Raw genomic sequence first — 52077 nt, 5'->3', positions numbered from 1 at the left:
CACCATGCCCGTCAGCCTTCGCGCATAATCCAGGCTAGAGTGTTTTTCGAAACGTGGCGACGACGACGCCCCACACCTCGGCAGGTGTCTCCTCGCAAATGACAAACTCCGGAAAATCGGGATGTTCGGCTCGGAGGACGGCGCGGCCTCGGGCCAGTATATGCAGCCGCTTGATCGTCATATCACCACTGCAGTTCGCCACGACGATATGACCATGCCGCGCCGTCACGCTGCGATCCACAATGATGTAGTCGCCGTCCATGATGCCGGCGCCGGTCATCGATTGACCGGAGACGCGCATGACGAAGGTTGAGCTGGGCCGCTCAATCAGGAAGGTCGCCAAGTCTATCTCGCCTTCCAGGTAGTCGTCGGCAGGCGAGGGGAAGCCTGCCGGCACGAAGCGGCCATGCAGCGGCATGGGGAGGTTGGTGAGGAAGGTGGCGAGTGGAATAGACATGAGCATAGCAATTGTTCCCGATTCGTTCTCTCTACACTCAATGAAAACAAGGGTCGAGCGCAAGCCCAATAGGATGGGACGCTATTTCAGTGGCGGATCGTGATGGCCGGGCATGCATCGAGAAGGCAATCGTGCCATCCGAGAGCCCACTTCAAAATGCCGCTACAACGTTGGCTGCAGCCCAAACCAAAATTTCTGTAGTGAACTGGATGACCGGGTTTGGTCGAGAGAAGCCTGTCTGCTTACCGGTGCCTGATGGAGCGAAGCGGGCGTAGCCGCTTTGGCTGCTCCCGACCCTAACTAGACCATTCGTTATGGGTGCGCTCGGCAACCCAGACCATGCCCTGCCAGATGCCGAGGTGCTCGTCCTTCACAATGCGAACGAGATCGGCAGATCGGCGTCTGCTCTCCATCCTCCCGGCGCTAGGCCGCCGCCTGTAATTCCTGGCGATGCCGCCGGTAGAGGAAGCTGTCCATCTCTGGCACGAAGCGCACGACCTCGAATCCAGCCTTAAGACCAGGCTGACGTTGTCGGGTACGACGATCGCGCCTGCGGTGTGCCATCCGGCGCCGTCGAGCATCAGGGCGGCATGCACGCCGTTGGGGAGCGTCGCGGCGAAACGGTTGAGGAAGGCCTGCATGGCGGCGGCGCCGACCTCGGTCATGACGAGGGCGAAGGCCTCGTCGGTGCCAGGGCGGACGGCGCCGTAGAGCCAGGCCGAGGCGTAACGGTGGTCGATCACGCCCTCGGAGCGGACGCCGCGCTCGAACCAGACGCGGGCGCCGCGGCCCTTCTGGCCGACGCGGGCCTCGTCCTGGCACCAGAGTTGGACCTCGGCTTCAGGATGCGCCTTTGCGACGGCGATCAGCGCGGCGGCAAGGCCCTCCTTTTAAAGTGCTCCTGCGCGGCCCTGTCGGCCTTCGGGTGGCAGGGGCGCGTCTTCTGCCAGGATAGATCGAGGGACTTCACCAGCCGCAGCATGCCGCCCTCGTGTTAGGCAACTCCGGAGCGGTTCGACGTATACGTCGAACCGGCGATCCGGCAGAGGTCGACGATGCGCCAAGCGGAAACACCCTCGCGGTCTGGATCCGGACCGCGCAGCACGATCGCCTTCAGCGTCGCCTGCTGACCCTCGGTGAGCCAGACCGGCCGGCCAGGGCGCGGCTGATCGCGCAAGCCAGCGACACCAGCGGCGTTGAAGCGGTGCACCCAATCGCGCAGCGTTTGCCGATCCATGCCGGCGGCCCGCGCGGCGACATCTCGGCTCATCCCGTCCAGCACATTGGCCAGACCGAGCAGCCGGGCGGCAACGCGCCCGTCCGCCTCGCGTCGCGCCAGGCGACGCAGCTCAGCTGCCTCGATGTCCGTCCGGATCGGCACCGCCGCGCCCATGCCATGCCCCTGCGAATCGACAGGGAAAAGCGCATCACGCAGCGCAGACGGTCGCCATTCACACGAGAGTCAGGAGTTCATCGGGCGGTTATTAGATCTTTAGAAACCCGCTTCTGAATGGCAATAAAATGCCTGAGTTGGGTGGAGAGCGGACGTAGACGTGCAACTCCTCAACTACCGCTTTGCGCCCTAAAATGACGTCCAAGATTCTTCTGCGTACTCCCAAAATATACCACAGAAGTTTTGCTGGTTAGCTAAAGCACATCCGGGGCTGATACCACTCAAATAGTGCTATTTCGTGCCTTTATGTTTCCGTCGAACTATGTTTAATATTGGCGGTTGCAGACGATTAAATGCATGATGTCAGGGGGATTTGCATTGAAAATTTACGCCGTATTGATTGAGAATTTTCGGGGCATCAGATCTGCAAAGCTAGTGCTGCCCGACCATGCCGTCCTCATCGGCGACAACAACACAGGCAAATCGTCGCTTCTGGAAGCGATAGATCTTGCGCTCGGGCCGGATAGACTGAGCCGTCGCCCTCCAGTCGATGAGCATGATTTTTTTGAGGGTAAATATCTCCCTGGGGTGGCAGCTTCCGTTGAGGAAGGCGCCGTGCCCGATGAGGCTGAAGAGGCGGCCGCAGTCGAAGCCCCGAAGATTACCGTCGAAGTCACCATCATTGGCCTGTCGGAAGAGCAGGAGGCCAGGTTCGGCGGCAATATCGAATGGCTCAATATCGAAACCGGCGATTTTTTCATCGAGGCCCACCCGGCGGGTGTCGATGCCGCGAACATCAAGGCAGCGTTGCGCGTCACCTTCATCGGCGCCTACGATTCCGATGAGGACGATTTCGTCGGCAACTCGTTCTATTCACGCAGCCTGACGGAAGAAGACAAGCCCGAGCCGTTCACCAAAAAGGACAAGCAGCATTGCGGCTTCCTGTTCCTGCGTTCTCTGCGCACCGGCTCGCGGGCGCTGGGCCTGGAGCGTGGTAGCTTGCTCGACATCATCCTGCGGCTGAAAGAAATTCGGCCGCAGATGTGGGAGGGAACGATCAGCACGCTCGCCGCCTTCGACGTGGCAAGTGACCCTACGATCGGGATTTCCGGGGTGCTCGCCAGCATCGACAAGTCGCTGAAAAAATATGTGCCGCGGGAATGGGGTGTGAAGCCACACCTCAAGGTGTCGAACCTCACACGTGAGCATCTGCGCAATGTAGTGACCGCCTTCATCGCCACCGGCGACGGCGACCACGCCGCACCCTTCTACCGACAAGGCACCGGCACGATCAACATGTTGGTCTTGGCGATGCTATCGCAAATCGCTGAGGATAAGCAAAACGTCATCTTCGCCATGGAAGAGGTCGAAACCGCGATCCCGCCCTATGCGCAGAAACGGATCGTGCATGAGCTGCGCAAGCTGGCCGCGCAGTCGATCGTCACATCGCATTCGCCCTACGTCCTCGAGGAATTTAAGCTTAACGAGACCGTGATCCTGTCGCGGGCCAGTGACGGTGTGCTCAGCCAAGCGCAGATAGCATTGCCCGACAGCGTCAAACACAAGCGTTATCGGCAAGAGTTCCGCACTCGCTTCTGCGAGGGCCTTCTATCTCGTCGCGTGCTGATCGCCGAAGGCGCCACCGAGACCAGCGCCTTTCCGGTGGCCGCGCGGAGGCTGTCGGAGCTAAACCCCGCTACCTACGCCTCGCTTGAGGCGCTCGGCATCTGCATCATCGACGCTGGCACCGAGTCCCAAATCGCCGATCTCGCAGGGCTGTATAAGGGCCTGGGTAAGCGCACGTTCGCGCTTTGCGATAAGCAGGCCGATCCGGCGAAGGCGGCAATCGAAGCCCAGGTCGAGCGGCTATTCATGCACGAGGAGAAAGGGATCGAAGATCTCATTCTTAAGAATACGACCCAGGATGCACTCGAGCGGTTTTCCGGCGCGCTCGACTGGCCGCCGCATATCTTTGTGAGATATCCCGATCCGAAGGCCAATGTGATTGCGGCGTTAAAAGAATATTTCGCCTGGGCAAAGGGCAACTGGGGCATCGCTGATTTCCTCGGCCAGTGCTCCGAGGCCGAAATCCCGTCCTGGATCCGCGATGCCTGCATAACGCTAAAGGCGATCTGTGATCCGCCGGCCGTGCCGCCCGCTCCGCCAGTTCACGGCGGGCTAGCCGCCCCCGCACCCGGATTTTAGAGGGTGCGATGGTCGATCTGACGCAGGCGCAAAAGGATGTTCTGATTACCGAGGGGCATCAGCTCGTCGTGGGCGGTCCTGGCTCTGGCAAGACCACCGTGTCGATCTTGAAGGCGGCCAAGATCGCGCGCGAGAAACTGCGGCCGGGGCAGCGCATCCTTTTTCTCAGCTTCGCGCGCGCGACTGTCTCGCGCGTGTTTGAGGCGATCGATGAACAACAGTCGGTCACGAAGGAAGAAAAGAGGCGGATCGAAGTCGATACCTACCACTCATTCTTCTGGCGCATCCTCAAGGCGCACGGCTATCTGGTCGGGTTTCCGCGGCGGATGACGATCTTGACGCCGCCGAACGAGGCGATCGCGCTTTCGACCATTCGCAGCGCCTTCAAGGCGCAGTCCAAGCTGTCAGACGAGGAGAAAGCGCAGAAGGCCGCGCTGGAAGTGGCCGAGCGTATGCGTCTGGCGACGGAAGAGGGCAAGGTCTGTTTCGAATTATTCGCGGAGCGGGTGGCCATCTTGCTGCACGGCTCGGCCAAGGTCCGCGAGCTTGTGTCGACCATGTACCCATTCATCGTCCTTGACGAATTTCAAGACACGAGCGCCCAGCAATGGCGCGTGGTCGAGGCAATCGGGAACAGCAGCACGCTAATCGCACTGGCTGATCCCGAGCAGCGAATCTTCGATTTTATTGGAGCCGATCCCAAGCGCCTTAACCACTTCAAGGAGGCATTTAAACCCTCCGAGCACGACTTGGCCAACGAAAATCACCGGAGCAAAGGCACGGATATCGCGATTTTTGGCAATCATCTCCTCACGGGCAATTTTCGCGACGAGCCTTATCAGGGCGTTGAATTCGAAGGCTTCGGGTCTAATCCTAATCAAGCCTTTACATCGCTCGTCGCGCAGGTTCTGCAGGCACGGCAACGGCTCATCGCGCTCGGTCGCCGCGACTGGTCGCTCGCGATTCTGGTTCCGACGAAGCGCATGACGCGTCTGGTGTCAGACAATCTGAGCGCGCCATTCGGCAAAGTGCCGCCCATCACGCATACGGCTGCAGTGGATATGGAAGGTCCCATCCTTGCCGCCGAGGTGATCGCTTTCCTCCTGCAACAAAGCATTCACAGAGACCGCATTGATAAATTTGTCGACTTGCTTTGCAGCTTTTTGAACGGACGCGGCGGGGCGACACCGACGAAGGGCAATTTGGCCGATGCCGTGCGTTTCAGATCGGCACTTGAAAAGTGGAATGGATATCTCGCCAGGGGCAAGGCACCGCCAGGTAACGGTGTCCTCCAGACCACCTTCGCGGTCTACCAGGCCGCGACAGCCATTACCTTGACCGGACAGCCCGATGCCGATTGGACTGCCGTTCGAGCCGTCCTTGAGGCCGGCGCCTGCACGAGGCTCGTCGAGGTGGCGCAGGAAGCCCGCAATGTCCGCCTGCTCGAACGTGGTACGCAACTGCGTCAGAGCCTTTCACAGGATTGGCGCGACACCGGCGGCTACAAGAACGCACTAGCCATCACGCGGCAGGCATTCGTCAAGGAGCATTTCGCGACGGCGCATAAGCCAGAGTCCGGGGTCGTCATCATGAACATGCACAAAGCCAAGGGTAAGCAGTTCGACGAAGTCATCATATTCGAAGGCTGGCCAAAGCGTTTCAAGGGGGAGATCGTGGGCAACCCGGATCGTATCGTTGGCGGCAATGTAAACACAGGCGCGATGACCCAGGCGCGCCAAAATTTCCGTGTCAGCGTGACACGTGCAAAGATCCGCACAACTGTCATGTCTCCCACTGACGACGTCTGCGTACTGCTGCTATCCGCCGAATAAAGCTGAGCTGCGGACGCTGTGCGAGCAGCGCTATGCCGGCAATCCTTTTCCGGCGACGCAGGGCCTGAGCCCGTCACGCGTGATCTATCTGGGGTCGCGCCAGTTGTCTGGCGGCAGCATCTCCGCCTCGCCGGGCAGCGCTCGATGGGGTCGGGGGAAAATGCCGGGTCAGGTTCCGGGACCGCCACCATCGCCGAGCCTCCCGGCCGTGCGCCGCGCCATCATGACGCGGCTGTTCGCCGACCTCGTCACCCCGATCCGATGTCCGCACTGCCGGCGCAAGCTCAAGGCACCATCAGATTTTAGACTGCCCAGGCAGTGTTAAGGTCCGTCAGTGAGTCCGATCCTAATCTCCAGTCTTGCGCCTCGAAGCGCGTAAAAGATCGCTCGCCTCGATCCCTAATGCTTGCGCAAGTTTGTCAACGACGTCAACGCTTGCGCTGTAGACCCCCCGTTCGAGAGCGCTGACGTACGTTCGGTCGATTTCCGCGCGATGCGCTAATTCCTCCTGCGACAAGCATCTGTCACGGCGTAATCGCCGCAAATTTTGCGCGAGGACCTCCCGTATGTGCATGGGCGAGAGGGCAGCGGCTTGTTGAGTATTCTACTACGGAGTATACTCAACAAAGCAGGGTGAGTATGGATTGACCCTGACACCTCGTGTAGGGCGGGACAGGCCACATGACGGGCATGCCATCCGAGTTTGAACTTACGCAAGCCGTCGTTGATAGCTTACGAGACAGAGAGGAGGGGCGAGCTAATCGCCTGAATGCGATCGAACGGCGTCTAGCTGCTCTCGAAACGCGCTTACATCGTATGGAGGCACTCGAGGGCGAGTTCAATAAAGGAACAATAAGGAAGGTATTAGGACGGACAAATTTAGCGCCTAGTAAGCTTGGGCGGAACAAAATATAAAAACGTTAATCTCGAGCATTTAGCCAGGCATACCGGTTTTACCGAAAGAGAGTTCAGCCTTGGGAGCGTGGTGAGGCACGATCGGGCTGACGTTGAAGCAATAGCCAATGCCCCGGTTTTAGCAATCGGAATTCATAGTATCGCCAAAACGTCAGGCAAGCCAAAATGATCGTATAATCTCGGTGTAGCGTGTTGTAATCGAGCTGAAGGATCAAAATATATGAATGACAACCCTAACGCAGAAGATTTTGAAACGTATAGCGTCCACATTCACGAGGATGCCGGTCGGCTACCGTTACGAGTGGTGCAGTTCGGTAGTGTCATTGTAATCGGGTTGGAGCTTACACCGGAACAACGTGCTCGCAACTCGGCCGAAAGCGAGGCCGCACTACGTCGGTTAAGAGAGCACATTGGAAAGCCTGGGGTAAAAATCGAAAGAAGGCCAGGCGTGCCGCTTGTTTATGCGAACAAAAATATGCCGGGGACTGTTATACGTGAACTTAACGGACGTAAAGAGGTTGGCAAGCTATTGAAAGACGGCAGTTTCGTGTCGCTTCTGGCTGATCGGCCCCCATCGATTGGTCCGGGGGGGTTTTTAGCGGATTAGCACGACGGCAGATTAGCACGACGGTCGATCCTGGGGCGCTATGTGGCGCCTCAAATACGGCAAGGGCCTTATCCGTAAGAAGAATGTGCCCTGGGTCCTCAATCTGCTGGGGTGACTCTGCATTCTAGTGGATGTTGGTGTCTCAATGTCGTTCACCACCAACGATGGTCGCCGTCCGAGTTACGGGAAGAAATGGCGGCGACCGCTTGGCTGACGGTCCTCTTCTGACGCCCGAGAGATTGCGCCAGATCGGGGAAAGCATGGTTTCCTTCGACCGCTGGCAGTCGCTACTCGCCCGCGTCTTGGGCGCAAACCTGCGAACCCTGCAGCGCTATGCCAGCGGCACTCTCACTGTCCCGCCGGACGTCGCCGAGCGTCTGCTGATGAAAGTCGACCTCGCCGAGGCGACGGTGGCGAAGGTTTGTCGGCGGCGCCCTGGACTCCCTAGATTTCGTCATCCCCGGGGAGGGGCATGTATATCCGAACGTCGGCAAGACCTTCTCCTGGATGCCCACCGAGCGCGTGTATGGCGTGCCGGCGCACCTGCACCCGATCAGTCTCTGCGTCCTGGCGCGCCTGCTGCGCCGTCCGCGCGATTGGTCCCTGAGACATTTCAACTGATGGGATCTTTAGGCGACACTATTGCCAGGGGCACCGGCACCAAACTGCCAGAGTGAATAGCCGCCGAAGTGATTGGCATCTCGAGCAAGGGTTTTGCATGCGACTTTCCATGTTTCGCAGGCGGTGCCCTGCTTGTGCTGTCTCTGGGATCCAAGGACGACGTATCATTCGCCATCAGCAAAGAGGCCATGGAAGCCGTCCGGGCCCAGATCTCGGCGCGTCAAATCCGTCGGCTACCACCCACCGTGTGGGCCAGCCGCCTTGTTTTACAAGTTAGGGGCGCCAGGGATGGGGGCGCTCTTAAGCCAGGGTAAAGCCATGAGGCGTCCGAGCGAAATCCATGTGTTGCCCCTAACCCGGACGGCCCAGGATGCCAATTGAGGGGCGGGGGAGGTGATGTCGCTAGGCACCGTGCCCTTCTCGCCGCCGGTGCTGCGACCTGCCACTTGGCGCTAGCGCAGTCCTCTCCAGCCGGACAATTCGCCTCATCATGCACTGTGCCGAGGGTAGTCCAGCCGATGTCGCAGCCCGGCTGCTTTCCTAGGCGCTCCCTACCTGCCTACTGGCTACCTGCCTAGGTGATACCTGCCTACGGGGCTGGCTGAAGGTTAACCTGCACCAAGCCCGTGGTTTAGATAAGAACCCACGGTGGGCTTGCACCCACGGCGGTTTTCAAGACCGCTGCCATAGACCGCTCGGCCACCCATCCTTATCTTCAGGGCGATTCAGGCTGACGGGCAAGCTACCGGGTCGGCAGCCGATGGGAAGGGTCAAATGATGCGTTCGGCTGCCATCGCTCTCTCCGCCACGCTTGCGCTGGGCGGCACCGCTGCAGCGCAGACCGGGCCAGCCCGCGACCTGCCGGCGCCGGACCGGCGCGCCGCCATCAGCTTCCTGTCGGAGAACGACACCTACGGCCGCAGCACCGACCGCTATTACACCAACGGGGCCCGGTTCAACTGGAGCTCCGCCGAAGAGTCGCTGCCAGGTCCCATGGCGGCACTGGACCGCGCCCTCGCGGATCTCTTCGGTCCGGCCCGCAGCCGCTGGGGCATCGCGCTGGGCCAGAACATGTACACGCCGATCAACAAGCGGTTGCGCGAACCCGATCCGCGGGACCGCCCCTATGCCGGCCTGCTCTATGGCGAGGTTTCGCTCGACCGCCGCACCAGCACGACGCTCGACCGCTTCAGCATGACGCTCGGCGTGGTGGGCCCGACCTCGCTGGCCCGGCAGACCCAGGACATCGTTCACGCAGCCATCGGCGACCGCCAGGCCCGCGGCTGGGGCTTCCAGATCCATGACGAGCCGGTCTTCAACATCGGCTATGAACGCACTTGGCGGGAGCGGCTGCTGAACCTGCCGGGCGACCTCGCGGTCGATGCCCTGCCGACCGTGACGCTGGCGGCGGGCACCATCCATACCTATGCCGGCGTCGGCGCTCGGGTTCGAATCGGCCAGGGGCTCGAGCGCGACTTCGGCGCCCCGCGCATCCGCCCGACCATCGCCGACAGCCCGGCTCCGGTCGGGGATGGTTTCGGCTGGTACCTCTTCGCGGGTGCCGGCGGCCGGGCCATCGCCCGCGACATCACGCTGGACGGCAATACCTTCCGCGACAGCCGCTCGGTGGATCCGCGCCACTTCGTGAGCGACCTCGAACTGGGCGGGGCGGTCTTCTGGCAGAATATCCGGCTGGCCTATACCCAGGACTTCCGCAGCAAGGAATACGTCGGCCAGAAGAAGGACTTCGTCTTCGGCGCGCTGTCTCTGTCCTTCTCCTTCTGATCCCAGGCGCCCGGGGAAGGCGGACTTTCCCCGGGCGCTCCGGCGCTACTCGCCGGCGAGGCGCGCCGCCATCATCGGCGCGCCGAGCCGCATCATGCCGCCGACATCGGCGGCCCGCTCGAGGCCGACGACCGCATCGGCCAACTGGATCGCCCGGTCACGGCCCAGCACCGCATCCACCAGCCCATGGAACTTGGCGCGCAGCTCGGCCTCTGTGAGGAAATTCTCCGGCTCGCCCTTGGCGATGCGGATCATGCGCACATGCTCCTGGCCGCGGGCGCGGAGCGTCAGCTTGCCGGACATGTACTCCGGAAACAGCGCCTGGACCTCCGGGTCCTCCACGCAGTTGACCTTGGGCAGGATGGAGCGGACGACCGGGTCCTGCAGATGGGCGTAGCTGTCCCAGCCCATGTGGCCGTGCACCAGGCCGCAGGCGACGACGAAGGGGCCGCTGAACTGGCCGTCGACCACGTTCTGCGGGTTCTGCTTGTAGGCCAGCGGGGCGCCGACCAGCAGCATGCCCTTGTTCGGCAGGCCCATGGTGACCGCCTCGATCTCCTCCGGCTTCAGGCCCAGTTCGGCCCGCAGCGCGATGGCGGCATCGACCGAGGCATGGCCGTAGCGGCAGGAGGGATAGGGCTTCACCGCCGTGTTCATCAGCTCGAACTGATGGCCCAGGCCCTGGAGGGCGCGTTCCGGCGTCGGGTTCGGGGCATAGGCGCGGAGGAAGCCGGCCTTGCCTTCGAAGGCCTCGGCGGCGCCGCGGAAGCCCTCGCGCGCCAGAGTCGCGGCGGCGAGACCGTTCATCGCGCTCCAGCCGACCTGGAAGCGCTTGGTCCAGGCGCCGTTGGCGAGGAATTGCAGGCTGCCGGCGGCCTGGGACAGGGCGATGCCGAAGGCGTCCTGCATGCCCTTGGCATCCAGGCCGAAGACCCGGGCAGCGGCAGCGGCGGCGCCGAAGGCACCGCAGGTGGCCGTCGGGTGATAGCCCCGGTCGTAGTGGTCGCCGCCGGGCAGGGCGAGGGCCAGCCGGCAGGTCACCTCGTAACCGGCGACGATGGCCGAGAGCACGGTGCGACCGCTGGCGCCGACCATCTCGGCCGCGGCGAGCGCCGCGGGAATGACCGGGGCGCCGGGATGCAGGGTGCCGGCCGCATGGGTGTCGTCGAAGTCGAGGCTATGGGCCAGGGCGCCGTTCAGCAGCGCCGCGCCGGCGGGCGTATAGCGCGCCTGGTCGCCGAAGACGGCGGAGCCGCCGGCCGCCAGGCCCAGCGCCCGGACCATGGCGAGCAACGCCGGTGTGCTTTCGGCATCGTGCCGGCCGCGCACGATGTTGCCGACCAGATCCAGCACGAGGTAGCGGGTGCGCTCCTGCACCTCGGGCGGCAGGGTGGCGAAGTCGAGCGAGGCGCAATAGGCGGCGATGGTTTCGGTGACGGCGGCCATGGCGTTTCCCCTCAGTATTCCCCGCGATCCTAAGCACCCCCGGCGCGGCTTCCAAGTGCGGGTGCGGTAGCTTTCCCGATCACTCACGTCACGGTTGCGGCGGGCGAGGCGCCATGGCACCTCTCCGGCATGTTCCAGCGCCGATCGATCCTCACGATTCCCGTGGCCCTCCTCGCCCCCGAGGCCATGGCCGCCACCAGCGGCTTCGAAACCTTCCTCGATGGGGTCCGCGGCGATGCCCGCCGGGCCGGCGTCTCAGCCGCGACCCTGCAACGGGCGCTGGCCGACCTCCGCCCGAACGACCGGGTGCTGGAGCTCGACCGCAAGCAGCCCGAGGGCACGCTGAGCTGGGAGCAGTATCGCGACCGCATCGTCTCCCAGACCCGGATCGACAATGGCCGGCGCAACTACGCGGACAACCGCAGCCTGCTTTCCGCCATCGGCACCCGCTACCGGGCCGACCCCCGCGTCATCGTCGCCATCTGGGGCATGGAGACCAACTTCGGCACCAACACCGGCGGCTTCGGCGTCATCGAGGCGCTGGCGACCCTGGCCTGGGACGGCCGCCGCTCGGACTATTTCCGCAGCGAGCTGATCGCCGCGCTGCGGGTCCTGGACGGCGGCCATGTCACCCCGGCACGCATGCGCGGGAGCTGGGCCGGCGCCATGGGCCAGCCCCAGTTCATGCCCTCCAACTTCGAGCGCCTCGCGGTCGACTTCGACGGCGACGGCCGCCGCGATATCTGGGACAGCCGGGCCGACGCGCTGGCCTCGATCGGCAACTACCTTGCCCGCAACGGCTGGCGGGACGGGGAGCCCTGGGGCCAGGCCGTGCAGCCGCCCGCCGGCTTCGACCCGGAACGGGCCGATACCGAGGCCAAGCGCCCGTTGCGCGAATGGTCCCGCATCGGCTTCCGCCGGGCCAGCGGCGGGCCGCTGCCGGCGACCGAACTCGAGGCCAGCGTCATCGTGCCGCGCAACGGCAATGGCCAGATCTTCCTCTGCCATCAGAATTTCCGCGTGATCCGCCGCTACAACCCGCCGATCAACTATGCCTTGGCGGTCGGGCTGCTCTCGGACAACTTCGGTTGAAAGCGGCGGCCGCCCTCACGCTCGCCCTGCTGGCGGCGGGCTGCGTCCGGCCGGCCCCGCCTTCGCCCCCCGTCCAGTCCCGCTACATGCTGGGTCAGCCATATGCGATGGGCGGCGTCTGGTCCTATCCGAAGGAGGATTTCGGCCTGGAGGAGAGCGGCATCGCCGCCATCCTGCCACGCAGCGGCCGCGGCCGCCGGACCACCAATGGCGAGGCCTACGACCCCGACCGGCTGATGGGCGCCCATCGCACCCTGCAACTGCCGGCCATCGTCACCGTCCTGAACCTCGAGAATGGCCGCGAGATCCGCCTGCGGGTGAATGACCGCGGCCCGGCCCAGCCCGGCCGCATCCTCGGCCTGTCGCCGCGCGCCGCGGCGTTGCTCGGGATCCCGGCGACGGGCGCGGCGCAGATCCGCCTGCGGGTGGATGCGGCGCCCAGCCAGGCCCTGGCGCGCGCCCTGCCGAACCTGGAGAGTCCTGGCCCCACCCTGGCCCCGGTGCCGCGGGCCGCGGTGGAGAGCGAGGCGCTGGCGCCGCTGCCCGGCGCCCGCGACAGCCAGCGGATCCGTCAGGCCCCGGTCCGCCCGGTTGCGATCCTCGTCGCCGACAGCCATCCCGAAATGCCGCCCGACCCTTTGCCCGAGCAGGTGACGACGACCCAGCCCAGGCCCGGCCGGCTGCTCATCGAGGCCGGCAGCTTCTTCCGCCGCGACCTCGCCCAGCGCCAGGCGGCGCGGCTCGCCGGGCTGCAGGCCCGGGTGGAGCCTTTCGGCTCCGGCCGGCAGCCGCAGTTCCGCGTCCGCCTCGGGCCCTATCCCAGCCTGGCCGACGCCGATCTCGCGCTGAGCATCCTGCTCGCCGCCGGCACGTCCGAGGCACGGTTGCTGGTCGAGTAGCCACCGCAGTGCAACATCCGCCGGCAAATCCCCGGCTACTCTCACTTTCTACCCATGCGTGTTCGCCGTCCTGCGGCTATGCTGCGGCGGCCTATGCGGAGCGATCCGCGCATCGGAGTGCGCCATCCATGCCATCCCGCCCTGTCCTGCCGGGGCCCAGCCTCCCCGGGTCCAACGCTCGTGGGGCCGGGCGCCGCAGCCTGCTGCTGCCGGCCGCCGCGGCCCTCACCACCGCCAGCCTGCCGCTCGGCGCGTCCGCCCAGGCACAGCCGCGCCCGGCCGGTCCCCGCCCGTCCGGCCCGCGGACCCCGGCCGGCCCGACGCCCACGCCGGCCAGCACGCCGCTCGGCCCCTTCGACACCATCGCCCGCCAGGCCCTGATCCGGGACGCCGATACCGGCGAGATCCTGCTCAGCAAGAATGCCGACGAGCGGATGCCGCCGTCGTCGATGTCGAAGCTGATGACCATGTACATGGTCTTCTCCATGCTGAAGGCGGGGCGGCTCAAGCTCGACCAGGAACTCCCGGTCAGCGAGCGGGCCTGGCGGATGCAGGGCAGCAAGATGTTCGTCCAGCTCGGCAATTCCATTCCGGTCGAATCGCTGATCCGCGGCGTCATCGTGCAGTCGGGCAACGATGCCTGCGTGGTGCTGGCGGAAGGCATCTCGGGCTCCGAGCAGCAATTCGCCGAGGCCATGAACGTCAAGGCCCGCGAGATCGGCCTGACCAACAGCAATTTCCGCAACGCCACCGGCTGGCCCGACCCGGAGCACCGGATGACCTGCGCCGATCTGGCCACGCTGGCGCAGCGGATCATCAACGACTTCCCCGACTACTATAAGTACTACAACGAGCGCAGCTTCACCTGGAACGGCATCAGCCAGGACAACCGGAATCCGGCGCTGCTGAAGGTGCCGGGCGCCGACGGGCTGAAAACCGGCCATACCGAGGAGGCCGGCTACGGCCTGACGGCCAGCGCCAAGCGCGGCGACCGCCGCCTGATCCTGGTCTTCAACGGCCTGCCCAGCATGCGGGCCCGGGCGGAAGAGAGCGAGCGGCTGCTCGAGTGGGGCTTCCGCGAGTTCGAGAACGTGGTGCTGTTCCGCGCCGCCGAGGTGGTCCAGGAGGTGCCGGTCCATCTCGGCGAACGCCCGACGGTGCCGCTGGTCGGCGGCCGGGACCTGGTGGTGACCATGCCGAAGGCCTGGCGCCAGCGCATGCAGGTGCGGCTGCGCTACGACCAGCCGGTCGCGGCGCCGGTGGCGAAGGGGCAGAAGCTCGGTGCCCTGGTCGTCTCCGGCCAGGGCATGCAGGGCGCCGAGCATGAGCTCTTCGCCGGCGCCGACGTCGAGCGGCTGGGCCTGTTGCCGCGCATCCCGGCGGTGATCGGGCGCTGGTTCGCCGGCAGCTGATGCGGCGCGGCCGCTTCATCACCCTGGAAGGCGGCGGTATCACCCCCTGGGGTGTGTACCGTGTGTGTGGGTGGCTTGCGGAGACAAGGGGTTTGCCCGGTGGTGCAGTCTTGAGAGTCGCAAATCAACTGCTGCCCAATAAGATCTGAGAGGAGACAGCACCATGGTCTCAGATCTGCAGATAACGGGCGAATATCCGGCAAACTATCACGGCAATGTGTCTAAGATGCACTCTCATCGGGTATTCCCAGGGTTCTTTGCCGTCGTCGAAGGCGTCGACGGCAGTGGAAAGACCAGTGCTCTGGCCCACCTTAAGAAGGTGCTGGAGGTTGAATACCCGGACCTCATTTTGACACGGGAGCCGGGTGGAACGCCGGAGGGCAATGCTATTCGTGGTCTGGTGGTGTCGTCGGGCACCTTAAACTGGGACCCTACCGCCGAGCTTCTCGTAATGGCAGCTGCTCGAGCGCAACACGTCGCAGCTGTGATCCGCCCGGCGCTTGAGGCTGGTCGTGTTGTACTCTGTGACCGCTTTGTTGGCTCAACGATCGCTTACCAAGGAGCGGGGCGAGGTTTGGATGTCAACAGCATCCGCGAGATTCATAAGCTTACTACTGGCGACCTGCAGCCCGACTTAACGCTGGTGCTAGACGTAGATCCGGAAGTTGCCCTCAAGCGTAGCCATGCACGATTGAGCGGGAGCGGCGTCAACGAGGGAAGATTTGAGGCGCTTGAACTTGGATTTCACCAGCGTGTGCGTGAGAGTTTCCTAGCCCAAGCTTCAGCCAATCCTGAGCGGTACGCGGTGATTGATGGGCACCGGGACGTTCTGGAAATATGGAACGATTTGAATCAAATCCTTTCTTCAGCGTTGGCGTGCGCCAAGAGCAGGTAAGCTGCTCGCCCCCCGCCCTGGCATTCCAGGCGATTGGCTGGGTGGGGGATTCTCGAATATTCGTTCGGCTTCGAACTGACGCGTTTGGAAGCAATGTAGCCGCCGCAAACAAAGTTTCCTGGCGCATCGCTGGTCTCGATGTCGAGCAGGCCCGAAGACGAGATTTCCTTGCGTCCTGTCCGCCCCGGATTCCTTATCGCTACAGCCACCGCAATGAAGATAGCGAACCGGTCCGAGCGCATCAAATAACTCCAGCCCAAGTCCACAAAAGTTTCTTAATTTTATTGCTTGGGCCGAGGATGGGGAAATTGGAGAGGATTCAAGGTATGCCAGCGGAGCGAGAGTTACCATACTCAACCAGCCGAGCTTATATCAATGCGGGCGCAGGCGGAATTCACGACGGGTATCTACCTTTGCCAGCGACACTTGCCTACATACCGAATGGAATTGCGCCAGCGCGCATGTCACAGGATCTTTTGTTTCACTACACAAAAGCCTTAGCCTTTGGGGCCATAGTTGAGAGTGGCTGTCTGTGGGCGGGTGATCTCCGAGCGATGAATGATTATACTGAGCTGATATATGCGGAAGACTTGCTCATCCGGCGTCTGGAGTTCTTTAAGGCTCCTGTATCTTTAGTCAATGCAGTTAAATCGGAAATCGATTGTCTGCGGGTTGTCGATGTTTTTTCTGTTTCATTTTCAAAAACGAGAGAACTTAAAAGTCAGTGGATTGGCTACGCTAAAGAGAACGGGTTATGTTTTAGTTTACCAATGGAAGTTATTAAAACTGCAATGAGACTAGATGAAAAAATCTATGTAGACGAAATTATATATGATGTGAGGGCGCAGGCTTTTTTGATTGACCCGGTGGCAAAAAGTATCATGACGTACACCGGTGACTTGAATAACAAGCAAAAATTCAGAGATTTCTTGACGACCACAATATCGGGGAATTTCACTCCATTCGCGCCATTCTTAAAGCACCCTACTTTTTTCGAGGAGCGCGAAGTACGACTAATATTTGAAAAACCAACGGAGATTTTTAGCACGATACTAAACGGCAAACCATTCAGGTATGCCAAATTTCCATATAGAAGATATTTCGATCTGAGTGATGGCGTAGACCACATGTTTCAAGAAATATATACGGCACCGCGTCGAACGGGTGAGATGGAGCGCATGAAAGAGATAGACGCGATTTTAACTCGTACACAGTCGAGGTTTTCAGTGATAATCGCATCGCGTGTTCCTTATGAGTTTTAGTTTGTGAAACACTCGGACGTAAGTGCTTGGATCTCAGAACATTCCTAAAACCGCCAAGCCATGCAGCCCTTGGTATCCAACGTACAGTCCGACGCAGATGATCACGGCGCTTGAGAAGTACGGTGCGCGCTGCGCGAAGGCGCCAAAGCTTGACCAGCGTTGCGACACATGTCGGACGCTTAGAGCAGCAGCAACCCCCGCCGTTACCATCGTCAGCGCAAGGCCAATGCTGAAGCACAGCACCAAGGCGACGCCCAGGGTGAACTCCTTGAGCTGAAGGCACAGCAGCAGCACGGTGATGGCGGCCGGGCATGGGATCAAACCACCGGTCAGACCGAACATGATGATCTGGCCGGTCGTGACGTGACGATTGCCAAAGCGCTGCCGAATGTCGTTGGCATGCGCACGCTGATGAGCGTCTTCGTACTCACCTCCCGACAGGTCCAGGCCTTCATGGTGGTGGCCGTGATCATGTTCGGCGAACGCTACGTCGTAGTTGCGGGTGGCACTACCTTGCGCCAGACAGAGGTGAGCGGTGAACGCGTGCGGTTCTGGGATCTCTTCGAGAGATTCCAGGTAGGTGCCGCGGTCTGCAAAGGCGAAGGCTTGCCGGGTGCCATCTGGCCGCTCAGTGGTGATGGTGACCTCTTCGGCCTTCCAGCCGCGGCCGCTCTCGAAGCGAACTCGCCAACGCGGCGGCACGTCCTCCTCGAACACCTCCAGAGCCAGGATGCCGTGGCCGGTGTCGATGCGCCGCACCTCTTCTTCGTGGTGGTGGTCATGCTCGGCCAGGCTCGCTTGCCGTCCGTCGCGCCAGGTGCGCCAAACCATCCAAAGCGCCACGCCGATGATGAGGACGGCGGACGCGACCTGAAAATAGGGTTCGGTAGTCTCGGCATCAAACTGGCCACCAATATGCAGACCGACTAGGGCGACGGCCCAGACGACGGCGGTATGGGAGATAGTCGCGGCCAGGCCGAGCAACACCGCCTGCGTCACGGTGCCGCGTACGGCGATGATGAAGGCTGCCATCATCGTCTTGGAGTGGCCGGGCTCGAGGCCGTGCAGCGCACCAAGCAAGATGGCTGAGGGAATGAACAGCCAGGCGTGGGCCGTGCCCTGCTGGAGGAGTTCGGAAAGAGGGGTCATCGGTTAAAGCTCACAGGTACTTGGTGATTTCCTTGAATTCCTCGATGGCGCGACGCGCCTCGGGGGCCGGCCCATCGGCCGCATGTTCAAGGCAATGGTCAATGTGATCGTGGATTAGCGCCCGCTTGGCGTTCGCCACCGCCTTCTCGACGGCATGAAGCTGCTGAGCCAGCTCGAGGCAGGGGCGCCCGGCCTCGATCATGCCGACGATGCTGCGCAGGTGCCCCTCGGCCCGCTTGAGGCGCTTGGCGATCTCGGGGTGGCTGAGATGGAGGGCAGCGTCATTCATGCCCTTAACCTATCCCCCCGGATAGGATACGCAAGGACGCGCACCATTACAGAGGCTCCATGAACCAGGTCCTTGCTCCTTACGCCCTCTACGTCGCGCTCTATTTAGGGGTGGCGCTCACCGGTGGGTCGGTCGTCCACCTGCCGCTTGATCCAGGCCGGTACCTGCTGATTGGTGCCATCGGCGTGGTGATCTTCATTGTCGCTTCGGCCCTGGACGCCCGGCGTCGGCATGCTTCGGCGGTCGAGGGCGGCAGCGGGGCTCTCGGTCGCTAAATCGCCTGGAGTGTGGTGCTATCGCTCGGCCTCGGCATGCTCAGCGGCTCCATCCAGCACTTCCTCGACTTTCCGCACTACGCGGCGGTGTTGCTGCCGCTTGGGGTGCCGGTGACGCTGGTCGCCTACATGGCGCGGGAGCGCTTAAGCCTGCCGCGGCCGCAGCTGCTACGGCTGGGTGGGGTGGCAATCGCGTTCACGCTGGCGCTGGCGCTTGGCTTGGACGTCCTAGCCGACGAGCTCGTGCCGCACGGGCACGATCATTAAGGATCGGCAGGCAGCCGGCGGCAGTCATGTCGCCGACTGCCCGCCCCACAACCCTACATCGGTCGCCATTCGATGTGGCGGAACAACACCCGACCGGTATGAGTCTGCAATCCGATGAACCGTGGGTTGCCTGGCGTAGATGGTCGGCCGCGTGGCGACTGAGGTCCGCCCGCAAACTGGAAGTTGTTCACGACCCGATTGTTGAGGGCGACCACGAGGTTCGGGCCATCGACGGTTATCCTGTAGCGGTTCCACTCGCCGGGCGGGTGGACAACGACCGGGCCGTCGGTCGGCCCTTTGAAAGAATAGACAGCGCCGGTGCGATGGATCCCCGCGCCGTCGGGGCGTGCCAGCTCATCGATCTGGATTTCGAATCCGAAATCGACACCGACGAAGGCAGTGTTGTCGTATCCTTGGCCCTCCGGGTCGGGAAAGCCTACGAAGACGCCCGAGTTGTCATCGGGCGCCGTCATCATCCACTCCAGCTGCAACTCGTAGCGCGGTGGTGTTGGCTGGTTGAGCCACAAGAGGCCGAGATCGGTGCCCGGCTGCGCTTCCAGCGCTCCTCGCCGGATGAGGAACTGGCCCGAGTTGTCGCGGCCTGGCTGATTGCGGATGGTGGACATCCGCCAGTTCGCTCGGTTCACCCCATCAAACAAGGTGACAAACGGGTTGGCGGACGCGAAGGCGACCGGTGTGATAATGCGGTCCCCGGTGCGACGCGCCAGCGCAATGCCGCTGAGCATCGGATTGGGCGAACCGATGCTGGGAAAGAGGCAAGGACCGGCCGCGTAGAGATTTTCGGTGTGGTGAAAACGGCCATTTGCATCAGTCACGCTGCGCGCTGGATCCGTGCCCATCCACAATGTGCCAGCCTCATGATGCGTCGTGCCAAGCCCATCCCGCGAGAGCGCCTGGACAAGGTCTACAGGCTGGCCATTGGCGAAGAGGGTGGCCACCTGCTGTATGGTGGCATCCATGACGTTCCATAATGCGTTATCGCGGATGGTTGGCGACAGCGTTACGTTCGCGCGGCGGACATTGTACTCATCCAGGCCCGCATAGAGCTTCACTCGGCTGGGGTGCGTGGCAAGCGTGGCTGGTGTACTCATGTCGGACGGCTCCATTTCGCCAATACCACGGATGGCAATGGACACGTGCGTGTCGGTCGAGGTTCGCAGTTGGTCGAAGAACTCGACGTCAGGGATTTTCCTGAACAGCTCGTCCTCTGCTCCAACTGTGTTGCCGCCACCACTGGCAGAAATCTGCAGGTGGAAACGGCCGAGCTGATTGCCGCCCTGCTGCGCCAGGCACTTCAAGAACAGGACCGAGGTCTGTAGCTCGGTGGTCAATGCCGACAACCCAGGCACAGCAGCCCGAGGCACCCGGATCACCATGTTTGAGCGAAGATGCCCGATCAGGTTTTCGCCCATCAGTGGAAAAGTCGGAATGCCTGTATTGTCGAACGAGAGTTGAGCAAGGCGGGCACTTTCAATAGTCCCCAAGGCGATGACGGCAGTGCCTCCTGGCGCCAAGTCGATGAAGCCTGCGCTCGTCTCGGCGCCGGTAATGCGCCATGTGCCGCTGGCCGTCGGTGCGGTCCGCAACGAGATCACATGCGTCCCGGGCAGCACCATGAACTCCTTGGTGGCGTCGGTGGTGCCAGGCACGTTGACGGCGGTGAGAGGTGGCTCGGGAAATTCGGACAGTCCGATAAGTGGATTTCCTGCCTGACAGCGGCGAAGCTGCCGCGGATCAGGAGCGAGAATGACGAAGCGAACACGGCGGACGCATGGCCCTACTTTCAAGGCGAAGGTGGCGCTGGCGGCGATCAAGGGCGAGAAGACGCTGGCCGAGTTGGCCAAGCTGTTCGATGTGCATCCTGGCCAAATCACGGCCTGGAAGGCGCAGCTGCAGGAGGGCGCGGCGGGCGTCTTCGGGTCTGGCCCTGCCACCGAGGCAGTGCCGCCGGTCGACCTGAAGCTGCTGCATGCGAAGATCGGAGAGTTGACGCTGGAGAAGGATTTTTTATCCGGCGCGCTCAGCAAGGCCGGCCTGCTGAGCGCCAAGCGATGATCAACCGTTGGCACGAGTTGCCTGTGGTTCGGCAGGCCGCGCTGCTGCAGGTAAGCCGGAGCAGCGTCTACGCCCTGCCTCGACCGGTGCCGCCGGCTCGGCTGGCGATCATGCACCGGATCGATATGCTGCATCTGGAACACCCCTTCGCGGGCAGCCGGATGCTGCGCGACCTGCTGCGCGCCGAGGGGGTGGTGATCGGCCGGGTTGCGGTAGCGACCCTTATGCGACGGATGGGGATCGAGGCGCTGTATCGCCGGCCGAATACGTCCAAACCTGCGCCAGGGCACAAGATCTACCCATATCTGCTACGCGGCTTGGTGATTGACCGCCCGAACCAAGTCTGGGCGATGGACATCACATATATCCCAATGGCACGCGGCTTCGTCTACCTGGCCGCGGTGCTGGATTGGTTCAGCCGACGGGTGCTGGCCTGGCGGCTGTCGATCACGCTGGAGGCCGAGTTCTGCATCGACGCGGTGCAGGATGCCTTGGCGCGCCACGGCAAGCCGGAGATTTTCAACACCGACCAGGGCAGCCAATTCACCAGCGCGGCCTTCACCGGGATGCTGCAGGACCAGGCGATTCGCATCAGCATGGATGGCCGCGGCGCTTGGCGGGACAACGTCTTCGTCGAGCGGTTGTGGCGCTCGGTGAAATACGAAGAGGTCTACCTGCGGGCCTATGACAGCGTGAGCGAGGCGCGCACCTCACTCGGGCGGTATCTGGCCTTTTACAATGGACGGCGGCCACACTCGAGCCTGGGCGCAAGGACGCCGGAGCGGGCCTATCTCGACCATCTGCCGCCAGCGATGGCAGCCTGACAACGCCACCGGCGCCGTGGCCCCGCTCCGGTCGGGCTACGCCCTCCCTACGCGAGGCCACGGCGCCAGCAAGACGTGCCTCTCAACCGGCAGAGAAACCACTTATCGGGACCGAAACGCTGTAGCTGGAAATCGAGCCACCTCTGTGCGCGAGGCCTTCATCAACAGAGGCACCGTGCTGAACTTGTTCAATGGAAAGAAGCCGGCGTGCGGCGGCCGCGCCTGGACCCCGAGTGGCGCTTCCAGCTTGAGCATGTTCTCCAGCTGAGCCGTGGACAGGCCGCCGATAGAAAGTGGCCCGAGTAGCTCGGCCGCTGTCGTACCTGGCTTCAACAGTGGTGATGGAGGAAGGGCGGCGAGCGCTGTTGCGTCACCTATCGTACCAATCTGATCGAAAAGGCGCCGGCGCAAGGCACTATGCAGCTCCCCGAAAATGAAGTCGTTTGTCTCATCGACACCGATCTGGCGCGTGCTCTCATCGAAGTAGCGGGGTTCGAGGTCGGCAACCGTCGCAGGCGGCCAGCTCGCCGTTTCCTGCGGCAGCAGTCGTGGCGACCAACCACCCCAATAAAGCGACCGGCCCCCGAGCGTGTAAGCCAGGCCTTTGAAGGGGATCGTGGACTTCCACGGGACGCCCCACACTTCGTTGCGCGGCGGCTCCGGCTGCGGCGCCGCCTCGTTCAGAAGAAAGGGCTGACTTGGATCATTGAAGCCTTGGATACCGGTGTTTTGGGTGTGCTCTGGGATGGTGAACATCCCGGCGTCGACGACCAGGGTCCGCAGACCGCCGCCGGTTTGCTTCTGCCGAAACCAGAGATGTTCGGCGATCGCGGAGCCGAACGTACCTCCGCCGATGACCAAGATATCAAAGGGTCGGCCACCTGCGACTTTCCATTCATTCACCTCAGTAATATCGTTGCAAAGATATCGACCCTGGATATCCTTCGTAAAAGACGTGCTTTCCGTGGTCTTTGGCATATTATCCTCCCTTTTTTATGATGCCTGATAAAAACACGCTGACTTGCTCAAGGAACCGCTTTGATATGAGCTTTACTACAAAGGCCTCAAAACAGATCAGACGGTAGTCTTGATCTACAGCGTGCTTGTCTTGCCGCCTTCAGGCAGTTTGATACTGTACGTGCGACGCCGCCTGCTGCCGTATCTGGAAAAGGCAGGACCGAGCTGACGTTGATCTCGCAGAGCACGTAGGTGTCCTGGCCGGCGGCATCTGGCGGCCCGAGAAGAAAATCGGCGTCCCAGATCGCGGGCAAGGCGGCCGGCGCCAGATCAAGGATGCCCAACATGGAGGGCAGCCAAGCCTCCTCCATCATCTGACGCAGGCGCTGGAACGGGGCAGCGGACGGCTCATGCATCGTCTTTGCCGAGGCCATCCCCAAAGCGGGCCGGCCCGCGGCAGCAGTCTCGCGCCGGGGCCACTGCTCGGACCATCCGACGACTTGGTCCTGCGAGAGATAGCAGCGGATCATCCCCTCGCCGACGCGCGGCTGGAATGCCTGATCGATCAGGCAGCCCCCGTCCGAGAAGTAGGGTCGGCAGCGTTCGATTAACGCCGGCATGGGCACGGCTTCGATCCCGTCATCTGCCGCCGCTTGCACCACAAGCAAGGTGGTGATGGACCAATGATCTGGTGTCTCGGGGTGGTGGGGTGCGGCCTGATGTTGCAGTTCCACTTTCCAGACGCCTTGGCCGTCGTTGCCCCGCTGCGGCTTCAGGATACGAGGCCGTCCCGCCTCTAAGCGCGAGGGAAACCGCTTCTGGAACACCTCGAACGTTTCGTAGAGATGAGTATCGGCGTCCCAGCTCATGCTGCGGGTGCGGAACAATACCTCCTTCGTGCCCATCGCCCGGATCACGTCCGGATCGGCACTTACCCAAACGCCGCTGCAGGCCACCTGCCGCAGCATTGGGTCCAGCCGGGAGCGATCCTGCCCATCGGCGAGCGGATTGACCCACACCATGACCCCGTCACACCGCAGTAACTGGTCACGGACGGTATCGGTCGCCTCGTCGGCATAGAGTACCGGCTCAACCGTCACCCCGGCCTGGGTCAGCGCCTCGGTCAACGGCTCCAGCCGGGTGCGATGCCGGCTGAAGGGGTCGGGCGCGTCCGGGTTGCCCCGCCACAGTAGGGCGAGCCGGAGCGCGCGATTGGCTGGATCAGCTGACCGACCGGCACTGGGCTTAGCATCCTGGTTCATGGCACCCAAACCCCGAGTTATCGCAGTGCTTCCACCTCAAAGCTGTCGAAATGCGTAAGGCTGTCGGCCTTGGTCCATACCCCGACTTGGCCGGCGTTCGTGAAGGTCCAGTCGGTCGAGGAAAACAGCGCTCGCCCGTCTAGCCAAACCTCAAAGCGCTCACCTTCAGCCCGCAGGCCAAGCGTTTGCCATCGGTCACGTGGCACCGGCACATCGATGCCGGCGAACTGGATGCGCCGGCCGTCCACGACGCGGTACAGGCGGACATTGTTTTCCAACGCGTTGGCGCGGGCGACGTAGTAGTTGCGGTCGTCGCGGTATCGCAGCACCAAGCCGGCCGCTTGGTCCACCTGTCCATCGATGGCGCGGAAGCGCACCGAGAGGGCCGCGTCTCGTGCGCTCACGCCGTTGAGCATTGCGAGTGGAAACCGGTTGTCTGTGCGGTCGCGGCTTGTCTCCGCCAGCACTTTCGGGCCTGCCGGCGCGGACGCGTCCTCCAGCACCACCCAGCGTGGCGGCGGGCCGCCACCGGTGAGGGCTATGCTGAAGCCAGGCGGAGGGGCGCCGAGCGGCGCCCCCTCGAAGTCGACCCGATGCCGCTGTGATTGGGCTTCCGCCTGACGGTCCGCCAACACGAGACCAACCAGGCCGAACAGACCACGCCGCTGCATGGCGCGAACCCTAGCCGCTCGGGCGGCTGTTGGTGCGGTCGATGGCCGCACGCAGCCCACGCGCCAGCTTCTCGCCATCATCGACCGCCCAGAAATGCATGAAGAACAGCCGTGGCTCCTCGCCGATCATATGGTTGTGGATGGCCGTCACCTCGATGCCATTCTCCAGTAGCGCCCGCTGCACTGGCACGACTTCATTGGCGGTCAAGACGAAGTCACCGGTAATCGCAGCCTTGCCGTTGCCGGCCGCCTGAAAGTTGATAGCGGTGCCGAGACCAAGTGCCGGCGGGACGTCCATACCGTTCTCGCGGATGGTCTCGGCGCGTGGCACCGAGACGCCATACACCCCACCAGATGCACGCCCTTCGCGGCCGAGTGCTCGAGTGATGGCGGCAGTATCGAGGCCTTCGATGCGTTCTGGACCAGCGGAGGCCGACGCAGCTGCTCCCTGCAACGGAGTGGCGCTTTCTTGCAGGGCGGCCCGCAGTGCCGCGGCGAGCTTTGCGGCCTCACCATGTCCGGCCACATGCATATACATGGTCGCCGGCTGTGCCCGCAGCACATGATTATGCAGCGCCGTGACCTCGAGCCCGGCGGCGGCCAGACGACGCATGACCGGGGCCACCTCGGTATCGAGCAGCACCAGGTCGCCCATCACCATCAGTTCCTGGCCGTGCGGGTGGAAGGCAAGCCACGAGCCAAGCGCGAAACCAGGTCGCAGTTGGACGCCATCCAGCATGACCTTCAGATCGGTGCGCGGCAGGCCGACACGCCAGACCCCGCCCGGCATCTCCGTGCCTGGCTTGCCGAGCACATCATCCACGGTGCGGTGCCAATCGGCACTGGGCGTTCCACTGGACGACTGGGCCATGGCAGCAGCCGGCAGCAGAAGTGCAGTGGCCAGGAGGGCAGCACGGTATGTGAGCTTAAGCATGGTAGGGTTTCCTCTTATGGATTTAGGCACCAAGGCCGAGGGCGAGCCGTACGAGAAGGCCAGTCCCGGCGGAGACGCCTAGGGTTTTCACGACGCCAAGTTTGAGGCGGAACAGGCAGACGGCCGAAAGTATGGCCAGGCCAAGCGCGGTCAGGTCGAGTGAGGTCAATACGGGCAGTTCCACCCCAAGGGGGCCGAGCTGAACGGCCTGCATGTCACGAAACAGCACTCGCAGACCGAACCAAACAGCAAGGTTGGCAACGACGCCGACCACAGCCGCGGTGATCGCCGCCAACGCGCCGGAGAGCGCCTTATTCTCCTGCAGACGCTCGATCCAAGGTGCGCCCAGAAAAACGAAGACGAAGCAGGGCGCAAAGGTGACCCACAGCACCAGCGCCGATGCGGCGATGCCGCCCGGCACGCCCGTCAGTGCCTCTGGTGCACGGAAGCCGGCCAAGAAGCCGACGAACTGCAACACCAGGATCAGCGGCCCTGGTGTAGTCTCCGCCAAGCCAAGGCCAGCCAGCATCTCCGGCGCCGACAGCCACTGATAGGATTGCACCGCGTCCTGGGCGACATAGGCCAGTACCGCATAGGCACCGCCGACCGTCACGACCGCCATTTTGGAGAAGAACCAGGCCACGTTGGCGTAGGTACCGCCGGCGCTTAGGAGCGCCGCGACAGGCAGCAGCCAGAGCGCCAGGCCGATATAGCCCGCCCGCCGCGCACCGATCGCCAATCGTGCCGGCCGGCCCGGATCGGCCGCCAGCACAGCATCGATCACCGCCGGCGCATCGTTTTTGGCGCTCCCGTGACTGCCATGCGCAAAGGCATGGGGTGCCAGATATCCGATGATCGCGGCTGTCAGCACGACTAGCGGGAAGGGTACGCTTAGGAAAAACAGGGCGGCAAAGGCCGCACCTGCCAGCCCCCAGGCCGCCTTTCCCTTCAGCGCCCGTCGCCCGATCCGCAGCAACGCCTCGACTACCAGGACGAGGACGGCACATTTCAGCCCAAAGAACAGGGCGGCGATCAACGGCACATCACCCAGGGTCGCGTAGATCAGCGACAGGGCGAGCATGACCGCAGCGCCTGGGAGGACGAAGAGAAGACCGGCCGCTAATCCACCGCGCACTCCGTGCATCAGCCAGCCAAGATATGTGGCGAGCTGTTGGGCCCGGGTCCTGGCAAAAGGGTGCAGAAGTTCAGTCCATGCAGGAACCGACGATCGCCAATCCAACGTCGCTCATCGACTACCTCCCGGTGCAGTAGCGCGATTTGGCCGGCCGGGCCGCCGAAGGAGAGCAGGCCGATCTTCAACCAGACGCGCAGTGCTTCGGCAAAGGATGGCAACCGCGCCTCGGCGTCTGCCTTCGCCTGTTTTGTTTGATCCAGGGCCTCCACTGTCGCGTGGCTCATGGCGCCGCCTCTTTGTGGCTGCCGGATTGGCCGGCAGGCCAGTTATGCGTCTCGGCGACGGCATCGCGGCTCCAGCGGTAAAAGGCATCGTAGAGCCCCATGGCTGCGTCGAGCTGCGCCAGATCGTCGCGGTACATGCGTGACAGCCCAAGTGAGGCAGCGAGCAGGCCGGCCGATTCCGGGACAAGGTCCGGCCGGGCTGTGTCGGCACCGCGCACAATCAGGGCCAGCCGTTTCAGCGGCTCCGATTCCAGGCCGAACTCCTCGACCATGGCGTCAAAGGTGCAGCGCTCACCCCGATGGCTCCAGAACACCTCCTCGATGTCGAATGGGGTGGCATTGAAGCGCTCGGCCACTGCGGTGACCTCTGACGGTGCGACGAACAGGAAGACCGCATTCGGGTCCACGAAGCGTCGAATCAGCCAGGGGCAGGCTATGCGGTCGACTTTGGGACGCGCGCGGGTAACCCAGACCGTTTGATCTTGGTTATTGCGCAGTGGGATATGGTCGGGGCGCAGCAGCGTGCCAATGCCGGCCGACTTCACCCAGGCTTCGAAGCCACCATCGAGCACCTCAGCCATGGCGCCACTTTGACGGAGCCAGGCAGCGACACCCTGGCTGAGCTTCAGGCCACGCTGACAGATGACTACGACCGAACGGCCGGCATAGTCGGCGGCCCAGTTGGTGACTGTGCGCGCGTCGCGGCGAAAGGAGGCCGGCAGCAGCCGGGGATCGGTCGCGTAGTCGTCCTCGGTGCGCACATCGAGAAGCAGCGGCGCATCGGGCAAGCCGATCAGCCGAGAGAGTTGTGATGTGGTAATGGTATCGGGCGCCGGCATGATACGTCCTCTCCCTCAAGTGTGGAGTTTCGGACGCGATCCTTCAGCCGAAGCCTCACGGGGCAATCGCGGTAATCCCCTTAGCACCGACCTAAGGGTTAGAAGAGGCTGATGTCAATATCAGGTAGTGCCGGCGCGGAAGGTGACGATGCGAGCGGTAGCGGAAAAGTTCGATTTACCAACGATACTAAGGCGTTGCTTGGGGTAGGTTGGACTTCCGACGAGATCGTTTGGGGTCGCGCACGGCGACTATACCTGTCCCAAGGCTGCATGTTTCATCCGAATTTTAGAACGCCATTATGATGCGAGCCCTATTTTAGGGGCTCCCTCCCTGCGGCCGGATAAGGCGACCACGGGGCGGTGTTGGAGAGCGGTAAGAAACTGAGATCGAGGCCTGGAACAGGCCGCTCATAGTGAATAACGCTGGACGCGCCCGACCGGGTAATCCATATGTAAGCACATTCGTGCTTACAGGAGGCGATCATGGCAGCTGTAGCGAGGAAAGCAGGACGAGGCGGCGTGACTGGCGGCTCGCGGCGCTTCTCGGCTGCTCGTGCCAGTGCGGGGAACAGCGAAGGCATCCGCATCGAGAAAGCATTTTTCAAGGCGGCGCCCGAGTTCGATACGGCCAGTACCGTCACGGTCGATCTGATCGGCCCGGGTAAGGCGCTGATCAGCGTGACTTCGGCGCCTGAGAAGACAGAGGGAGACCCGGTGATCAGTGCCTGGTTGAGTTTCGTCGAACGCGATATCCAGGAGAACCCGGGCCGCCTTATGCCATTGGCGGAAGGGGAGCTGACGGCACTCGAGCAGCTGGTGAACGGGGTCGTCGTGGGCGACAGCGAGGAAATTCCCGACGACGTGATCTTCTGAAATGGCGTCTCCACCGGTGCCGAAGGCGCCCTTGCTGGGTGCGCAGAGGCTCGGTTGGCACCTCGTCCTCTACCCCGCTTTTCGAAACCGGCTGCTGACCCTCGCCGGTGAGGTCGCTGCAGCAAAGGCGCAGAACACGCCGGGGTGGGAGGGCTCCTCCAAAGCGAAGCTCCTCAAGCGCGTCGTCGACCTGATCACTACCGAGATCCCCCGGAACCCTGCCGCGCCAGAATACGAACAGGGGAACACGATCGGGGCGGATGCCAGGGGATGGCGCCGAGCTAAGTTCCTCGGCCGGTTCCGCCTGTTTTTCCGCTTCGACAGCAAGTCGAAGGTCATCGTCTACGCTTGGGTGAACGACGAAGGTACCCTGCGGAAAGAGGGCTCCTCCACGGATCCTTACGCGGTTTTCCGCTCCATGCTGCTTGCAGGCGATCCACCGCATGGATGGGATGCGCTGCTCGAGGCGTGCAGGACCGTGCCTAGTGCCGAGCGGCGCCAAGCCCAGGAGGCGCTCCTGGGTCCGCTGGCACCAGTGGCGGAAACCGCCGGTGAACCGCCTCCAAAGAAGACGACCAAGAAGGCCAAACGACGCTGATCCATGGCGGGTGGAAGTAGCCACTCACCTCAAATGGCAACTCAATAGCGCCGGGGCTGCGGTGCTGAGGCGGAGGGTGTGTCGGGCGCCTGGCTAGACACGGAAGCCGGCATACCGATGCCCACTCCTATGGCATAGGATCGCCTCGCTAATATGCCCTTGCTGTTACAGTCCGCCGCTGCTGCTGCTGTGGGAATTCGTCCTGCAGCAATGCATAGTTGCCGAACAAAATGTGAACTACGAAAGCACGGGCTGAGGCTACCCTTGGGCGTTGTGGGCAGGGGTCTCGGGGGTCGCCATGGAAGTAGAGCGCGTCGGAGCGTGGATGGTGCTTCGCGATCAGGACGGGCGGCGCCATGCGCTGAAGCCTGGGGCATTGCTCGGCGCCTGTGAGATGGTCGAGCAGGACACGACGCTTCTGCTGCTTCCGGGTGGGAAGATGGTTGTCGTGAGCTATGACCTCGATACGGTTCTGGAGGCGCTCCAGCCCAGCCGGCCAACCTGACTGCCACATCCTGCCGGTTGCTTGCGAGATCTGAGCGACCTTCAAACAAACTCTGGTTCTCAGAGCTTCTGGAAGGTGCCGTCCTTCAGAAGGGTTCCAACTTCGACCTCGCCGTCTTTTTCGTGGATGACCGTTCCTGGTCGGCCCTTGTTCGCGTAATATAGGCTAATGCTTGGCCTGCGGATGTTCCACGCAGGAGGCGTCTGGGCGGAAGCACGAAGCCTGGCTGAAATCCCGTCGCTGTGGCGGATGTTTTGCAGGGCATTCATCGCACGCTGTTCCGGCGTCAGCTCGGGACCTACGACGATGACATCGCCGCACCTCACCGTTCTGGTTGGACCATCAATAGAGCTCGAATGAACGGTCACGCCGGTTCGGGACTGTGTTGCCATCCTTTTTTAGCTCTCCAGGTGTGCCAGATAGCGCCGTATCCAGCCTGATGACAGGATACGCGACACGCATCTGTTGATCATCATCGACCTCGCGTCGTCCGTCAAAGTGAACCGACTCAAGCCGCTAGCACCTTCAGGCCGACCGTTCGGGTTTCCGAGCGCGGCATGGCCCGGATGGCTCTTTCGGCAGCGGTAATATCCCCCACCAACACCACTTGCTCAGTCGCCCTTGTAATGGCCGTGTAAATCAGCGTCCGATCGAGAAGCCTGCTTGGAAATATGGGCACCACCACCCGCTGAAACTGACTTCCCTGCGCTTTATGCACGGTAATCGCGTATGCGAGTTGCAAAGCTTGTAGGTTGTCGGACCGGCCGAAACGGTGGACGACCCCATCCATCTCGATGATCGTATTGCCTAGACTGTCGACTTCCAGGATGTAGCCTAGGGAGCCATTCATGAGACCGCGCTCCCAATCATTGACCGTCCATACGACCGGCTCACCGACCGCGATCCGACGATCCGGCACATGTCTCCGCGTGGGAGCGCAAGTGGCATGGAAGAGGGCATTGATTGCGTCGGAACCGGTTTCGCCCTTTCGTAGCGGTGAAAGGATCTGGCACGCACCGATGCCCCCAAGCGCTGACACGGCGTCAACCAGCGCCGCACCAAGCTGCTCAGGCTGGCAGGGCAATGCGCTCACGCCGTGGAATGGCAAAAAGCCGAACATGGGAAGGGAAGGTAGGTGGCCCGAACGGACTGCGGCGGCGACTAAGGGGATACCGGTTTCTGCTGCCTGCCGATGCACACGTGTCAGCTCGACAATGGGGAGGCGTCGCTCGGATGCGGCAATGTGGAACACCAAGCCAAAGCCGATCGGCGACAGCTGCGCTGGGTCTCCGACCAGCAGCAGCCGTGCACTTCTCGGCAAAGCTCGGAGGATCCGGTAGGCCGCTGGGAGATCAAGCATCGAAGCCTCGTCGACCACGACCAAAGCATCGGGAGGGACTTTCAGGCGGCCTGACGACACCTGCATCAGAAAACCGGCGATGGTGTAGGCATGGCAACCAGTTGCCTCCCGAAGCCGCTGCGCCGCCCGCCCAGCCAAGGCCATCTGCAGGACGGGCTGACCGTGACGCACCATGATGGAATGAACGGCTCGTAGGGTCGTCGTTTTGCCAACCCCGGCGCCGCCGATCAGCAACGAGATGCCCGCGTTTACCGCCATCCGGACCGCACGCTGCTGCTCAGGCGTCAGGTCATGGCCGCTCCCTCGCTCTGAGTCGGCAAGCTCGGCCTCGACATCGGTGTCCCGGATGGCAACGTCGAACAAGCCGGCTTGCCGAGACCGAAGCTGCATGTCGAGGATCCGACCCTCGATATATCGCTCCATCACCGCTGCCCCAGCTGGTTGCAGCAGGCAGCCTCCAGGCGCCAGCACGGCACCGCCTTCGGTGATAGCAAGGTCGATCGCGTATTCAGCGAGGGCGGTTCCGCGGCCAAGCATGCGGCAGATGGACGCAACAAGGACGTCCCGGCGGACCGCCGTATCCTTCTGTGCGAGCCGCGCATAGAGGTCAGCTTCGACCGCACCGACGAGGCGACGCGGGTCGGCAGCGTCGATCCCAACACGATGTGCCGCGGCGTCGACTTTGGGCCATTCGGCGAAGGTCAGCATGACGTAGGGATTTGCCCGGAGCTTGGCGGCACCCTCCTTACCCCAAACCGCGATGACCTTGTTTGCCAGGCGAGGGTCGAGCCGGTTCTCATCGAGCCAGACGGCGACATCGCTCTCGGCTTGGTCCTCTTGCCAAGCATGGAGGAGATCCGCCGCACGCTCCTCTCCCAGGACGGCGTGGAGGGGGCACGGATCGTCGCCGGCTAGGATCCCATAGAGCGCTGGGCCATGAGCTCTCCACAGCCGGTGAGCCGTGCCGAGACCAATCCCTGGAAAGCGTTTGGACCGGGCCAGAAAGCACACAAGGAAACTGCCTGATGGGTTGCAGTCCCGGACGCTCGTGCCGCCATGGCTTTCATATTGGTCTGGATGGGCCGTGGCGGCGGGACCACTGCTAGGCTTGCGACCGATCACCGTGCGGTCCTCCTTCCCGTCTCGACCATGTGTGCCTCGACATGCTCAAGACGACGCACCCGGCGCCGAAGATCGAGATTCTCAGCCTTAAGGGCGGCGTTCTCTTGCTCCAGCTTCAGGATGCGCTGATCTCGCCCGTCTCGGGCCGCAACTTGGGGATCCTGTCGCTGCGGGGCATCCAATCCGAGGAGTGCGACAGCCTCAGCCAGGGCAGCTGCCGCGCTTGGATTCTTATACAGGACCTGGCGGTCCACTCCGGCTGCCAGCGCAATGGCGGAGATGTTCGCCTTCCCATCGCGCTCTGGCAGTCGTTGGCCTGAAGCCTGAAGCACGGCGAAATAGGCTTTGAGCCGGGCAGCGTTTTCAGCACCGATTTGGGCGCCACTCTTCGTTGTGGCCGACATTCCCTTGGCTCCCCGAGCTGATGCAGCACCCAAGTCCTAGCTTTGGCCAGTGTCATCGTCGGATCGAACGACACTCAACGTCGGAGCCTTCCGCCGGGTATGCGCCAATGCCGGCTCCCCCGGCGTCTGCAAACGCCCGCCGTCCCGGGCGGGCGCCTTGACCAGCGAGGCAAGATCCGGATCGACGTCGATCCCCGCCACGTGGCACCGCTCGACCATGGCTGCCAGCTTTTCAGCCAGTTGGGTGGAGATCCGCCTTTCACTGGCAAGGTCAAAGTCCTTGCCTGCCGCTTCCTTGGATTTCGCTCGGAGGTCGCTTTCGAGCAGCGATATGACGGCCTTACAGGCAGCCACCTGTTGCATAAGATTGAGATTGATCACCGTAAGCCGGGCGACTTCGTCGCGGGCCTCTTGCCCTCCGTCATCTGACGTACCACCCAGCGGTTTGACTACGACGAGCTTGTCGCCGCTTCGGTCAGGACGCGTCGTCCAGGCAAGCGCTGCAGCCTTGAGAGCGATATCGGGATCAGCATTCAGATAGCGCCAATAGGTCGCATTAGTCAGGCCGGCACGCTCCCGGAGGACGTCGTGGGAGATTTCCTCCGGCTTTAGTGCGCCAGCACCCAGCTGCACCTCGATCAGCGCCAGTACCTCGGCCAATGCAGCTCGCCTGTTGGCCGCGTTTTGCCGCTTGGTCTCGGTTGCCTTTGCCCTGGCGTCATCAGACGGCCCCCTGCCGTCACGGCTCATCCCGCGTAGCTCCGGATTTCAGCACGCTCAATCCGCGTAATGAGGTCTGCAACCTCAGATCGGCGCTTTGCCCGAGAGACAGTGGCAGCCTCCCTTGCATCGGCGCCGACCAGCTCCTGATCAAGCACCCCGCCCTCAGCGTTCAACACCGGCAGGAAGGGCAAGATGAGGCGAGCAAGCATTGCCATCTCCTCCCGATAAATGACTTTTTGCGATGATGAATGGCCCGAATCTGCATTGAGTTGGCTGTATTCTTCAAAGTCCTCTAAGTAGGCCGGAATCTGCAGTCGCGTGATCGCCGAGTTAGCACATGCATGCGGGTCGCATTTATGGGTACGCGGTCGCGTTCTCTGCCCGGCAGCGACACCTTTCAGGCACTCAGCCGCATCACCCTTGAACACGCACATCGTCAGGGCCGTTTTGTAGACCGGCATCCCGTTTTTTCGGAGACGCTGCAGGGTACGGGCATTCGGGGCTTCAGAGCCCGCCTGCGCGTAGTTGATCGATCGTATTTCAGCCTCGAGAGAGGCCTGTTCTTCAGCCGTCCTGGCTCTCATGATCTCAAGCCCCTTTCGACCGCGGAGAAGGGGTTCGGTCATGACCGTTTCCAGGTGGTCAGCTTGAGCGGCTTGTTCGAAATGGGCGAACATGGACAGGAATTGCGTGTCGTTCCGCAAATATCCTCGAAATGCCGCAGTGCTTAACTGCTTGAGATGAATTGCGCCTGCTACCTCTCCGTGCGGCTCGTGCGCCAACCACTGAGCAAGGGCCACTCGGAACATGTGTGTCGATAGCGGGAATGGCTTGCCATTCACATAGGGCGCCCCAATCCGCTCCAAAAACACCTTTAAATCAGTGTTCATAAAGCTATTCTGCAACAGCTTTCCGGTTTGTGTTGCAAACAAGCGGGTTGTCCCGGTTTTCTTTCTCCAGGGGCGCAGCATCTCGACAAGAATTTCTGCCGCGTTAATAGCCTCCTTGGGCACGTCCCAGGTAACCTGTTGAGGGATGCGGCCACGATGCTTGGCGAGGGTCCCATGAATGACATGACGTGGCGAAAAACGCGCATCGACCGATGGGATGGTTTCGGCGCACTGGAAAAGCAGGTCGTTCATGTCACCATTACGACCGCCGGTGAGAAAGGCGATTACGATGTAACAGGCAGTTCGAAGGGAATTCTCCAGCATTTGAAGCTTATGGCGGCTCTCTATGCGATCCAGCCAAGGCTTGCCAGTGTCAGGGTCTTCCTTGAATAGGCCAGTTTTATTCCATGGTGCTGGCTGCGGCATCTTTTTTCGAGCAGTAAGGTTTCTCGATCCAAATCGTGCGCCAATCCACCTATCGAACTCTGCATATTCTTCAGAGCCTTTGGACCAAACCGGGGCTACCGCGTCGTATTTTGCCTCCCATTCCGAAACCAATTTGTCCACGTAAAGACGAGCAGCCCGGATATCATGGGCATATACTTCTACGAACTTGAGAGCGGACCCGATGACGTGGTCGAGAACGGCCTTTGGAATCAATTCAAAAGATTCTGTCTCTGGGCCTTCAGTGATCCAATCTTTTCCAAACTCCGCCTGTGGTTGAAAACCAAGCGTCGAACTGATACGGTTTCGTAACCGCCAGAGAAGAAGTGTCGTATCGACCAAGCGGCGGGCATCTCGAACAGAGCGAAGGCCCGCGCCATCCTTAAGGTTAGCGGCTTCCTTCACCCAGGCCTCAAAGCTCGGTTCGTCGACCTCCGATGCCGCGCTGATGCCACGTGCGGCCGCCCACAGGCAAAATTCACGGGCACAACGGCATGCGTCTGCCGCTCTGGAGGGAGCCCAGTTTTTCCCGTCCTCCCGCTCCTTATAAAGCCAGCGGACCGCAATGGCTTCCTGGAACGGGTAGACGAGGGAACTGTAGCGCCTATCACCCAGGTTGCCGATGACGATATCGCGGACGCGAACTTCGAAGGCCCAGTCAAAAATGAAGAGGCCTGACCCGTCACCAGTGAAATCCCAGATCAGGTCGGCAACATGACTTCCCTTGCGCGTCACCACAGTCGATGGCGCGAGGAGGCGGAGGTTCGCTTCTGATTTTGCGGCGGTCTGGCCGTCAGTGCGTAGATTTTTCATGTCTGCTTAGCCGGCCGATATCCAATCACCGGTGACCGTGATCGGGCCTCGTTCGTTAGTCTGTCGACGAGGTCAGGCGGGAATTTAGACAAATGAACCTCGACGAGTCTGCAGTTTAGCTCATGCTCTTCACGCCAAATTACTTCATCTAAAACGTCAGCGAGGCGCAACCACTGGAAGTAAAAATCCAAAAGCCGTGGTAAGTGCCGCTCCAAAATAATGCCATTCACGCAAACCAGGCAGGATTCATAACGTCTGCACGCCGCACCCTTCCGTTCCGGTCCTTTGCCATTCTTGTCATCAAGACAGCTATTAAAAAGCTTATCTCTCTGTCCGAGCAAAACCTCTGCTGCATGTCCCAGCGTAACCCCAAGCTCCGACGCCAATTTCTCGACTTCTTCGGGCTTTGGTCGATTCTGAAAGCCTGACCGGATCGAGCTTATCGCCTTGCTTTGGGCCCCCTTGATGGTATCCCGCACCCTGATTTCATTACCCGGACTTGATGCATAGTCGATAGTTCGCCTGAAGTCGGCATGCGACGCCCGCCGTTGAGCCTCATCTACCCCATTCGAGATCGCCACGTTGGCCAGAATTGTCGGACGAAATCTCCGAAAATGTAGATCCGGTATAGGTTTGCCATCCGGCGTGTAATTTTCGGGCCGATTTTGAAACTCACGCAACGCCACGTATGCAATTGATGAGGTCAAAGCGCAGGCGGCACCATTTTTCTGGCGAGCGTAAAGCCAGAGAGTATGAGCATCCTGCTCCGAAGCTGAAGGCCGCAGCCTCTTTGTTAAATCAATAACGGTTCTAATGACCCCTGGCACATCAAAAGCACCCCGATCTGGCACATCGACAAATTCCTCATCAATTCCAGCTCGAGGTTTACTGAAATAGACGCGGCAATGCCCAGGTGTTGGGCTTGGGCGGAGACAATGCGCACTCACATTAGCTAAATCGACATGCAAGCTCAGCGCCGTGCTGATATTGAGTGGAGCGTGTTCGTTGAATGTAAGCCTCAAAAGAAACGGCATCAGATCATCCGCTGAAGGGCCAACGAATTCTTTATGCCGAACGTCGAGTTGAACGGCTGCGTCAAATTTGCTTCCGAACCTGAATGCGTCATTGCCAGTTTCGCCTTGGGTACTCTGCCCTGGCGGGTCGACGGTCAAAAGACATTCCTGCCTTCTCTGTCTGACCTTCCTCATCGCACTGAGGCATGATTTCTCAAACGTCTCAGCCTCAACGGGAGACAGAGCCTTGGACTTAACTCGCTGGAGCTCTGATCCGGTCAGAGGAGTTGGGAGTGCGAAATCTTTGGGCAGCAGGTCAGGACGGCTCGCAACAATCCGAGCCAGAGTCTTATTTACCGTGTACACGATATCTGCGATGTACCGCGACGCTTTCGGACGATCTTTATCATTCTTCAAATATATTTTATTTTGAAGGGACATTCGGAGAGAAATTTCTGACCTTGCGATTGCTATTCCTTGCTCTTTTGCCGCTTTCTCCACGATTGCAAACAGAGGAGGATGAATATCAATATAATAATGCGATGCACCAAGACGACCGGAAATCTTCGCTAAATTCAGATTGCCTTTTTTCCCCATGAATTTGGACAACGGATTCTTTGTAAGGATTTTTTTGAGCAGATCCGCGCGTTTTTCGACCAGCCGCCGAGACTTCACCGTTGTGCTCATTAACCAGTGCTCAAAGTCACGCAAGACATGAAAGTTAAAGCTTTTGAGATTTGAAGCAGACTGTCCAGCCCGCTCTTTATCCCGTGCAATCAGGAATTCGAGAAAACGTTTTAGATGATAGATTTGCGAGGCAGTGGTTTCGGATGTCAGCCGCATACACGCCTCTTGGTGTGCGACAAGGAGCTCGCCGGCTACGTCCTGATAGGGCGATCCGATCCAAGCTTTCAGGCTGATTTCCCGAGAATCACCTTTGCCCGCGGGCGGAACATGCACAAAAGTTAGCGTCCGCCGTATCCGCTCCCGGTCCGCTTCCAGGTCGATGACAGTGATGGAGACTGGAGCAGTTGCAAGCTGTGCATTTGCCTTCAACGAGCGCTTAGGCATCGAAATAGGTCGCTTGCAGCTCTGAAACTGCCATGGAAAGAAGTGCGCGATGTTCGGCAATATGATCAAGATAGATCATCGTTGTATCGATGGATGCGTGGCCAAGTCGCTCCTTGACCTCACGTATGGGCTCCATGAAATAAACACGTCCTTCTTCCCGGCCCAAATGGCGATCAACCATTTCTTTCTTCAGCATGGCGTTGATGAGCAGGGACAGGGTAGCAATGGCATAGCTGTGGCGAAGGTTGTGGGGTGAGCACTGAGGTCCATTCTTCCCGCAACGATCGCTGACTTTGGCAAAATCCTTCCCCCATCGTTTTTGGGACAATGGCTCCCCATTTTCCGCCAACCACAGCGGAGAGGTTGACTGTTCGATAAGGCTCCCCCCTGAGCCCACGGTCAGAAAAGTTTGTGAGGCTGTGATTTCCTGCTTAGAGATCCTTTGCCGTAGAGTTTCTACGGCCAGACGTCTTTCGCCATTGACGTACCACTGGATCCACTTAATTGCAGTCGAAGGCCAATAAATGGTACGGACCTTTCGGCCCTTTCCCATAATGGTGGCAGGTAAATACGCACGGCCAATATTTGACGGGCTCTGCGGATCCGGAATGTCGCTGAGGCGTAGCGCAGCGAGTTCAGAAACCCGCATGCCGGTGCCGAGACAGGCAGCGCACCCCGCTCGCATACGGGAAGAGTCTGCGGCCTGCACAAAGGTTTTGAACTCTCCCGCCGATAATGCCCTGACTGGACGAGCAGAACGTCCGCGTTCAATGACGTCTGAACGATTAAATCCGATGTCGTCGACAAGACCTGTCTGTTTGGCGTAGAGGACGAAGGCAAACCAATGGTCCATCCATTGATTCCACGTCGCCTTGCTGACTAGCGGACTCTCAGCCGATCGAAATGAAAGCCACAGGCGGTTCATGTGAGCGAGCTCAAGGCAATCTTGCCATCGCAGACCCCGCTCATCGTACCAACCCAGCACCCTCTTGATTGCGCTCGAGCGGGTGGCCCGAGTGGCCGGGGAGGACGTCCGGAGGCCCATGCGAAGTTGCCAGCCGTTGACGTCGTTCAGATAATGACCGTTGCGGTCGAACAGGAAACGGACACCATCTGCCATCTCTAATGAGCGACCCCGCTCACCCGCAGTGATCCGAGCAGTTGCCGCGCCGCCCACCACCGCTGTGAGAAGCTCTGTCATTGCTGCAGCTGGGACGCTCACGCCGCTGATCATCGTCGCTCCTTGCGATGCGTCTACACAGCGACGACTCCCGAGGTCGCGCGGCAATGAGACTTGCCCATACAGAACAAAAAGGGAACATGAAATCCGCGCAGATAGCGCGGTGGAACGATCAACTGTAAGGTTTTCGGCGAGCTAGCAAGATGGGTTTGTCGGGCAACCCAGACGATAAAACCTAACTGCTCAAGACGCGCAGCTACAGAAATGGTACTAGATTCAGATGTGAGAGTGGGGGTCGGTAGACCCTACTTATTTCGGTTTAATGCCAATCGGACGGGAATACTCTCTCATATGGTACACTCGAGAGGAGGGGCGATAAGCGGGGAGGGGGCGGGGAAGTCCACCCAGGCCCGCCGCCTCGCCGCGACGCTGGCCGCCACGGGCATTCCCGTCCTCCGCACCCGCGAACCCGGTGGCTCCCCGGGGGCGGAAGCGGTGCGCCGGCTGCTGCTGGGCGAGGGCCCGTGGGACAATATCGCCGAATGCATGCTGCATTTCGCGGCGCGGCGGGAGCATCTCGCCTGCACCATCCGCCCGGCGCTCGAGGCCGGCATCTGGGTGATCTCAGACCGTTTCGCTGACTCGACGCTGGCCTATCAGTGCTATGGCCAGGGCGTGCCGCGCGCCGCCTTCGATGCACTCGCCGCCGTGGCGCTCGAAGGCCTCGCGCCTGACCTCACCCTGGTGCTGGAAATCGATCCGGTCGAAGGCCTCGCCCGTGCCGCCGCCCGGGGCGATACCAACCGCTACGAGGCCATGGAGGCCAGCTTCCACGCCCGGATCCGCGACGGCTTCCGGGCGATTGCCGCCGCCGAGCCGCAGCGCTGCGCCCTGATCGACGCGACCGGCGGGCCGGAGGGCGTCGCCGCCGCCATCCTGCACCTGGTCAGGGCCCGGCTGTGACCGATCCCCGGGCCAATCCCGAGCTGGTCGGCCATGACGATGCCGCCCGGACGCTGGAGGAAGCCGCGCTCTCCGGCCGGATGCACCATGCCTGGCTGATCGCCGGCCCGACCGGCGTCGGCAAAGCGACCCTGGCCTATCGCTTCGCCCGCTGGCTGCTGGCCGGCATGCCGCCGACGCCGCAGGGCAAGACCCCGCTGTACCTGCCGGAGGCGAACGCCACCTTCCGCCGGGTCGCCGCCGCCGCCCATGCCGACCTCTTCACCCTGGCGCCGACCGTCGGCAAGGGCGGCAGGAAGGAGGTGCTGCGCGTGGACGATGCCCGGGACGCCCTGCGGTTCATGGCGCTGACCGCGGCCGAGGGTGGCTGGCGTGCCGTGGTGGTCGAGGATGTCGAGCAATCCGAGCGCGAGCTGGTGCAGAACATCCTGCTGAAGACGCTGGAGGAACCGCCGCCCCGCACCGTCCAGCTGCTGGTCACCAGCGCCCCCGACCGGCTGCTGCCGACCATCCGCAGCCGCTGCCGCCGGCTCGACCTGGCGCCGCTGTCCGAACCCGCCCTGACCGGGCTGCTGACCCGCTGGATGCCCGAGATGGGCGGCCCCGATCGCCTCCGCCTGGCGCATATCGCCGATGGCTGTCCCGGCCGCGCTCTGCTGCTGGCCGAGGGGGAGGGGCTGGCGCTGCAGACCATGGTGGAGGAGGTCTTCGCCGGCCTGCCGCGGCTCGATCCCCGCCGCATCCACGACATCGCCGACCGCGTCACCACCCGGCGCGACGCCGCGGCGCTGACCACCTTCCTCGACCTGCTGCGCCGGGCGCTCGCCGCCGGGCTGCGCGCTGCCGCCCGCGGCACCGACCCGGCGCCCTGGATCGGCGGGCGTTCGCTTGCCGAGTGGTCCACCCTGTGGGAAAAGCTCGGCCGCCTCGCGGATGAGACGGAGCGGTTGAACCTCGACCGGAAGCAGGCCGTCCTGAGTGGCCTCGGGATGCTCTCCGTCCGCTGAAAGAAGCAGCGATGCCCACGACCTACCTGACCACGCCGATCTACTACGTGAACGACCGGCCGCATATCGGCCATGCCTATACCTCGCTCGCCACCGACGTGCTGGCGCGGTGGAAGCGGCTGGACGGGCATGAGGTCTTCTTCCTGACCGGCACGGACGAGCACGGCCAGAAGGTGGAGAAGGCGGCGCAGGATGCCGGGATGGACCCGCAGGCCTTCACCGACCAGGTGAGCCAGCATTTCCGCGACCTCGCCGACCGCATGGGCTTCTCCCACGACGACTTCATCCGCACCACCGAGCCGCGCCACAAGGCGGCCTGCCAGGCGCTGTGGCTCGAGCTTCTGAGGCGCGATGAGATCTACCTCGGCGCCTACGAGGGCTGGTACGCCGTGCGCGACGAAGCCTTCTATGGCCCGGACGAGCTGACCGAGCGCGACGGGGTGAAATATGCGCCCTCCGGCGCCCCGGTCGCCTGGGTGAAGGAGCCCAGCTACTTCTTCCGCCTGTCCAAGTGGCAGGACTGGCTGCTGGACTTCTACGAGCGCAACCCGGACTTCATCGCCCCGGCCTCCCGCCGCAACGAGGTGATCAGCTTCGTCAGATCCGGGCTGCAGGACCTCAGCATCAGCCGCACCAGCTTCACCTGGGGCGTGCCGGTGCCGAACGACCCGGCGCATGTCATGTATGTCTGGCTGGATGCGCTGACCAACTACATCACCGCTGCCGGCTACCCGGATGCGGCGGCCGAGCGATGGCGCTTCTGGCCGGCCGACGTGCATTTCGTCGGCAAGGACATCGTCCGCTTCCATGCCATCTACTGGCCGGCCTTCCTCGAGGCCTCCGGCATCGCCCCGCCGAAGCGGGTCTATGCGCATGGCTGGTGGACGAACGAAGGCCAGAAGATCAGCAAGAGCCTTGGCAACGTCATCGACCCCATCGCGCTGATCGACGAGTTCGGCCTGGATGCGGTCCGCTACTTCCTGCTGCGGGAAGTGCCTTTCGGCAGCGACGGCGACTTCTCGAAATCGGCGATGATCAGTCGGCTGAACGGCGAGCTGGCCGACACGCTTGGCAACCTTGCCAACCGGACGCTGTCGCTGATCCAGCGGAATTGCGACGGTCGGCTGCCCGCCGCCGCCGCCCGCAACGGGGCCGACGCCGAGCTCTTCGCGTTGCTCGACAGCCTGCCCGGGGCGGTCGGCCGGTTGCTCGACGCCCAGCAGTACCACCTCGCGCTCGAGACCATCTTCCACGCGGTTCGCGAGGCCAATGGCTACATCACCCGGCAACAGCCCTGGGCGCTGAAAAAGACCGACCTGCCGCGGATGGCGGCGGTGCTGCGCCACCTGCATACCGCGCTGCGGGTCTTCGCCACCGTGCTGCAGCCCTTCATGCCCGGCACCATGGCCGCCATGCTGGACCAGCTCGGCGTCCCGGCCGAGGCGCGCCAGCTGGCGGACCTAACCGAGACGCTGCCGGAAGGCACCGCGCTGCCGCCGCCCGCACCGTTGTTTCGCAAGATCGAAGCCGCGGCCTGACCCATGCTCGTCGATAGCCACTGCCATCTCGACTACTTCACCGACGCCGAGATCGACGATTTGCTCGACCGCGCCCGTGCCGCCGGCGTCGGCCGTATGGTCACGATCGGTGTGCGGGTGTCCCAGGCGCCGGCGGTCAAGGCGCTCACCGAGCGCTACCCGGATGTCTGGGGCACCATCGGCGTGCATCCGCACAATGCCGGGGAAGGTGAGATGCCCACGGTCGACGAACTCGTGGCGCTTGCCGACCATCCACGCATCATCGGCATCGGCGAGAGCGGCCTCGATTATTTCTACGACAAGTCGCCGCGCGCGGTGCAGGCGGAGGGCTTCCGCCGGCATATCCGCGCCGCCCGTGCCACCGGCCTGCCGCTGGCGATCCATGCCCGCCAGGCGGATGACGACATCATCCGCATCCTGCAGGAGGAGCGCGACGCCGGCGGCGACTTCGCCTTCCTGCTGCACTGCTTCTCCTCGGGCGCCGAGCTGGCGCGGCAGGCGGTCGCCATGGGCGGCTACCTGTCCTTCTCCGGCATCCTGACCTTCCCGAAGTCGCCCGAGATCCGTGCCATCGCCGCCGAGGTCCCGGCCGACCGGCTGCTGGTGGAGACCGACAGCCCCTATCTCGCCCCCGTACCGCGCCGCGGCAAGCGCTGCGAGCCCGCCTATGTCGCCCATACCGCCAAGGTGCTGGCCGAGGTCCGCGGCCTTACCCAGGCCGAGGTGGAAGCGCTGACGACGGACAATTTTCTCCGCCTCTTCCCCAAGGCGGCCTGAGCCGTGCTGCGCGTCACCATCCTGGGCTGCGGCGGCTCGGGCGGCGTGCCGCTGCTGGGCGGGGAAGGCGAGGGGGGCAATTGGGGAGATTGCGACCCGACCGAGCCGCGCAATCGGCGCACCCGGACATCCGCGCTGCTGGAAGGGCCGGATGGCCGCCGGCTGCTGATCGATGCCGGACCGGACCTGCGGGAGCAGTTGCTGGCGGCCCGCGCTGTCCGGCTGGATGCCATCATCTTCACCCATGCCCATGCCGACCACTGCCTCGGCATTGATGACCTTCGCCAGGTGAATCGCGTCATGGGTCAGGCGTTGGACGCCTATGGCACCCGCACCACCATGCAGAAGCTGGACGATCGTTTCGACTATGCGTTTATCGGCCCGACGCCGCCATTCTTCTACCGGCCGGCGCTGGAGCAGAAGCGGGTAGCCTATGGCGATCGCTTCGAGGCGGCCGGGCTGCCGGTGGAGGTTTTCCGCCAGGACCATGGGGTGATGGATACGCTCGGCATCAGGGTCGGCCGCTTTGCCTATTCGACCGATGTCGTAATGCTGCCGGAGGAAAGCATGCCGGCGCTCGAGGGGCTGGATACCTGGGTGGTCGGCTGCTTCCAGCACGGCCCGCACAAGGTCCACGCCAATCTCGACCAGGTGCTGGCCTGGGTCGACCGGCTGAAGCCGCGCCGCACGGTGCTGACGCATATGGGCACGGCGATGGACTACGCCGGGCTGCGGCGGGATCTGCCGCCAGGCATCGAGCCGGCCTTCGACGGCATGGTGCTCGAAGTGCCCTTGGGGTGACGCCGTAGGATCACGCCGGGGTGATACGCCAGGGGCACGGTCAACAGCCCAAACCTCTCATCCACAGCTTTCCCACAGACTTCTCCCCAGGTCTTTTCTTTCCATAATATATCTTATGCGGTTTCTATATTTGGGGATAAGGCGGCCAGCCTTAGCTGGCCGCCTCTCCCGCTCTTTCAGACCGGGCTCGCTTTCCCGCGGTTCTCATGGTCCAGCGGGACCTGGCCGCCCATCATGCCGTCCTGGCCGATTGCCGCCCTCGGTCTGATATCCCTCGCCGCCGGTGCCGCCAACGGCGTCCGGCCGCGCAGCAGGACGAGTGCGTTCAGCATCGTCAGCAGGAACAGCACGCCGAATGGCAATCCGTGTCTGGAGGTCATGGATCCCAAAGCGCCGATGCCGACGATCGCCGCCAGCGCCAAGCCCAGCGTCGGCAGGGAAAACACCGGGGCCGGCATGGCGACGATCTGCCGATGCCAGGTTTCGAGCCGGGCCGCCCCTTCCGGCGACCCCTCGGCGGCCGGCAGTTCCCCGAGCGCATAGGGCAACCGCAACAGGTTCAGCATCACCAGGGCAATGAAGAGCAAAATACCGAAGCTCAGGCCGAAAGCGACGGTCAGCAGCAGGTTCAGCAGCCCCAGCGCTGCGAAGCCCCAGACCGCCAGGTCGAAGCGGCAACCCGGCTGGGCCCCGTCCAGCCAGGCATTCCAGCGATAGAGTCGATCCGCGACATGCATCGTTTTGCCTCCAACCCGGATTGAGGGATGTGCAGCGATATCAGGTCAGCAGAAATGGGCCCTGAGCGGCGGCACCGTGCCCGGTCCACAGTTCCGGATACCGACAGGCGCCAGCCCAGCGGGGCATGCGCGATTCGATGGTGCCATGATTCGGCCCGCCGGCGACCGTTTTATTGCATTGAGGCGGCTATCGCCGTCCGAAATGGCTTGGTCTCCAAGCACCGGCATCGCGCGGCACACGCCCCCTGCCCCATTGCGTCCCGTATTCCTGTCCTGCTTGAACCGACGGCCATCCCGACTCGGAAAGCATGGTGGTGTGTAGTGTGTCGCCTTGAGCAGCTGGAGGTTTGAGTGTCCGATCAGTCGAATACAGGTGCGTCTCCCGAAGCTTCCGTGCTGCGTCTTCTTGGCATCATGAAGCGGCTCAGGGCGCCAGACGGATGTCCTTGGGACCGTGTGCAGAATTTCGCGACGATTGCCCCTTATACGCTCGAGGAGGCCCATGAAGTGGCCGAGGCGATCCAGCGCGGGCCTGACTTCCCTGCCCTGCTCGACGAGTTGGGCAATCTGCTGTTTCAGGTGGTCTATCACGCTCAGATGGCGTCGGAACTAGGGCATTTCGCTTTTGCGGATGTTGCCACCGCAATCTCCGATAAAATGGTCCGGCGCCATCCACACGTTTTCGGTGAAGCTACCGCACGCGACGTCATGTCCCAAAGCAACGCCTGGGAGGTCCAGAAGGCCGAGGAACGGGCCAGTCGGGCCAAAGCCGGTACGCTGGCGGGGGTACCGGTCAACCTCCCTGCCCTCACCCGTGCTGCGAAGCTGACCCGTCGGGCGGCCCGGGTCGGTTTCGATTGGCCGGACGTCGGCGGCGTTCTCGACAAGCTGGAGGAGGAAGCAGCCGAGCTCCGGGTCGAACTTCCAGGTGCCGACCCGGTTCGCATGGCGGACGAAGTGGGCGACCTGTTGTTTGTGCTCGCCAATCTGGCGCGGAAGCTCGAGCTGGACCCTGAAGAGTGCCTGCGCGGCGCCAATGCCAAATTCGAACGGCGTTTCCAAGGCGTGGAGGCACGTTTGGCGCGATCTGGACTGACACCGGCCGATGTCGATCTGGAAGCCATGGAAGCGGCGTGGCGGGAGGTAAAAACCGAGGAAAAATAGGACTGTAAAGCGATTTACCCAACCTTCTTACTGCTCCTTAGTTGACCGACTCAGGTAAATTAATGACAAAACCATTATCTTAGATTTACAGATGCAGGCGCGCCTTGGCCGCCGGCAGCAGTATATGGAACGTATGATGAATAAAAAAGGAACAAATGAATGGGTGGCTTGACCGTGCCTTGACCCAGCTGCGCAGCATCGCGTCTGGCCGGGCTCGCCGAGACAGTACCGGCCGGCGCTGCGTCGTGCCCTCGCCCCTTCCGCCAGGCCCCAACAAGTGGCACGACTCGCGGCAGCGGAGAGAACCAAGCACGGAGGCCATGATGCCGAACTGGACCAGCCCAGAGACCCTGGCCCTGCATGGCGGCAGCCATCGGGCAGACCCCGCCACCGGCTCCGTCGCCGTGCCGATTCACCAGACCACCAGTTTCCAATTCCAGGACACCGGCCATGCCGCCCGGCTCTTCGGCCTGTCCGAGCTCGGCAACATCTACAGCCGCATCATGAATCCGACCTGTGACGCGCTGGAGACCCGCATCGCGGCCCTCGAGGGCGGCGTGGCGGCGCTGGCGGTGGGCTCAGGCCAGGCGGCGACCAGTTTCTGCGTCATGAACCTCTGCGGCGCCGGGGACAACATCGTCTCCAGCACGGACCTCTACGGCGGCACCTGGAATCTCTTCGCCAATACGCTGAAGCAGTTCGGCGTCGAGGTCCGCTTCGTCGACCCCGCCGACCCTGAAGGCTTCGCCCGCGCCACCGATGCCCGGACCCGGCTCTACTACGCCGAGACCCTGCCCAACCCGAAGCTGCAGGTCTTTCCCATCGCCGAAGTCGCCGCCATCGGCCGGCGCCTCGGCGTGCCGCTGATCATGGACAACACCGCCGCCCCCATCCTCTGCAAGCCGCTGGCGCTGGGCGCCGCGGTGGTCATGCACAGCACCACGAAATTCATCGGCGGCCATGGTACCAGCATCGGCGGCATCGTGGTCGATGGCGGCAATTTCGACTGGGAAGCCGGTGGCGACCGCTTCCCAACCCTGAACGCCCCGGACCCCAGCTACCATGGCGCGGTCTGGTCGCAGGCGGCCAAGCCGCTCGGCCCGATCGCCTATATCCTGCGGATGCGGACCTGCACGCTCCGCGACCTCGGCGCGGCGATGTCGCCCTTCAACGCCTTCATGTTCCTCCAGGGCCTCGAGACGCTGCCGCTGCGCATGGAGCGCCACTGCGCCAATGCGCTGAAGGTCGCGGCCTTCCTCGCAGCGCATCCCAAGGTGACCCGCGTCATCCACCCCAGCGTGCAGACCGGCGAGGCCAGGCGCCGCGCCGATGCCGCGCTCCGCGGCGGCTACGGCAGCCTGATGGGCTTCGAGATGGCCGGCGGCGCCGAAGCCGGGGCCCGATTCATCGATGCGCTGACGATGTTCTACCATGTCGCCAATATCGGCGACGCCCGCAGCCTGGCGATCCATCCGGCGACCACCACCCATAGCCAGCTCTCGGCCGAGGAACAGCTCTCGACCGGTGTCACCCCCGGCTATGTCAGGCTCTCGATCGGCATCGAGCATATCGAGGACATCATCGCCGACCTCGCCCAGGCGCTGGAGGCCGCATGACCATCGGATCCCCGACCGGGTCCTTCCCCGGCACCCGGATGCGGCGCAACCGGCGGGATGCCTGGACCCGCCGCCTGAACGCCGAGACCAGCCTGACGGTCGACGACCTCATCTGGCCGATCTTCGTCCGCGAGGGCGAGGGCCAGGTGACCGAGGTCGCCTCGATGCCCGGCGTCCGCCGCGTCTCGATCGACCGGCTGGCCGCGCATGTGGAGCAGGCGGCTAGGCTCGGCATCCCCGCCATCGCCATCTTCCCGATGACCCCGCCCGAGCTGAAGAATGCCGAGGGCAGCGAGGCCCTGAACCCCGACAACCTGATGTGCCGCGCCGCCCGCCTGCTGAAGCGCGAGTTTCCCGACATCGGGCTGGTCGGCGACGTGGCGCTCGACCCCTATACCGACCACGGCCATGACGGCGTGATCCGCGACACCGCCGCCGGCGAGTACGTCCACAACGACGACAGCGTGGCAATCCTGGTGACCCAGGCGGTCAATCAGGCGGCCGCCGGCATCGACGTCATCGCCCCCTCCGACATGATGGACGGCCGCATCGGCGCGATCCGCGGCGCGCTCGATGCCCAGGGGCTGATCGATACCCGGATCATGTCCTATGCCGCCAAGTATGCCTCCGCCTTCTACGGTCCCTTCCGCGATGCGGTCGGCAGCGGTAAGGCCCTCCGCGGCGACAAGAAGACCTACCAGATGGACCCTGCCAATTCCGATGAGGCGCTGCGCGAGGTCGCGCTGGACCTCGCCGAAGGCGCCGACATGGTCATGGTCAAGCCCGGCATGCCCTACCTCGATATCGTCCGCCGGGTGAAGGACCGCTTCGGCGTGCCGACCTTCGCCTATCAGGTGAGCGGCGAATACGCGATGATCATGGCCGCGGTGAACAACGGCTGGCTGGAGCATGAGCGGGCGATGCTGGAAAGCCTGCTCGGCTTCAAGCGCGCCGGAGCCAATGGCGTGCTCACCTACTTCGCCGTGGAGGCAGCCGAGGTGCTGCGCCGCCGCTGACCCCTTGACCACCCCTCCCGCCCCGCGTCTCATCGCGGCAAACGGGAGGGTTCACCATGAACACGGACTGGCTTGGCCTCGCCGACAGGATCGCCGTCGTCACCGGGGCCGCGGGCGGCATGGGCCGCGCCATCGCCACCGCCTTCATCGAGGCCGGCGCCGCCGTCGCCCTGCTGGACCGCGACCGCGACGGGCTGCGCGCCATCGAGGCGCAGCTCCAGGCCGCCGGCGGCCGGGTCGCCGCCATTGCCTGCGATACCGGTTCCGAGGCCAGCATCGCCGATGCCGCCCGCGCCTCCGCCGACAAGCTCGGCCCCGCCGATATCCTGGTGAACAACGCCGGCATCCTCCGCGCCGGGCCGCTCGCCAACCTCCCGCTCGAGCAGTGGAACACCCTGCTGGCGGTGAACCTGACCGGCTACCTCCTCTGCGCCCAGGCCTTCCGGCCGCAGATGCTCGGCCGCCCGGCGGCGCTGGTGCACATCGCCTCCGTCGCCGCCTCCAACCCGCAGCCGCGCAGCGGCGGCTACAGCCCGAGCAAGGCGGCGGTGGCGATGCTCTCCCGCCAGCTCGCCCTGGAATGGGGGCCGGACGGCATCCGCAGCAACATCGTCAGCCCCGGGCTGATCCGGACGCCGATGTCCGAAACCTTCTACCAGGCGCCCGGCGTCAAGGAGCGGCGCGAGGCGATGCTGCCCGCCCGCCGCATCGGCACCGCCCAGGACATCGCCGATGCGGTCATCTTCCTCGCCAGCCCGAGGTCCAGCTACGTCACCGGCGGCGAGATCCTGGTCGATGGCGGGCTCGACCAGGTGGTGATGGAGCTGACGCCGCGGCCGGGCTACTGAGCCGGCCGCGCCGCCGCCGCCGGGTCAGAAGGCCAGCCGCGTCCCCACCAGGAAGACCTTGGTGGTCGAGCGGTCCTGCACCCCGGCATTGGAGGGGTCGAAGTCGCGCCCGCGCTCGGCGATGGTATAGCTGCTGTATTCCGCCAGCAGGTCGAGGCCCGGCGCCAGGCGGTAGTTGCCGCCGATGCCGTAGCCGATGCGGCGCATGATGGCGGCGCCGGCGGGATTGGCGGCGAAGTTGCTCCGCCCGCCGGAGGCATCGGCCTGCGCCGCGCTGAAGCTGCCGCGGCTGGCGCCCTCGAAGGTGCCGATGACGTAGTTGGCGCCGAAGGAGAAGGGGCCGGCGGTATAGCTGGCGCCGGTGAAGAACTGGTCCATCGGCCGGTCGCCGCGCAGCGTATTGCCCCAGAAGTAGTTGGAGTCGCCATGCTCGTACTGGGCGCCGACGGTGACGCCGTAGGCGGTAGCCTGGGCGCCGACCTGGAAGACGTTCAGGTTGTTGAAGACCCGCGCCTGGGTGCCGGCCAGCGTCAGCTCGCGGGCGGCGCCCGCGCCGAGGTAGCCGCCGGTCACGGCCAGGCCGACGCCGGCCAGGCTGCCGCGCCAGCGCAGGGCGGCCTGGTATTCGTTGCGCCGCGCGGCGAAGCCGCCGCCGGCCGCCGGGATGCCGATGGCGCTGGCGCCGGTGAAGGCATAGGCGCTGTCGCACCAGCCGCTGGACTGGTTGGTCGAGCAGCCGGTGTCCTCGCCCTCGTTGTAGTTGGCGGCGTAGCTGGCGCCGAAGTCGAAGCCGAAGACCTGCGGCGAGAGGTAGATGATCTTGGTGCTGTCGCCGAGCGCGCCGGGCGAGGTCATGGTCCGCGCATTGGCCTGGCGGGTGACGAAGGACTCCCGGTCGCCATAGATGCCGCCGGAGCCGAAGTTGGTCACCACGCCGCTGTTCATCAGGCCGCCAACCGGGCCATCCTCGTCGCCGAAGCGGATCTGGCCCAGCCGCGGGCTGCTGACGAAGGCATAGGCCTCGTCGATGCTGGCGGTCGACTTGCCGGTGCTCGCCCGCTGCTGGACGATGTTGCGGCCTTCCTGCTGGTTGAAGGCGATCTCGACCACGGCGCCGTAGTTGAGGCCGTTGGCGGTCTTGCCGTTGACCAGGACGCGGACCTCGGCATCGGTGCTGAAGTCGTTCTTCGACAGCCGCGCGATATTGGCGCCATTGGCGGGCAGGTTGCCGGTGGCGCTGCCGACGCCGGTGGCCAGGGTGCTCGGCACGGTGGAGTTGCGGCCGGACTGCTGCGTATTGCCGTAATAGGCACGGAAGAAGCCGCCGATCCGTACCGAGGGTGCCTCCTGTGCCCAGGACGAGGCAGGCATCAGCAAGGACAGGCCGACAATCGCGGTTCCGCCCAAAATGGTGTTACGCATGGCAATCCGTAACCGTCAGCTGTTGCCCGCCTTGAGCTGATGGCTGGTTCTGGCCGATGTCGTGGGCATGGCAGACGACACGGACATGGCGGCTGAGCTCGTAGGCGGCGCTTACGAGGCGCGTAAGGCTTCGGTACGGCGTGGTGCCGGCTCTGGCGTGGAGGTTCGGGTCCGGACGGTCCGCCGTCGCAGTTGGTCGGCCGAGGACAAGCTGCGGATCGTGAGCGAGACCCTGGCGCCTGGGGCGTTGGCCAAGGTGGTGGCGGACCGGCACGGCATCGGCACCGGNGCCGAGGACAAGCTGCGGATCGTGAGCGAGACCCTGGCGCCTGGGGCGTTGGCCAAGGTGGTGGCGGACCGGCACGGCATCGGCACCGGGCTGCTGTTCACCTGGCGGCGCGAGATGCTGGCGACGGCGATGTCGGGCTTTGCCCCGGTCGCGGTCGTGCCGGAGCCTGCGGCGGCCGCGGCGGTCGCGCCGGCAAAGGCGGACGTGGTGCCTGGCTTGCTCGAGGTGGCGTTCCCATCCGGGACGACGGTGCGCATCAGTGGTGCGATGGATCCGGCGATGCTGCGGGTTGTCCTGGCGGAGCTTGGCGGGCGCTGATGTTTGGGCCGCCGCCCGGCACGCGGGTATTCCTCGCCTGCGGCACGACCGATATGCGCAAGGGCTTTGACGGTCTGGCGGCGCAGGTGCAGACGGTGCTGGCGCAGGATCCCTATGGCGGTGCGCTGTTCTGCTTTCGCGGCCGTCGCGGTGACCTGCTAAAGATTTTGGTCTGGGACGGCCAGGGCCTGATCTTGCTCGCCAAGCGGCTGGAGCGCGGCAGGTTCGTCTGGCCGCAGGCAGCGAGTGGCGTGGTGTCGCTGACGCCGGCGATGCTCTCGATGCTGCTGGAGGGGATCGACTGGCGGATGCCGGCCTGGACCGCACGGCCGGAGACGGCCGTTTAGCGGCGGCGCCGATTTCGAATTGCCTGAGGCATTTCGCTGGCTAAAATTGGCCGGTGGATACCGCGCCGTACCCAACGCCTGCTGCCGAGATCGCCGCGCTGCGCAGCCTGCTGGCGGAGCGGGACGCGGCGCTGGCCGAGCGCGATGCGCTGCTGCTGAACAGCCGGCTCGAGATCGAGAAGCTCAAGGTGCAGTTGGCCCGCGCCCGGCGCGAGCAATACGGCCAATCCTCGGAACGGCTGACGGCCGAGATCGGCCAGCTGGAGATGCTGATCGGCGACCTGGAGGAAAACCAGGCCCAGGCCGCTGCCGCGGCGAAAGTGGCGCCCACGACACCGGCCAAGCCGCGCCAGCAGCCTGTCCGCAAGCCGTTGCCGGCGCATCTGCCGCGCGAGACCGTCCTGCATGAGCCGGTACTGGCCTGCCGCTGCGGCTGCACCGACCCCGCCCGGCTG

At 63.2% G+C, this 52077-nt stretch carries 51 protein-coding genes and 2 pseudogenes; 29 read left to right on the top strand and 24 right to left on the bottom strand.

Features of this window, described 5'->3' with window-relative positions; genetic code table 11:
* Positions 1 to 34: 34 nt before the first annotated feature.
* The 4 genes from QWZ14_RS08365 to QWZ14_RS08355 all read right to left on the bottom strand — a co-directional run bounded on the left by QWZ14_RS08365 (position 35) and on the right by QWZ14_RS08355 (position 1850).
* Positions 35 to 463, bottom strand: a complete 429-nt coding sequence (locus QWZ14_RS08365; protein ID WP_290316174.1) for a LexA family protein — start codon at positions 461 to 463, stop codon at positions 35 to 37.
* A gap of 290 nt (positions 464 to 753) precedes the next feature.
* The gene (locus QWZ14_RS08360) at positions 754 to 1323 is read right to left on the bottom strand and encodes a transposase (protein WP_290316178.1); all 570 of its coding nucleotides are present in this window, start codon (positions 1321 to 1323) and stop codon (positions 754 to 756) included.
* Positions 1323 to 1439, bottom strand: coding sequence for a winged helix-turn-helix domain-containing protein (locus tag QWZ14_RS31935; protein WP_353959285.1), 117 nt, complete (start codon positions 1437 to 1439; stop codon positions 1323 to 1325). Before QWZ14_RS31935 ends, QWZ14_RS08360 begins: the two co-directional genes overlap by 1 nt.
* A 12-nt stretch (positions 1440 to 1451) precedes the next feature.
* Entirely contained in the window at positions 1452 to 1850 is a 399-nt protein-coding gene (locus QWZ14_RS08355) for a helix-turn-helix domain-containing protein (protein ID WP_290316173.1), read from the bottom strand.
* 378 nt (positions 1851 to 2228) lie between these two features.
* Between QWZ14_RS08355 and QWZ14_RS08350 the strand changes: the two genes are divergently transcribed.
* From QWZ14_RS08350 to QWZ14_RS32140, 3 genes and pseudogenes are all read left to right on the top strand, one after another.
* Positions 2229 to 4055, top strand: coding sequence for an ATP-dependent nuclease (locus QWZ14_RS08350; protein WP_290316172.1), 1827 nt, complete (start codon positions 2229 to 2231; stop codon positions 4053 to 4055).
* A gap of 8 nt (positions 4056 to 4063) precedes the next feature.
* A complete protein-coding gene (locus QWZ14_RS08345; protein ID WP_290316171.1) occupies positions 4064 to 5887 on the top strand; it encodes a UvrD-helicase domain-containing protein in 1824 nt (607 codons plus the stop codon).
* A 108-nt stretch (positions 5888 to 5995) separates the two neighbouring features.
* Positions 5996 to 6193: pseudogene (locus QWZ14_RS32140) on the top strand (IS701 family transposase); the annotation flags it as partial.
* A gap of 40 nt (positions 6194 to 6233) precedes the next feature.
* On the opposite strand, the gene QWZ14_RS08340 reads toward QWZ14_RS32140, so the two are convergent.
* Positions 6234 to 6461: a helix-turn-helix domain-containing protein gene (locus QWZ14_RS08340; RefSeq protein WP_290316170.1), complete on the bottom strand. Its 228-nt coding sequence runs from the start codon at positions 6459 to 6461 to the stop codon at positions 6234 to 6236.
* Positions 6462 to 7022: 561 nt separating this feature from the next.
* On the opposite strand from QWZ14_RS08340, the gene QWZ14_RS08335 reads away from it, so the two are divergent.
* Both QWZ14_RS08335 and QWZ14_RS08330 read left to right on the top strand, forming a co-directional pair.
* Positions 7023 to 7409, top strand: coding sequence for a hypothetical protein (locus tag QWZ14_RS08335; RefSeq protein WP_290316169.1), 387 nt, complete (start codon positions 7023 to 7025; stop codon positions 7407 to 7409).
* A 1395-nt stretch (positions 7410 to 8804) separates the two neighbouring features.
* Positions 8805 to 9815, top strand: coding sequence for a lipid A deacylase LpxR family protein (locus QWZ14_RS08330; RefSeq protein WP_290316168.1), 1011 nt, complete (start codon positions 8805 to 8807; stop codon positions 9813 to 9815).
* A 45-nt stretch (positions 9816 to 9860) separates the two neighbouring features.
* Here the strand turns inward: QWZ14_RS08330 and QWZ14_RS08325 are convergent, their stop codons facing one another.
* Positions 9861 to 11261: an MmgE/PrpD family protein gene (locus QWZ14_RS08325; RefSeq protein WP_290316167.1), complete on the bottom strand. Its 1401-nt coding sequence runs from the start codon at positions 11259 to 11261 to the stop codon at positions 9861 to 9863.
* Positions 11262 to 11390: 129 nt separating this feature from the next.
* Between QWZ14_RS08325 and QWZ14_RS08320 the strand changes: the two genes are divergently transcribed.
* The 5 genes from QWZ14_RS08320 (at position 11391) to QWZ14_RS08300 (ending at position 16821) form a co-directional block, all read left to right on the top strand.
* Positions 11391 to 12353, top strand: a complete 963-nt coding sequence (locus QWZ14_RS08320; protein WP_290316166.1) for a lytic murein transglycosylase — start codon at positions 11391 to 11393, stop codon at positions 12351 to 12353.
* Positions 12350 to 13252 carry a septal ring lytic transglycosylase RlpA family protein gene (locus QWZ14_RS08315; protein WP_290316165.1) on the top strand — a complete coding sequence of 301 codons (903 nt, stop codon included), beginning with the start codon at positions 12350 to 12352 and terminating at the stop codon, positions 13250 to 13252. The genes QWZ14_RS08320 and QWZ14_RS08315 overlap by 4 nt, the downstream gene beginning before the upstream one ends.
* Before the next feature lie 128 nt (positions 13253 to 13380).
* Entirely contained in the window at positions 13381 to 14664 is a 1284-nt protein-coding gene (locus tag QWZ14_RS08310; protein ID WP_290316164.1) for a D-alanyl-D-alanine carboxypeptidase family protein, read from the top strand.
* Between the two features lie 163 nt (positions 14665 to 14827).
* Positions 14828 to 15559 (top strand): dTMP kinase, encoded by a 732-nt coding sequence (tmk, locus tag QWZ14_RS08305; RefSeq protein ID WP_290316163.1) that lies wholly within the window; start codon positions 14828 to 14830, stop codon positions 15557 to 15559.
* Complete coding sequence (locus QWZ14_RS08300) at positions 15502 to 16821, top strand: DUF2971 domain-containing protein (protein WP_290316162.1); 1320 nt, start codon at positions 15502 to 15504, stop codon at positions 16819 to 16821. Before tmk (QWZ14_RS08305) ends, QWZ14_RS08300 begins: the two co-directional genes overlap by 58 nt.
* Positions 16822 to 16854: 33 nt before the next feature.
* On the opposite strand, the gene QWZ14_RS08295 is transcribed toward QWZ14_RS08300, so the two are convergent.
* On the bottom strand, positions 16855 to 17970 hold the full coding sequence (locus QWZ14_RS08295; RefSeq protein WP_290316160.1) for a nickel/cobalt efflux transporter: 1116 nt from the start codon (positions 17968 to 17970) through the stop codon (positions 16855 to 16857).
* Between the two features lie 10 nt (positions 17971 to 17980).
* Entirely contained in the window at positions 17981 to 18259 is a 279-nt protein-coding gene (locus QWZ14_RS08290; protein ID WP_290316159.1) for a metal-sensing transcriptional repressor, read from the bottom strand.
* Positions 18260 to 18318: 59 nt separating this feature from the next.
* Between QWZ14_RS08290 and QWZ14_RS08285 the strand changes: the two genes are divergently transcribed.
* The gene (locus QWZ14_RS08285) at positions 18319 to 18534 is read left to right on the top strand and encodes a hypothetical protein (protein WP_290316158.1); all 216 of its coding nucleotides are present in this window, start codon (positions 18319 to 18321) and stop codon (positions 18532 to 18534) included.
* Between the two features lie 15 nt (positions 18535 to 18549).
* Positions 18550 to 18801 (top strand): hypothetical protein, encoded by a 252-nt coding sequence (locus tag QWZ14_RS08280; protein WP_290316157.1) that lies wholly within the window; start codon positions 18550 to 18552, stop codon positions 18799 to 18801.
* Between the two features lie 53 nt (positions 18802 to 18854).
* Here the strand turns inward: QWZ14_RS08280 and QWZ14_RS08275 are convergent, their stop codons facing one another.
* Positions 18855 to 20636 (bottom strand): family 16 glycoside hydrolase, encoded by a 1782-nt coding sequence (locus QWZ14_RS08275; protein ID WP_290316156.1) that lies wholly within the window; start codon positions 20634 to 20636, stop codon positions 18855 to 18857.
* Between QWZ14_RS08275 and QWZ14_RS08270 the strand changes: the two genes are divergently transcribed.
* Positions 20569 to 21701, top strand: a protein-coding gene (locus tag QWZ14_RS08270; protein ID WP_290316155.1) for an IS3 family transposase whose coding sequence is annotated in 2 segments (ribosomal slippage) — positions 20569 to 20833 and positions 20833 to 21701 — 1134 coding nt in all. Because the reading frame shifts where the segments join, the coding sequence is not laid out codon by codon here. The two genes, QWZ14_RS08275 and QWZ14_RS08270, sit on opposite strands and share 68 nt — an antisense overlap.
* Positions 21702 to 21803: 102 nt before the next feature.
* Here the strand turns inward: QWZ14_RS08270 and QWZ14_RS08265 are convergent.
* The 7 genes and pseudogenes from QWZ14_RS08265 to QWZ14_RS08235 form a co-directional block, all read right to left on the bottom strand.
* Positions 21804 to 22679, bottom strand: coding sequence for a hypothetical protein (locus QWZ14_RS08265; protein ID WP_290316154.1), 876 nt, complete (start codon positions 22677 to 22679; stop codon positions 21804 to 21806).
* Positions 22680 to 22765: 86 nt separating this feature from the next.
* On the bottom strand, positions 22766 to 23920 hold the full coding sequence (locus QWZ14_RS08260; RefSeq protein WP_290316153.1) for a Cj0069 family protein: 1155 nt from the start codon (positions 23918 to 23920) through the stop codon (positions 22766 to 22768).
* Between the two features lie 17 nt (positions 23921 to 23937).
* A complete protein-coding gene (locus QWZ14_RS08255; protein WP_290316152.1) occupies positions 23938 to 24591 on the bottom strand; it encodes a hypothetical protein in 654 nt (217 codons plus the stop codon).
* A 10-nt stretch (positions 24592 to 24601) separates the two neighbouring features.
* On the bottom strand, positions 24602 to 25525 hold the full coding sequence (locus QWZ14_RS08250; RefSeq protein WP_290316151.1) for a DUF1259 domain-containing protein: 924 nt from the start codon (positions 25523 to 25525) through the stop codon (positions 24602 to 24604).
* Positions 25526 to 25547: 22 nt separating this feature from the next.
* The gene (locus QWZ14_RS31930) at positions 25548 to 26147 is read right to left on the bottom strand and encodes a chromate transporter (RefSeq protein WP_353959286.1); all 600 of its coding nucleotides are present in this window, start codon (positions 26145 to 26147) and stop codon (positions 25548 to 25550) included.
* A 282-nt stretch (positions 26148 to 26429) separates the two neighbouring features.
* Positions 26430 to 26944, bottom strand: a pseudogene (locus QWZ14_RS31925) (chromate transporter); the annotation flags it as partial.
* Complete coding sequence (locus tag QWZ14_RS08235) at positions 26941 to 27783, bottom strand: sulfurtransferase/chromate resistance protein (RefSeq protein WP_290316148.1); 843 nt, start codon at positions 27781 to 27783, stop codon at positions 26941 to 26943. The gene QWZ14_RS08235 and the pseudogene QWZ14_RS31925, both read right to left, overlap by 4 nt.
* 483 nt (positions 27784 to 28266) lie before the next feature.
* Between QWZ14_RS08235 and QWZ14_RS08230 the strand changes: the two genes are divergently transcribed.
* The 3 genes from QWZ14_RS08230 to QWZ14_RS08220 all read left to right on the top strand — a co-directional run bounded on the left by QWZ14_RS08230 (position 28267) and on the right by QWZ14_RS08220 (position 29759).
* Positions 28267 to 28656, top strand: a complete 390-nt coding sequence (locus QWZ14_RS08230; protein ID WP_290316147.1) for a type II toxin-antitoxin system PrlF family antitoxin — start codon at positions 28267 to 28269, stop codon at positions 28654 to 28656.
* A gap of 31 nt (positions 28657 to 28687) precedes the next feature.
* Complete coding sequence (locus tag QWZ14_RS08225; RefSeq protein ID WP_290316146.1) at positions 28688 to 29254, top strand: type II toxin-antitoxin system YhaV family toxin; 567 nt, start codon at positions 28688 to 28690, stop codon at positions 29252 to 29254.
* A gap of 325 nt (positions 29255 to 29579) precedes the next feature.
* Positions 29580 to 29759 carry a hypothetical protein gene (locus tag QWZ14_RS08220; protein ID WP_290316145.1) on the top strand — a complete coding sequence of 60 codons (180 nt, stop codon included), beginning with the start codon at positions 29580 to 29582 and terminating at the stop codon, positions 29757 to 29759.
* Positions 29760 to 29818: 59 nt separating this feature from the next.
* On the opposite strand, the gene QWZ14_RS08215 is transcribed toward QWZ14_RS08220, so the two are convergent.
* Complete coding sequence (locus tag QWZ14_RS08215; RefSeq protein ID WP_290316144.1) at positions 29819 to 30151, bottom strand: hypothetical protein; 333 nt, start codon at positions 30149 to 30151, stop codon at positions 29819 to 29821.
* 116 nt (positions 30152 to 30267) lie between these two features.
* Complete coding sequence (locus QWZ14_RS08210; protein ID WP_290316143.1) at positions 30268 to 32241, bottom strand: AAA family ATPase; 1974 nt, start codon at positions 32239 to 32241, stop codon at positions 30268 to 30270.
* A 41-nt stretch (positions 32242 to 32282) separates the two neighbouring features.
* Between QWZ14_RS08210 and QWZ14_RS08205 the strand changes: the two genes are divergently transcribed.
* The gene (locus QWZ14_RS08205; protein WP_290316141.1) at positions 32283 to 32561 is read left to right on the top strand and encodes a hypothetical protein; all 279 of its coding nucleotides are present in this window, start codon (positions 32283 to 32285) and stop codon (positions 32559 to 32561) included.
* 120 nt (positions 32562 to 32681) lie between these two features.
* On the opposite strand, the gene QWZ14_RS08200 is transcribed toward QWZ14_RS08205, so the two are convergent.
* The 4 genes from QWZ14_RS08200 to QWZ14_RS08185 are packed head-to-tail and all read right to left on the bottom strand — an operon-like array spanning position 32682 to position 38833.
* Complete coding sequence (locus tag QWZ14_RS08200; protein ID WP_290316140.1) at positions 32682 to 33395, bottom strand: hypothetical protein; 714 nt, start codon at positions 33393 to 33395, stop codon at positions 32682 to 32684.
* On the bottom strand, positions 33392 to 35515 hold the full coding sequence (locus tag QWZ14_RS08195; RefSeq protein ID WP_290316139.1) for a hypothetical protein: 2124 nt from the start codon (positions 35513 to 35515) through the stop codon (positions 33392 to 33394). Before QWZ14_RS08195 ends, QWZ14_RS08200 begins: the two co-directional genes overlap by 4 nt.
* On the bottom strand, positions 35512 to 37668 hold the full coding sequence (locus tag QWZ14_RS08190) for a hypothetical protein (protein WP_290316138.1): 2157 nt from the start codon (positions 37666 to 37668) through the stop codon (positions 35512 to 35514). Before QWZ14_RS08190 ends, QWZ14_RS08195 begins: the two co-directional genes overlap by 4 nt.
* Positions 37592 to 38833 carry a tyrosine-type recombinase/integrase gene (locus QWZ14_RS08185; protein ID WP_290316137.1) on the bottom strand — a complete coding sequence of 414 codons (1242 nt, stop codon included), beginning with the start codon at positions 38831 to 38833 and terminating at the stop codon, positions 37592 to 37594. Before QWZ14_RS08185 ends, QWZ14_RS08190 begins: the two co-directional genes overlap by 77 nt.
* A 297-nt stretch (positions 38834 to 39130) precedes the next feature.
* Here QWZ14_RS08185 and tmk (QWZ14_RS08180) point away from each other — a divergent pair, with 297 nt between their 5' ends.
* The 5 genes from tmk (QWZ14_RS08180) to QWZ14_RS08160 are packed head-to-tail and all read left to right on the top strand — an operon-like array spanning position 39131 to position 43865.
* Positions 39131 to 39742, top strand: coding sequence for a dTMP kinase (gene tmk, locus QWZ14_RS08180; RefSeq protein ID WP_290316136.1), 612 nt, complete (start codon positions 39131 to 39133; stop codon positions 39740 to 39742).
* Positions 39739 to 40749 (top strand): DNA polymerase III subunit delta', encoded by a 1011-nt coding sequence (locus QWZ14_RS08175; protein ID WP_290316135.1) that lies wholly within the window; start codon positions 39739 to 39741, stop codon positions 40747 to 40749. Before tmk (QWZ14_RS08180) ends, QWZ14_RS08175 begins: the two co-directional genes overlap by 4 nt.
* A gap of 11 nt (positions 40750 to 40760) precedes the next feature.
* A complete protein-coding gene (gene metG, locus QWZ14_RS08170) occupies positions 40761 to 42287 on the top strand; it encodes a methionine--tRNA ligase (RefSeq protein ID WP_290316134.1) in 1527 nt (508 codons plus the stop codon).
* 3 nt (positions 42288 to 42290) lie between these two features.
* Entirely contained in the window at positions 42291 to 43064 is a 774-nt protein-coding gene (locus QWZ14_RS08165; RefSeq protein ID WP_290316133.1) for a TatD family hydrolase, read from the top strand.
* Between the two features lie 6 nt (positions 43065 to 43070).
* The gene (locus QWZ14_RS08160; protein WP_290316176.1) at positions 43071 to 43865 is read left to right on the top strand and encodes an MBL fold metallo-hydrolase; all 795 of its coding nucleotides are present in this window, start codon (positions 43071 to 43073) and stop codon (positions 43863 to 43865) included.
* Positions 43866 to 44041: 176 nt separating this feature from the next.
* On the opposite strand, the gene QWZ14_RS08155 is transcribed toward QWZ14_RS08160, so the two are convergent.
* Positions 44042 to 44602 (bottom strand): hypothetical protein, encoded by a 561-nt coding sequence (locus tag QWZ14_RS08155; protein WP_290316132.1) that lies wholly within the window; start codon positions 44600 to 44602, stop codon positions 44042 to 44044.
* Between the two features lie 351 nt (positions 44603 to 44953).
* Here QWZ14_RS08155 and mazG point away from each other — a divergent pair, with 351 nt between their 5' ends.
* From mazG to QWZ14_RS08135, 4 genes are all read left to right on the top strand, one after another.
* Positions 44954 to 45766, top strand: coding sequence for a nucleoside triphosphate pyrophosphohydrolase (gene mazG / locus QWZ14_RS08150; protein ID WP_290316131.1), 813 nt, complete (start codon positions 44954 to 44956; stop codon positions 45764 to 45766).
* Positions 45767 to 46089: 323 nt separating this feature from the next.
* Positions 46090 to 47382 carry an O-acetylhomoserine aminocarboxypropyltransferase/cysteine synthase family protein gene (locus tag QWZ14_RS08145; RefSeq protein ID WP_408903651.1) on the top strand — a complete coding sequence of 431 codons (1293 nt, stop codon included), beginning with the start codon at positions 46090 to 46092 and terminating at the stop codon, positions 47380 to 47382.
* Positions 47379 to 48398 carry a porphobilinogen synthase gene (hemB, locus tag QWZ14_RS08140; RefSeq protein WP_290316129.1) on the top strand — a complete coding sequence of 340 codons (1020 nt, stop codon included), beginning with the start codon at positions 47379 to 47381 and terminating at the stop codon, positions 48396 to 48398. Before QWZ14_RS08145 ends, hemB begins: the two co-directional genes overlap by 4 nt.
* Positions 48399 to 48454: 56 nt before the next feature.
* Positions 48455 to 49246, top strand: a complete 792-nt coding sequence (locus QWZ14_RS08135) for an SDR family NAD(P)-dependent oxidoreductase (protein ID WP_290316128.1) — start codon at positions 48455 to 48457, stop codon at positions 49244 to 49246.
* Positions 49247 to 49270: 24 nt separating this feature from the next.
* On the opposite strand, the gene QWZ14_RS08130 is transcribed toward QWZ14_RS08135, so the two are convergent.
* Entirely contained in the window at positions 49271 to 50617 is a 1347-nt protein-coding gene (locus QWZ14_RS08130) for a porin (protein WP_290316127.1), read from the bottom strand.
* A gap of 118 nt (positions 50618 to 50735) precedes the next feature.
* On the opposite strand from QWZ14_RS08130, the gene tnpA reads away from it, so the two are divergent.
* From tnpA to QWZ14_RS08115, 3 genes are all read left to right on the top strand, one after another.
* Entirely contained in the window at positions 50736 to 51275 is a 540-nt protein-coding gene (tnpA, locus tag QWZ14_RS08125; protein ID WP_353959284.1) for an IS66-like element accessory protein TnpA, read from the top strand.
* Positions 51275 to 51622, top strand: a complete 348-nt coding sequence (gene tnpB / locus QWZ14_RS08120) for an IS66 family insertion sequence element accessory protein TnpB (protein ID WP_290316126.1) — start codon at positions 51275 to 51277, stop codon at positions 51620 to 51622. The genes tnpA and tnpB overlap by 1 nt, the downstream gene beginning before the upstream one ends.
* A gap of 53 nt (positions 51623 to 51675) precedes the next feature.
* Positions 51676 to 52077 (top strand): transposase (locus QWZ14_RS08115; protein WP_290316125.1); only part of this gene is annotated, 402 nt, incomplete at its 3' end.

The organism is Paeniroseomonas aquatica, from assembly GCF_030409335.1.
In the GTDB taxonomy this organism is placed as follows: domain Bacteria; phylum Pseudomonadota; class Alphaproteobacteria; order Acetobacterales; family Acetobacteraceae; genus Belnapia; species Belnapia aquatica.
The sequence above is the reverse complement of the archived record's forward strand: the minus strand, read 5'-3'. Positions and strand labels throughout refer to the sequence as shown.

Bases quoted from the DNA above. Each gene is read 5' to 3' on its own strand.
- QWZ14_RS08365 (WP_290316174.1), bottom strand. From the start codon at position 463: ATGCTCATGTCTATTCCACTCGCCACCTTCCTCACCAACCTCCCCATG.
- QWZ14_RS31935 (WP_353959285.1), bottom strand. From the start codon at position 1,439: ATGCTGCGGCTGGTGAAGTCCCTCGATCTATCCTGGCAGAAGACGCGC.
- QWZ14_RS08355 (WP_290316173.1), bottom strand. From the start codon at position 1,850: ATGGGCGCGGCGGTGCCGATCCGGACGGACATCGAGGCAGCTGAGCTG.
- QWZ14_RS08345 (WP_290316171.1), top strand. From the start codon at position 4,064: ATGGTCGATCTGACGCAGGCGCAAAAGGATGTTCTGATTACCGAGGGG.
- QWZ14_RS08340 (WP_290316170.1), bottom strand. From the start codon at position 6,461: ATGCACATACGGGAGGTCCTCGCGCAAAATTTGCGGCGATTACGCCGT.
- QWZ14_RS08335 (WP_290316169.1), top strand. From the start codon at position 7,023: ATGAATGACAACCCTAACGCAGAAGATTTTGAAACGTATAGCGTCCAC.
- QWZ14_RS08330 (WP_290316168.1), top strand. From the start codon at position 8,805: ATGATGCGTTCGGCTGCCATCGCTCTCTCCGCCACGCTTGCGCTGGGC.
- QWZ14_RS08325 (WP_290316167.1), bottom strand. From the start codon at position 11,261: ATGGCCGCCGTCACCGAAACCATCGCCGCCTATTGCGCCTCGCTCGAC.
- QWZ14_RS08320 (WP_290316166.1), top strand. From the start codon at position 11,391: ATGTTCCAGCGCCGATCGATCCTCACGATTCCCGTGGCCCTCCTCGCC.
- QWZ14_RS08310 (WP_290316164.1), top strand. From the start codon at position 13,381: ATGCCATCCCGCCCTGTCCTGCCGGGGCCCAGCCTCCCCGGGTCCAAC.
- tmk (WP_290316163.1), top strand. From the start codon at position 14,828: ATGGTCTCAGATCTGCAGATAACGGGCGAATATCCGGCAAACTATCAC.
- QWZ14_RS08300 (WP_290316162.1), top strand. From the start codon at position 15,502: ATGGAACGATTTGAATCAAATCCTTTCTTCAGCGTTGGCGTGCGCCAA.
- QWZ14_RS08295 (WP_290316160.1), bottom strand. From the start codon at position 17,970: ATGACCCCTCTTTCCGAACTCCTCCAGCAGGGCACGGCCCACGCCTGG.
- QWZ14_RS08290 (WP_290316159.1), bottom strand. From the start codon at position 18,259: ATGAATGACGCTGCCCTCCATCTCAGCCACCCCGAGATCGCCAAGCGC.
- QWZ14_RS08285 (WP_290316158.1), top strand. From the start codon at position 18,319: ATGAACCAGGTCCTTGCTCCTTACGCCCTCTACGTCGCGCTCTATTTA.
- QWZ14_RS08265 (WP_290316154.1), bottom strand. From the start codon at position 22,679: ATGCCAAAGACCACGGAAAGCACGTCTTTTACGAAGGATATCCAGGGT.
- QWZ14_RS08260 (WP_290316153.1), bottom strand. From the start codon at position 23,920: ATGAACCAGGATGCTAAGCCCAGTGCCGGTCGGTCAGCTGATCCAGCC.
- QWZ14_RS08255 (WP_290316152.1), bottom strand. From the start codon at position 24,591: ATGCAGCGGCGTGGTCTGTTCGGCCTGGTTGGTCTCGTGTTGGCGGAC.
- QWZ14_RS08250 (WP_290316151.1), bottom strand. From the start codon at position 25,525: ATGCTTAAGCTCACATACCGTGCTGCCCTCCTGGCCACTGCACTTCTG.
- QWZ14_RS31930 (WP_353959286.1), bottom strand. From the start codon at position 26,147: ATGGCGGTCGTGACGGTCGGCGGTGCCTATGCGGTACTGGCCTATGTC.
- QWZ14_RS08235 (WP_290316148.1), bottom strand. From the start codon at position 27,783: ATGCCGGCGCCCGATACCATTACCACATCACAACTCTCTCGGCTGATC.
- QWZ14_RS08230 (WP_290316147.1), top strand. From the start codon at position 28,267: ATGGCAGCTGTAGCGAGGAAAGCAGGACGAGGCGGCGTGACTGGCGGC.
- QWZ14_RS08220 (WP_290316145.1), top strand. From the start codon at position 29,580: ATGGTGCTTCGCGATCAGGACGGGCGGCGCCATGCGCTGAAGCCTGGG.
- QWZ14_RS08215 (WP_290316144.1), bottom strand. From the start codon at position 30,151: ATGGCAACACAGTCCCGAACCGGCGTGACCGTTCATTCGAGCTCTATT.
- QWZ14_RS08205 (WP_290316141.1), top strand. From the start codon at position 32,283: ATGCTCAAGACGACGCACCCGGCGCCGAAGATCGAGATTCTCAGCCTT.
- QWZ14_RS08200 (WP_290316140.1), bottom strand. From the start codon at position 33,395: ATGAGCCGTGACGGCAGGGGGCCGTCTGATGACGCCAGGGCAAAGGCA.
- QWZ14_RS08195 (WP_290316139.1), bottom strand. From the start codon at position 35,515: ATGAAAAATCTACGCACTGACGGCCAGACCGCCGCAAAATCAGAAGCG.
- QWZ14_RS08185 (WP_290316137.1), bottom strand. From the start codon at position 38,833: ATGATCAGCGGCGTGAGCGTCCCAGCTGCAGCAATGACAGAGCTTCTC.
- tmk (WP_290316136.1), top strand. From the start codon at position 39,131: ATGGTACACTCGAGAGGAGGGGCGATAAGCGGGGAGGGGGCGGGGAAG.
- metG (WP_290316134.1), top strand. From the start codon at position 40,761: ATGCCCACGACCTACCTGACCACGCCGATCTACTACGTGAACGACCGG.
- QWZ14_RS08165 (WP_290316133.1), top strand. From the start codon at position 42,291: ATGCTCGTCGATAGCCACTGCCATCTCGACTACTTCACCGACGCCGAG.
- QWZ14_RS08155 (WP_290316132.1), bottom strand. From the start codon at position 44,602: ATGCATGTCGCGGATCGACTCTATCGCTGGAATGCCTGGCTGGACGGG.
- QWZ14_RS08145 (WP_408903651.1), top strand. From the start codon at position 46,090: ATGCCGAACTGGACCAGCCCAGAGACCCTGGCCCTGCATGGCGGCAGC.
- hemB (WP_290316129.1), top strand. From the start codon at position 47,379: ATGACCATCGGATCCCCGACCGGGTCCTTCCCCGGCACCCGGATGCGG.
- QWZ14_RS08135 (WP_290316128.1), top strand. From the start codon at position 48,455: ATGAACACGGACTGGCTTGGCCTCGCCGACAGGATCGCCGTCGTCACC.
- QWZ14_RS08130 (WP_290316127.1), bottom strand. From the start codon at position 50,617: ATGCCTGCCTCGTCCTGGGCACAGGAGGCACCCTCGGTACGGATCGGC.
- tnpB (WP_290316126.1), top strand. From the start codon at position 51,275: ATGTTTGGGCCGCCGCCCGGCACGCGGGTATTCCTCGCCTGCGGCACG.